Source organism: Sphingobacterium arenae, from assembly GCF_014692505.1.
GTDB lineage: Bacteria > Bacteroidota > Bacteroidia > Sphingobacteriales > Sphingobacteriaceae > Sphingobacterium > Sphingobacterium arenae.
In genome coordinates this window covers 288358-346028 of sequence record NZ_JACNYK010000003.1, presented here as the reverse complement: position 1 = coordinate 346028, position 57671 = coordinate 288358, and the positions used below count along the sequence as shown (strand labels likewise).

Sequence of the window (57671 nt, the reverse complement as noted above, 5' to 3'; positions counted from 1 at the left end):
AAACATGTTTAAACGTTTGCAACTGGATTTCTGTATGGGGGAACTGACATGTTTTCTAGTGCGGATAGGGTAATCGGGCAAAGAAAAGAAATATGCTTTAAATTCATTCAGGCTTCGTTCTATTGTAAAGCTCGTACTTTCCTGATTACCAATCAAAAAAGCATCCTCTAATGAATTGAAATGTCTATAATGGAAACGTAAAAAAGAAACAAAATATAGAAGATCGGTGTCGTTAAAAGTGCGATGCTTAAAGCCTAAAAGACTCTTTAAATCTCGCTCCTCATGCCCTATAATGAAATTCGCAGGTTCACCGTTAAAGCGATCGATGAGTTCGTTGCATTTGTTAATGATTGTCTTCCGCTGCCCCCAAGCCAAAATAGCCGCGAAAAAACCCATAATCTCTATGTCTTCCTTTTTGGTAAACAAATGAGGAATACATATAGGATCATTTTCAATAAATGTGGGTTGGTTAAACGCTTTTACTTTGTCGTCTAAAAATTGCTTCAGGTCGAAGTCTGCCATGTGCTTGAATATTTATGCTTTAATTTGCTGATAAAGATACCCTTTTCCGGGTTTATTATCTGACCAACGACCGGATTAAATAATGGCCATGCGCTTAATGCACCAATCTCCCTTTTATCATTAAAGGTCGCATCAAAAATTTTGAAACATGTAGGAATATTCTTCTAGCATTACCCATCCCTTTAAAATTTTTAAGCGACGATTTTTTTGATTCTTTTTTGAAGGAAAAAAGAATATATAAAAGCACTACCTTTGCATTAAATTACACGTATATGGATTCTAAGAAGAAGAAGAATATATTGCATCCCAGAAATATACATCATGCTGGTTATGACTTTTCCAGGCTAGAGGCGGCAAACCCGGCATTGAAAGATCATATTATCCAAACCGCGTTTGACAAGATATCTATCGATTTTGCTAATCCTAAAGCTGTAGTTGAGCTCAACAGAGCACTTCTGAAAGCTTACTATAACGTTCAAAATTGGTCTATTTTGAAACATAGCCTTTGCCCTCCTATTCCAGGAAGGGCAGACTACATACATTATGTTGCGGATCTGCTTGCCGCTGATAATAGCGGTACGATACCCATTGGTCCGCAAATCAATGTTTTGGATATTGGAACAGGTTCTTCACTCATATATCCGATCTTAGGGGAACGGATATATGGTTGGAGCTTCCTTGCCACAGATATCGATATCACGGTATTAAATCACGGTAAATCACTGATTAAAACAAACAGCGGGCTATCTAAAAAGATCACCCTGCAATTACAGGAAAATAAAACGCATATTTTTGAGGGGATTCTGCGTAAAGACGATTACTTTGACTTGGTTGTATGCAACCCTCCTTTTTATAAATCGAGAGAAGAAAATTGGCAAAAGACCAGTAAAAAATTCCACAACCTGCACAAAAATAAGGGAATTCTTCCCATACAGAACTTCGGTGGATATCCTAATGAATTATGGTGCGAAGGTGGAGAAAGAAAATTCGTTCGCGATATGATTAATGAGAGCATGCATTTCAAAAAACAATTGGGTTGGATAACAAGTTTGATTTCCAATAAAGAAAACCTAAAACCCCTCATCGCTGTATTGGAATACAACAAAGCGTCTAAAATTGAAATCATCAACACGACACAAGGACAAAAGGCAATTCGTATCTTAGCGTGGAAATGGTAGTGTAAGGGGGATTTTCACCCCTCACACATCACGCTGTCCCGGTTTGTCTTTTAGTCTACGTACGAAAAGATTGTAATTTTCATGTTTTTCAACATAAATCTCCTCTCCCGCATCGACAAACCCATCAAGCGCAACAGCATCGTACCATACCCCATCAATCTCTATTTTACCTGCTGGTCTTAGAACCGTTCTGGCCACACCATTTTTATAAAGCAGATTTGCTTTGTGTGGAGATGAGGTATACCCTACATCGGCCTTCTGCTCGTCGTGGAGCACTAATCGCCTAAAGGCAGACGATTTCAGGATATTTTTTCCAAAAATAACCATTAAGATAATAGAGAGCACCATGGCACCCGTTACAATTAAAAATGATTCCATCAATAATCCTGGTTTGGCTAATTTAAAATCAAAAAAGTTGTTGTCCACCATCGAAAAAGCAAGACCGCAAAGTACACAGATAATTCCCAATATACCTGCTATACCAAATCCAGGTATAACAAATACTTCTAACAGCAGTAGTGCGACTCCTACGATAAATATCGCGATTTCCCAATGGTCTGCAAGCCCCTGCAAATATAGCGGTGCGAAAAATAGCACACCACATATTACGGCGACTACTAACGCGAAGCCAATTCCGGGTGTTTGTAGTTCAAAATAAATACCACCGATAAGACCCAATATTAAGAAACCACTGACCATCGGATTAATTAAAAAAGCAATGATGCGATCCACTACACTGATATGATGCTGCACCACCTCAAGATCGCCTTTTTCAACCTGTTTGTACACTTCTCCTACACCTGTCACCACGGCTTGAACGACTCCAGCTTTCACTCCTTCTGAGGCAGTTAACGTTAACAGCTTCCCGTCAGGCTTCAATTGCGGAACGGAGACTTCCGGATCTACAAAAGCTTCTGCTATTTTAGGATCCCGTCCTTTGGCTTCGGCTGTTGCGCGCATCAACCCCCGCATATAAGACTGGTATTTTTCCGGCATAATCTCTCCACTTTGATTTACGACGCTCGCCGCGCCCATACTGCCACCCTTTTGCATAAAAATTTTATCCGAGGCCAGTGATATCAATGTTCCGGCGGAAGCTGCGTTGTTGTTAATATACACGATGGTTTGCATACTCGATCCTAAAAGCTTAGAACGTATAGAATCCGCAAAATTTACAGCTCCTCCGAATGTATTTAATTCTATCAAGAACATTTCAGCACTTAATTCGGTTGCTTTCTGATGTGCCAAATTCACCGTTCGCCATGCGTTTGGACCAATATCTTCCTTGATGTCGACCTTATATATTTTTTGTGCAGATGCCGACGATAGCATAGCAAAAAAAGTAAGAAGAAAAGCAAAGAAGGATTTCGTAAATTTGTTCTTCATGAATTAATATTCTTGCTCTAGTAATGACTAAATATACAACATTTAAAACATTTGAAAAAGACTTTCCTTATCAAATTTGGAAAATTGTAGCCGATGCGGCCACACAACAAATCGCCATAGAACTTCGAGATACGGAATCTACGTGTGCTATACTTTATATTTTTGATTTCGAAGGCAATGAAGTGTTAAAACATAAACAAATTGATGAGAAGGAATGGACATTGGAGGCGATCCAACATCATACGCTGATTCTAAAACGCGTAGGCGATACGCAGCCAGTGAAAGAGGGTATATTATTTATAGATAGCGGCGGTACCCCCCGTTGTCTTTGGCAAGAATATACTTGGATAGATACATATCGTGATACGATAAAGGTTAGACATCGTAATTTCCAAAGCGGCTTTGAGGAATATATTGATATAAAAACACTAAAAAAGACCCCCGATACGGGAATAATAAAAGAATATTGCGGAGCTATCAAAATGCCAGTTCCTTATAGTGGTGTTCTCCCCACCTACCTCCAACATATAGCGATAGAAGATCGACCCTGGATTAGCCGCGCAGAAAATAATATACTGTGGTCATACCATATCAAAGAAAATGAACGGTATAATTTAAACCTTTCGATCTCCAATAACTCCAAATTATTGATGACAGTATGTTTATTATCAGATATGCCGAAAATGATTCCACAACCGTATTTTCAGATAGAAAATCAAATATTTTTAATGTCGTATAATAAACGAAGAATTGTTTCGTATTTAGTATAATTGTAAATATATGAGAAAAACAAAAGCTTTTTCGACCACCATAAAATTAGGTGTCGTGGGAATAATATGTTCCCCTTTTTTCTTGACAGCAAAACCCATTGATTACCATATAATTAAAACTGCAACCACATTTCTTTCGCCAGACTCCATCGGAGTGGAAATCATAAATGACGAAATAAATATTATCCATCGCGTAGAGCAAAAAGAAACCTATTATGCACTGAGTCGTCACTACAAAATCCCTGTAAATCGTATCATGGAGGTGAACAACAAAAAGAATCTTAGGCCCGGCGATACAATAAAAATTCCTACCGGCCGACAGGGAAAATTGACGACAACTGTTTCTCCCAAACCAGTCCCCTCATCCCGCCAGCAAGAACAAAAACAAAACAAGGTATTGACGGAATATAAAGTAGGTAAAAAGGAAACTTTATATGCAATTTCTAGAAGATTTGGGACAACGGTAGAGGCGATCAAGAAAATGAACGATCTCCAATCAGATTCCCTCCGAGAAGGTATTACCTTAAAAATTCCGAATGCAGATTATCGCGAGCCTGCTCCGGAAGTTCCCCAACAACCCATTGCTATTGATACATCATCCACAACGGAGTTAACACCGGAACAAATTATTGCTGCGAATCGATATGGTATTCGCGAAAAGCAAGAAAAGGGCATCGGCGTATGGATTAATGACCTAGAAACGGATGGTAAAAGTAATCTAGCACTTCACAAAACCGCTCCTATCGGCACCATTTTAAAAATAACGAATCCGATGACGAGAAATGTTACATACGCCAAAGTAGTCGGAAAATTCACCGATACGGCCGAAACAAAAGATGCCATCGTCGTACTCTCAAAATCAGCTGCCGCTTATATCGGTGCACTTGATAGAAGGTTCTTGATTGAAATAGCTTATGGGGTACCTTTACAATAGGTATATTTAAGAAGTTAGAAATATGAATAAGCCATACGTTATTGGTATTGCGGGTAGCAGCGGGTCGGGTAAAACATTTTTTCTAAAACGCTTTCTCGACCACTTCCGCCCAGATCAGATTACACTTATATCGCAAGACGACTACTATATTCCCGCGAACACGAAAACAAAAGAAGAAAATCGCTTATATAATTTCGACTTACCCTCCGCTATTAACCGGAAATCTTTCTTTCACGATATAAAACAGCTTTTCAGTGGACATACGGTGTATCGAAAGGAATATACCTTCAATAACCCACGCACTATCCCTAAAATGCTCGAAATCAAACCGGCGCCGATCCTGGTTGTAGAGGGACTGTTTATTTTTCATTATGAAGAAGTGAATGAACTATTGGATTATCGAATTTTCCTCGACGCAGCAGAATCAGTCGCATTGGAAAGAAGATTGCGACGAGATCTCATCGAAAGAGGATACGATCACGATGATGTCATATATAAATGGGTAAATCATGTCATCCCAGCTTATGAGCAATATTTGGTTCCATTTAAATCAAAATGCGATTTGGTTATTATCAATAATGCCAATGACCCGAAAATCATTGATGATGCAGCCCGGGAAATTTCGACTGGACTTAAACCTGCATAATTGGCAGTAACTTGAACTAAGCAAGCTCTTAAACGCCTTTAGAAACAAAAAACAGTGAAATGTAATTTATGCTGGGTTCATTTCGGTTAAAGAACATTGTTCTAACGAAAACTATTTAAATTCAATCTAAACAACTATCTTTGTATTCGCAATGGAAAAGATAATGAACCCACAATTTTACACGGAAGATGGGAACCACTTTCTTGATGAAATAAAAAAGGGAATAAACTGCAATCCCGATTTAGGTTGTTGTGTCTTTAAAAAATGTTGTAAAAAATATAAACGGGGCAAACGCTGTAAGAAGTGTCCCAAAGGATAGTTTTACGTGCTATTCTTCCATATAGTTTAGATCTTTATCAAAACTCTCTTCCAGTCTAGTCAATGCGAAAATTGCAATAACAGATAATAAAACCGTAACTGCAATAGCTGCGTAAAGTATCCCCATTTTTGTCACCAACCAGCCATACAAAAGTGTCGATGGAATGAGAGCGCCCCTTACGAAGTTTGGTGCTGTGGTCGCCACCGTTGCACGCAGATTTGTACCAAACTGTTCGGCAGAAATCGTAACAAACGTAGCCCAATAGCCTACTCCAATCCCCAATAGAAACGCCAGTAACAAAAACTTACTTTCCGACAATCCCGTGCTGGATAAATACCACACGGAGAATAAGACAATTAATATCTGATACATGAAGACGACTTTCTTTCTGGACTTGAACCATTGCGCCAACAAACCAGCAAGTACGTCACCTAATGAAATACCTAAGTAAGTAAACATCACTCCTTTCCCCGCGCTTAACGGTGTTTCGCTCTGCAAAGCGAGACCGATTTCAGGAGCTTGCGTAACCAAAACACCAACAACAAACCAAATAGGCAACCCTATACAAAGACAATATAAATACCGAAGAAAACGCTCTTTCTTGTTAAATAACATCAGCAGACTTCCCTTTACAGCTTTCTGGTTGTCTTTCTTTTTAAACAACCCCGACTCAAACGTTCCGACACGCAATAACAAAAGACAAAGTCCCATTCCACCACCGACATAATAGGCTGTCCGCCAGTCAAACCATTCGGAAACATAATAGGCTAAAATTGCTCCCAACACACCTAATGCCGCCACAATCATGGTACCGTACCCACGTTTTTCTTTATCCATACTTTCGCTTACCAATGTAATACCTGCACCTAACTCTCCCGCCAGACCTATACCTGCAACAAAACGAACCCATGCATACGTGTTTACATCTTGAACAAAGCCGTTATATATGTTAGCCAATGAATACAGTAAAATAGATCCGAACAGCACTTTCAATCGTCCAAATTTATCCGCTATGACACCCCATACTATTCCGCCAAGCAGTAATCCTGCCATTTGCATGTTCAATACAAACTCCCCATCCGATCGCATTTGCCCTTTCGGAATACCAATATCTTTGAACGATTGTACGCGGACGATAGAAAAAATAATTAAATCATAAATATCTACAAAATAGCCAAGCGATGCCACCAAGACCAGTAGCCAAACTTTACCAGGTTTAGGTTTACTTTCCATAATAGTTTAGTGTTGAAGCGTACAATTTACAATCTTTTCCATTTATTACAAGAAATAAACAATCATAATCTATTCTAAATATAGATGGAGTCCTATATTTGCAGTGTAGAACATCACTAAAATAAAACGAACATGATGAAAAAGCTTACTTTAGGTACCTTAGCACTCAGCTTATTCCTTGCTGGTGCTTGCCAGAATACAAACGAAAAAAACGAAGAAGCAGAAAAACTAGGAGAAAACGCTATTGGAATACATGATGAGATAATGCCTCAAATCTCCGTCTTCAGCAAGCACGAGATTCTGATAGATTCTTTACTAGAAAACCTTTCCGTACTAAAAAGTATGGATCCAGATCTCGATACAGCAGACACGCGGGAAAAACTCCATACTTTAAAAACGAATCTGGAATCAGCTACGGATAAAATGATGGTGTGGATGAAAGAATATGCGATGGACAGCACAGATGTGGATTATCAAAAAACGGAGGTGAAACGTATCTCCGAATTGAAAACAGAATTTGAACAAGTAAAGTATGAAGCGGAAAGCCTATTAGCCCCTTTCAAAAAGTAATTATGAGACGTCAACTTATAACATATCTTAGCATTCTCGCACTTTCTTCCTTTTTTGTCGCGTGTTCGGGAAAAAGCGAAAAGAAATTGCCCATCATTGGCGAAAGGACCACAGAAGAACGCGTAGTAGACGGCAAAACAGTCGTAGATACTATTTATCACCAGATTCCGTCGTTTTCTTTTATCAATCAAGATAGCGTTGAAATTACAGATAAAGACTTCGATAATAAAGTGTATGTAGCCAATTTCTTCTTTACACACTGTCCAAGTATATGTCCAACCATGCAACGGAACCTGTTAAAGGTTTATGAAAAATATAAAGATGATGAACAGGTTTCTTTTTTATCCCACAGCATAGATTTTAAATACGATTCGCCGAGTGTACTCAAGTCGTATGCAGAGAAATTAGGTGTTACGAACAAACAATGGCAATTTGTAACAGGCGAAAAAAGGGATATCTATGGCATCGCGGATAAATACTTGGTTTATACGAAAGAAGATGAAAGTGCACCAGGTGGTTATGACCACCAAAGTTATCTCGTACTAATTGATTCGCAAAAACGCATCCGTGGTGCGTATGACGGGACAAGCGATGAGCAAGTCGCTCAGCTTTTCGAAGATTTAGAGATCTTATTAAAAGAACAATAAGTAGAAATGCGAAATACGATATGCTCATTAACAGCTATAAGCATACTTATCGGTATGCTTATTTTTTCCTGCCAACCCAACGTAAGTATCAAAACCGCACAGTACGCTGTAAATGGCCAGAAACTTTACGTCACGCACTGTCAAAGTTGTCATGGATTGAAAGGCGAGGGGTTGGGTATGCTTTACCCTCCGTTAACTGATTCTGCATATTTAGCAGAAAACAGAGAAAAACTTGCATGTATCGTAAAGAACGGCATGACAGGATCTGTAAAGATTCACGGGAAGATCTATAAAGGTGAAATGCCTGGGAATAACGAATTGACCAATATAGACATTGCATATATATTAACCTATATCACCACTACATTTGGTAATGACGTCGAAACGTATACGCAGGAAAAAGTTAAAAATAGTTTAGCAAATTGTCGGATGTGAAAATCCATTTTACATACTTAGAAAAAAAGAAGGTTTCCAAACGGGGAGAATGGAAACCTTTCTAAACTAACCAATTATAAACCTAAATTATGATACTACAAAGATAAGGAAGATTAGTTGATTATGCAAATAAAGCACTCTTAAAAAGGTGTATTTAACAAAAACTTAACATTAGTGTCGAGAAGACACTAACTCCCCTCTTCATTTATAACAAATATTTGACATTTAAACCCTGATTTTTTTCCTACTTTTGCACCCGAATGAACGTTCAATTGTTAAATAAAAAAGAGGCTATTTTTGAAAGCACACTCAAACTTATTAATGAGTATGGGTTTCATGGTACGCCTATGAGTCAGATAGCAGCGCATGCCAATGTAGCTACGGGTACGATATACCATTATTTCAGTTCCAAAGATGAATTGATTTTAGAACTTTTTAAGTATTGTCGGGAAAAGACAAATGAGCATATTTTTGATTTTAAAGAAGATCTCCCTTATAAGGAGAGGTTCTTTTACATTTGGAATCGGCTGGTAGATTACTATATAGCGCATAAAGAGACGTTCTGGTTTATAGAACAATTTTACTCATCGCCCTATTATGAGCTCATAAAACAAAAAAAGACAACGTATTACGGCGTCGATAAAATGCATTTATTTTTTGAAGAAGGCATAAAATCTGGTATTCTCCGAAATGTCAGTTTCTATACCTTAATATCAATTTATATAGGGTCGGCAACGTCCCATGTTAAAATGGTTACTTATGGCTTTTGTAAAATGCAGGCCAAAGGCCGCGCGGAATTAATTGAAATTATTTGGAATGGTGTTAAAAATCAATATCAGTAATATGAAGTTTAGAAAGGTTGCTTTATCGTTGTTTCTGGCGTCCTGTGTTATGGGACTGGGATACGCACAAGCACAGACAGTTAATCACGAAGAGACTGAAAAACTCAACAGCAACGCAACGTTGGATGAGCTTATCGAGTATGCCCTACGCAATAAAATTGAATTAAAACAAGCAAATATAGACCAAGAAATAGGCGAAAGGCAAATTGCATCGGCATTATCCGGTTGGTTTCCACAAATCAATGCTTCTGCTTCCTTGGTACACAATCTCAAAATACAAACGATGGTTGTTAATGGTCAGGCGATGCAAATGGGCCAGAAAAACAATAGTGTGATTGGTTTCCAAGCTGATCAAGCTATCCTTAGTCCTGAATTGTTCCAAGCTTCCCGTGCGGCCAAATACATACGTCAGCAAAACAATTTAAATATAGAGGACACCAGAATCAATACGGTGGTGGATGTAAGTAAAGCCTATTACGATATACTGACCTCAGAGGAGACTATTAAAATCATTAATGAGAACATTGTCCGTCTAAAACGTCAGTATACAGAAGCCAATGCCCGCTATGAAACTGGATTGGTAGACAAAATAGATTATAAACGGGCGCAAATATCGTTGAACAATGTCACTGCACAATTAAAATCAGCTAATGAAGCGCGCAAATACAAATATGATTATCTGAAATCCCTTATAAATATTCCTGCAACACAAGAGATTTCTCTATCCTTTATCAATCAGTCCTTGGAATCCAATATTTTACTGGACACCACGGAATTACTTCATATTGCCAACCGGGTAGAATTCCAACAACTGGAAACATTGCGCGAGGTTCAGAAATTGAATACACAATACCAAAAATGGAGCTTTATGCCTCGATTGGGCGCTTACGCAAATTATAACCTCAACTACTTGAACAGTCAGTTTAGCCAGTTATATGCGCACAACTACCCTAGTTCTGCTGTTGGGCTATCATTAAGCTTCCCTATTTTCACTGGAACCAAGCGTATTCAGGAAATCCGCAAATCAGAACTAGAAGAAGAAAGAATAGAGTGGGATCTGAAGAATCTGGAGAATATGATCAGTGCAGAGTATTCGGCAGCTATGGCGAGCTATCGTTCGAATATGAACGAGTGGCGAAATGCGAAAGAAAATATGGAATTGTCCGAAGAGGTTTATAATACCATCAAGCTACAATACGATGCTGGGGTGAAAACTTATTTAGAGTTAATGACATCTGAAAGTGACCTTCGAACGACTCAATTAAATTATCTTAATGCTTTGTATGCTGTTCTTTCCAGCAAGCTAGATATTCAAAAAGCGTTGGGCACAGTAGAAACAACGCGATAAAAAAATCCTTATCAATCAACCACGAAATACACGAAAACATGAATAAGAATTATTTATTTTCTGCACTAATTATAAGTTCCGCTTTGTTATGGCAGTCTTGCGGTTCCAAAGATGGGGCAAAACAGCAGCAAGCGGCTGCCCCCGGACAAATGGCTATTCCGGTGACAACATCAACTGTAGAGAAACAGATTGTTTCCGGCCTTAAAAGTTATGCAGCGAGTGTCGTTCCTCTTCAAGAAGCTGATCTATTAGCGGAAGTATCTGGTTATGTAACTAAAATATATGTTGCAGATGGTGCCGCTGTAAAAAAGGGACAACCCTTATATGAAATTGACCGTATCCGTTATCAAGCAGCTGTTGATCAAGCTAAGGCCAATTTAGAAATCGCTAAAGCTAATCTACAACGAGTAGAAAAAGATCTAACACGTTATCAAACGCTCGCGGAACAAGATGCAATTGCAAAACAGACGTTGGATTACGCTATAACAGATGTCAATAATCAGAAAGCTCAAATCCAAGCTGCACAGGCGGCATTAACTACTGCGGAGACTAATTTGGAGCGTTCTATTATACGCGCACCATTTAGCGGGGCTGTGGGAATTTCGAAAGTACGCACGGGTGCATTGGTATCTCCGGGTACTACACTGCTGAATACCATCAGTGCAATCGATCCGATTGCCGTTGAGTTTCAAATCAGTGAAAAAGAAATTATGGAGTTCGCTGGTTATCAATCCGGCCAATTGTCTACTGACGTTACGGTGTCGTTACCGAACAATACCGTTTACTCACATGACGGAAAGATTGCGACGATGGACCGCGCAGTCGATCCCACTACCGGAAGACTGACTATCCGGGCTTCGTTCAGCAACCCCCAAAATGAATTGCGAGCAGGTATGAACGTGACCATGCATGTTAAGAGTACGACGGCTACAGAACAGTTAATGATTCCGTTTAAAGCGGTACAAGACCAATTGGGCGTTTACAATGTATATGTCGTCAACGATAGTAGTCTAGCCGAGCTCCGCCCTGTAGAACTTGGATTAAAGGTGGAAGATAAAGTCGTCGTAAACAATGGAATAGAAGCTGGCGATCGGATTGTGGTCGACGGCATAATGAATGTACGAAATGGTGCGAAAGTGACGGAGAAAACTGCGGAACAGAGCACACCTCAGAAATAGTTGTTGTAGGCCCCTAAATAAGTATAATAGAAAAATATGATATCAGAAGTTTTTATAAGAAGGCCCGTCACGGCAATCGTTATCTCGATATTGATTATGATTATCGGTACGATTTCTATCATGACGCTGCCTATCAGCCAATATCCCTCCATTGCCCCACCCACCGTTACGGTAACAGCGAACTACACAGGTGCGGATGCACAAACCGTCGAGCAGACAGTAACCACTCCCATTGAGAGCCAAATTAATGGTACGCCGGGAATGATATATATGTCGTCTAATAGTACTTCTAACGGACAGTCGAGCATAACCGTCACATTTGAAGTGGGTACAGATATTGATATAGCGACCCTTGACGTGCAGAACCGCGTGGGTATTGCCGAACCTGTTTTGCCAGAAGCCGTACGTCGCCTAGGAGTAACCACCCGTAAAGCTAATACCGATATTTTGATGCTTGTGTCTTTGGTGTCGCCTAATGGTACACGAGACGATAAATTCTTAGCAAACTACGCCAATTTATATATTAAAGATGCGATTATGCGGGTGAAGGGAGTTGGGGATGTAACAGCCTTTGGACAACCATTCGCAATGCGAGTTTGGTTAGATGCAAATAAATTGACGGCGTTAAACCTGACGCCTACTGATGTATCTAATGCCATTTCCGAGCAAAACCTTCGTATGCCTGGCGGTTCCGTCGGAGCGCCTCCACAGTACAATTCCCAAGTTTTTGAATATCCAGTCATTACCGACTCGGACTTATCCGAAATAGAGGATTTTGAAGAGATCATCGTAAAGACAAATCCTACAGATGGATCTATCGTTCAGTTAAAGGATGTTGCCCGGGTCGAATTGGGACAGTTCAATTACGCTACTACAACACGCGTTAATGGCATGCGTTCGACGGGTATGATGGTTGCCCAAACACCTGGTGGGAATGCGGTGGAAACCGCAGACGGTATTTACGCGGCTTTAGAAGAACTAAAACAGTCCTTTCCGCCTGATGTCGACTATGTTGTGGGTTACGAAACGGTATCTGTTGTAAATGCGTCGATCGAATCCGTAATACATACCCTCGTCGAAGCATTGTTGTTAGTAACCGTCGTTGTTTTCTTCTTCCTACAGTCGTGGAGGGCTACCTTAATCCCGGTTTTGGCAATTCCAGTGTCAATCGTCGGTACCTTTATTTTCTTTACACTTTTTGGGTTTTCCATAAACAACCTTACTTTATTGGCTTTTGTACTTGCCATTGGAATTGTTGTGGACGACGCCATTGTAGTCGTGGAGGCTGTACAACACTATATCGATCATTATAAAATGGATGCTAAGGAAGCAACCCGTCACGCCATGAAAGATATTACAGCGCCAGTTATCGCAATTGGATTTATTTTGGCCGCGGTTTTTGTGCCCGTAGGTTTTATTCCAGGCATGGTCGGACAACTTTACCAACAGTTTGCGATTACGATAGCTGTGTCGGTATTAATATCAGCCTTCGTCGCGCTTTCTCTAACACCAGCTTTATGTTCCATCATGTTAAAGCCAACTGCTGTAAACAAAGATGCTAAAGGCTTGAATAAATTCTTTTATAAATTCAATTTATGGTTCGAACGAGTAACCTTTAAATACTCGAGGGGAGTCAAAAATATGATTCGCAGAGCACCTCTTGCGCTTATTATTTTGTTGTGTTTATACGTTGGAACGGGATATATGTTCCAAATCAAACCCACCGGCTTTATTCCTACCGAAGATAACGGGATGTTCTTCGCGGGAGTAACACTGCCCGAAGGCTCCTCCGCGAGTCGTACGGGGGAGGTATTGGACGAATTAGAAGCAGATCTTCGAAAGGACTACCCTGAAATACAACACATTACACTTATATCAGGCATCAATATATTGAATAGATCGTTCAAATCAAACGGGGCAACATTATTTGTATCCTTGAAACCCTGGTCAGAACGTAAGCGCACGGCAGCGGAAGTTGCAGGCGGAATCATGGGAAAATACGCACATTATGATAAAGCAAATGTACTTGCTGTAACTCCTCCAGCCATACCTGGTTTAGGTACTTCCGGCGGGTTCTCCCTGATGATCCAAGACCATCAGACGGTCGATATCAAACAGTTTGAAAGCGTTGTAGGCCAATTCTTAGCTGCAGCAAATCAACGACCGGAAATAGGTATGGCGTATACGTTGTTTAACTCAAACTCGCCCAATTTTAAAATTTCTGTTAATAGAGAACAAGCGAAAAGAATGTCTGTTCCGGTTTCGTCTATTTACAGTACGATTTCGGCGTACCTAGGTTCGGCTTATGTCAATGACTTCACTCGATACGGACGTAACTTCCGCGTCGTAACACAAGCAGATCAGGATTTCCGAATGAACATTGAAGATCTCAATAAGTTATTTGTAAATAACATCAGTGGAAATCCGGTCCCCTTGAGCACGCTTATTTCTTGGGAATTGGTACAAAACCCCTCTATCATCAATCATTACAATATTTTTAGAAGTATTGAAGTAAGTGGTTCTGCAGCACCGGGATACAGTTCTGGAGATGCATTACGGGCTCTAGAAGAAGTAGCCGCACAAACATTACCTAACGGATATGGGTACGACTTTTCAGGATTATCGTTACAAGAAAAACAGTCAGGTAATATGACCGTGATGATCTTTGCTTTATGTATTGTATTCGTATTCCTCTTGCTTGCCTCACTATATGAAAGCTGGTCTGTTCCGTTTTCAATTTTGTTATCCGTACCTTTGGGTGTATTTGGAGCAATCTTGACATTATTGTTCATCCCCGCATTGGACAACAACATATACGCACAGATTGGTTTGGTGACGATTATTGGTTTAGCTTGTAAAAATGCGATCTTGATTGTAGAGTTTGCGAAAGAGCGTGTGGACATTGGGATGCCACTATTGGATGCGACATTGGATGCTGTGAAATTGCGGCTGAGGCCCATCATTATGACCTCTTTCGCATTTATTTTGGGTATTATTCCCTTAATGATATCTACTGGTGCAGGTGCATTCTCTCGTCAGACTATCGGCTGGACGGTATTCGGCGGAATGGGTGCAGCTACCTTAATTGGTATCTTTATTATTCCGGTATTATTTTATGTCATTACGAAACTTGCCTACGGAAAGAAAAAGCTTGCTGAATTGGAAGCTAATTTTGACCCCGAACGGGCGAAGAACTTAAGCTCACATTAAGCGTATAATTGACAAAAAGAAAAGGGCGCCCATGGTGGGCGTCCTTTTCTTTTATATAAGTCGTACTTTGTTTATTTGAACCCTACAAAAGAGGCAAAGCATAAATGTTTGTGTAATATATCAACTTTTTTAAATCCAACCTTTTCCAATAGCTGTAGTTGGTACATCAAACTACGGGGAGAGTCTTCTTTCTCGATGTAAGCAAATACGTGATCTCTATAATCCCGATCTTTTAACTGCTCCAAATACTTACCATACAAATCATGATAGATATATTGTTGTAATATGGTGTCTGTCTGATGTACTAAATCAAAGATCCATACACTACCACCGTCATTGAGCAAATTAAATAACTTTTTAAATGTTGTTTCCCAATCGACATCGTCTCTTAGATGGTGCAGCACAGCTGTCGCGATAATCACATCATACTTATCTGTACCAAAATCAACTGTTCTAAAATCGCCTTTGAGTGCATTCACTTTTCCTAATGTTGCCTCACCAACCCTTTCTAACGCCTTATCTAACATCGGCTGACTTAAATCCAGCAATGTAATATCGATATCGACGACTTTTTGTGCTAATTTTACCATATAATTTCCGGCACCACACCCTATATCCAGTACAGCTTTTAGCTTGGGGGAGCAACGGACGATTGACTCTGTTATAAGTTCCATGTTGAACGCTGCATCGAGCGTTGTTTGCTGTCCAGTTTCCAATTTAGAGAACCGCGCTACATCTTTATCAAACCGTTCTTCGATTTCTTGAATTGTTGATTTCATCCTTTTAATTATTTTCCATAAAAAAAATTATCGCCAATAAGAGCCTGTTTCAAATTTAACTAATCATTTTTTTTACGCCTCTTTTTGGCTGCAACTTCGTTAAATTTTATCGAGATAGCTTCCAATAAACCACATAACACTTATGAATACAGATAAGAACAAACACCTATTAATAATTCATTTTTATATTATGCGCAATTAAATTGCATATAAAGATAAATTTATTTAGGTTTATAGTGTAATAAAATCAAAAAGGTGATGGACAAATTTCAAGAAATAATACAAAAAGCTACTAGACAAGAGGTTAGCAATAACACTAACATCAACGATAGCCTAGAAAGCGATGTCGTTCAAGCTACGGGCTCTTCCTTGATGGACGGATTAAAATCCGCTGTTTCAGGTGGAAATTTAGGCGATTTAACCAGTATGTTCGGTCATACAGATAAAAATACTTTGACGTCAAATCCAATAGTGCAAAATATTATTTCGTCTCTAAGCGCTAAATTGGGCAATGCCGGTTTAGACGGTGGTACTGCTGGAGGTTTTGCGAGTAGCATTATACCGCAGATTATTAGCATGATCTCTAATAAAGTGCAAAGTGGGGACTTCAACGTCAGTGAAATCATAGGCTCCCTTACGGGAGGTGATGCGGGTTCGGCTTTAGACCAAAATGGTGATGGTAAGGTGGGTATTGACGATGCAATAAGCGCCGTTACAAAAGGAAAATTAGGCGATGCGTTAGGCGGGCTATTTAAAAAGTAGATACTCTACGCGTGACATGAAGCTATACACTATTGAAACTGGATTTTTTAAGCTAGATGGCGGAGCCATGTTCGGTGTGGTGCCTAAATCTTTATGGCAACGTACCAACCCTGCTGACGAGCGGAATCTATGTACTTGGACGAATAGATTATTGCTTATTGAAGACAATAAACAACTCATTTTAGTGGACACCGCGATAGGTGATAAACAAGATGAAAAGTTCTTCAGCCATTATTTTCTCCACGGTGATGCCACATTGGATAATTCGTTAAGGAAATATGGCTTTCATCGGGATGATATTACAGATATAATCTTGACACATCTCCACTTCGACCATTGTGGAGGTGCCGTCAAAAGGGACGGGGACCACTTCGTACCCGCGTTTAAAAACGCACGTTTCTGGAGCAATGAAAAACATTGGAATTGGGCGGTACATCCCAATCCTAGAGAAAGAGCATCCTTTCTCAGCGAGAATATTCTTCCGATTCAGGAAAGTGGTCAATTAAATTTTATAAAAGAAGAGGTGCCCTTCTCTCCTAACATTGACATTCGCTATACAAATGGGCATACGGAAGCAATGATGCTACCACAAATTCGCTATCAAGGGAAAACTATCCTGTATATGGCGGACTTACTGCCTTCTGTCGGCCACATCCCCCTCCCCTATGTTATGGGATACGATGTACGTCCGTTGGTTACTATGGAAGAACGGCAAGATTATTGGCAAGAAATTGTCGATAATGAATATATTCTATTTCTAGAACACGATCCCGTTAATGCCTGTTGTACATTGCAGCAAACAGAAAAAGGAATTCGATTGAAAGAAACGTTCCGACTAGAGGAAATCTTTGACTAATTTTCTTCACTTCCAGGGATCCCCATCTACACAAGTTCAATATTCTGCGCGTAGCAATATCCCTCACTGTTGTTCGTGCGCACAAGCCACCAATACACATTGGTCCGGCTAAGGATAATTACTATTTCTTGTCTTTGGACTTTGTCGATGATAGGCGACTCTACTCCAGGCCCTTTGTGAATATTTAGGATAGGTTCTTCTACGATCATGTATGCTTTACAACCTTTTACAGTAGCCAAAACTTCTATATCTAGTGACACTTCCCGTGATATAAAATTAGGATCAATTTGGCTATAGATATCCCACAACTTATCTTTTACTTCCGCACTGGGAGCTGCTCCTTTAATAATTAAAATGCTGTCTTGCTCCATGAACTGAACTCCTCCGGTTACCAAGTTCTCGGCAGCAGTAATAAGAGATTTATATTTATTCAGAAGTGCCATATCCATACCGTTATCTTACAAGAATTCTATAAACTCAACAAAGCGATCAGCAATTTACTAGTGGAACAACAAATAGGGCGCTATTGTTTTCCATGATGGCGTGATTGCCGCCATTCTTCAGTAGACTCCTGTTATAAGTTGCTTCGTTCCATTCAAGGAAATATATTCACCGGTGGCAGCTCCCACCAATAACTTCCCTATGGGTGAGGCAGGAGAAATCACCACAATCTTTTTTCCACCAATCTCTTGTTGCCCTAAACTCACGGCAATAAAGTAGGTTAAATAATCGGTCGTCACTATAGCACCAATTTCGACGTTTTTTTTAATTCCTACCTCTATTTTCTGCAGTAAAATATGATCTTTTCTCGCTTGTGATAGTTGTATATGGAAACGGTTTAAATCTTGTTGTAACATCTCACGCGAGGTTTCATATTTGTCACCAGCACTGCTTTTCGTTTCATTTTCTGTCGCTTCCTGTGCCTGTTGAATAGCAATCGAAATTTCACCTAACCTTTCTTCAATCTTTTTAAAACAACGTCTTAATAACTCTTTTTTAACTCCAATATCCATATAGTGTGTAGAATGCTTATAAAAAAACCTCCCAATAATTCGGGAGGCCTAAAGATATATTTTAATCATAGGATCTACTCGTCACTTAGTAGTCATATCAAACTTTTAGCGATTTTTTAAATCTTCTAACTTCTTATCAGCGTCATCCGCGACCTCATTTGCTTTCTTTCCAGTTTTTTCTATCGCCTTATCGATTGCTTTTCCTGTAGCATCTGCCGCATTTTTGGTAGCATCGACCGTTTTATCATATGCTCTATCTAATGCGTTTCCGGTAGCTTTAGCGGCATCTTTGGTAGCGTCTACAGCTTTGTCTGCGCCTTCTTGTACCTTCACTCCCGCTTCACGAGCCGTTACTTTCGTTTTTTCCCATAAAGTATTTGCCTCGTCATATGTTTTTCGTGCGCTCTTTTCCGCTTCTTTATCTCCTCTCTCGATGGCGTCATCCAAATCGGCCTTGGCTTTATTTACTCTTTCTTCTGCTTTTGCTAACTCCTCCTGCAGATTCGCATGCGCATGATCTTGATGCTCTTCCAGTTTTTCCAGTGTCTGATCCAGTTTCTCGCCTGTCGTCATGTCGCTGTCGGTATCTTTAGGACTATTATTGCAGGACGCAACAACGATAGTACTTACAACAGCCGCTATTAACATTAATTTTTTCATCTTAATAATTTTTAATTATAACAGAGTTAATTATAGCTTGATATACAATTACTATACCAAAAACGAGATACCTTATTTAGGATAGATCGTACCTTTTGCCGCCTCTAGCGTATTCTTCAACAAACCGACGATAGTCATCAGCCCCACCCCCCCGGGAACAGGTGTAATCCAAGATGATTTTTTAGACACCTCATCGAAATCTACATCTCCGTAAAGTTTAAAACCAGATTTTGTCTCCTTAGATTCCTCTCGGTTAATACCTACATCGACCACTACTGCTCCTTCTTTCACCATATCTGCAGTAACAAAATGCTTCCGACCAATGGCTGCAATCACAATGTCGCCAGCAAGCACCTCGTCTTTTAAATTCACTGTTCGACTATGGGTTAACGTCACGGTGCAATTTCCGGGATGGCTATTACGAGCCAATAGTATACTCATCGGTCCCCCAACAATGTTACTACGACCAACCACAACAGCTTTCTTGCCTTCGGTATCGATATTATAGTATTCAAGCATGAGCATAATACCATAGGGGGTAGCCGGCATAAAACAAGGCAGATTACGTTGCATCCGTCCTAAATTAATAGGATGAAAACCGTCCACATCTTTCCGATAATCGATCGTCTCCGTAATCTTTTCCGGATCAATATGCTTTGGCAAAGGCAGTTGGACAATCAGTCCATCGATGTTCGGATCTTTGTTAATCTCCTTTATCTTTGCAATTAACTCTTCCTCTGAAACATCCACATTATAACGGACATTTGTCGACTCAAAACCTACAAGCTCGCAATTGCGCATTTTACTAGCCACATACGTTTCACTTCCGCCATCATTTCCGACTAAAATCGCAACCAAATGCGGCTTTCGTCCGGACTGTGCCGTAAATGCAGCGGCTTCTTTTTTTATATCTTCTTTAATTTTTGCTGACACCAGCTTTCCATCTAATATATTCATCTTGTATTCGTTATTCGATACGCCCTAATCCAATTTTAAAACAGCCATGAATGCAGATTGGGGAATTTCCACATTTCCTACTTGCCGCATTCTCTTTTTCCCTTTCTTCTGTTTTTCCAATAATTTACGTTTTCGGGAGATATCACCTCCGTAGCATTTCGCAGTTACGTCTTTTCGCAAAGCCGAAATGGTTTCTCGTGCAATAATTTTTGCACCAATAGATGCTTGTATACGTATTTCAAATTGCTGCCGCGGTAACAGCTCTTTTAATTTCTCACAAATCCTTTTCCCAAAATCATAGGCGTTACTTCGATGGATAAGAGAGGATAGAGCATCCACAGGTTCGTCGTTCAGACGAATATCCAATCTTACTAAGTCCGATTGACGGTATCCGATTTGGTGATAATCAAACGAGGCGTACCCCTTAGAAATTGTTTTCAATTTATCATAAAAATCAAAAACAATTTCGCCCATCGGCATTTCAAAAGTCAGCTCTACTCGGTCAGACGTTAGATAGGATTGATTGATAATCGTTCCTCTTTTTTGAATACATAAAGACATCACCGGACCGACAAAGTCGGCCTTAGTAATAATATTCGCTTTAATATAAGGCTCTTCGATAAAATCCAGCTTACTCGGATCGGGCAAATCCGATGGATTATGTACAACGACTTCCTCTTTGTTTTTTGTAAGAAAAGCTCGATAAGATACGTTTGGTACCGTGGTAATAACGGTCATGTCAAATTCCCGTTCTAAACGTTCCTGAATTATCTCCATGTGAAGCATTCCCAAAAAGCCACATCGGAAACCGAATCCCAAGGCCGCGGAAGATTCCGGTTCAAAAACCAGCGAAGCATCATTCAATTGCAAACGGTGCATAGATTCACGAAGCTCTTCATAATCTTCCGTATCCACCGGATAAATACCGGCAAAAACCATCGGTTTAACCTCTTCAAAGCCTTTGATTGCTGTTATACAAGGCCTATCACGATGCGTAATGGTATCCCCCACTTTCACCTCACGTGCCTCTTTAATACCAGAGATAATATAGCCTACGTCACCTGTTTTGACAACATCCTTAGCGACCTGATTAAGTTTAAGTGTACCGATTTCATCCGCAAAATATTCCTTCCCTGTCGCCACAAATTTTACTCGGTCTCCTTTTCGAATTTCTCCATTTTCAACTTTAAAGTAAGCCATAATTCCTCTAAAAGAGTTAAAGACAGAGTCAAAAATTAAAGCTTGTAAAGGAGCTTGCGGATCACCAACCGGCGGTGGGACGCGTTCCACAATGGCACTTAAAATATCAGGCACGCCCATTCCGGTTTTACCAGAAGCCGGTATAATTTCTTCACGCTTACCTCCGATCAATTCGATAATCTGGTCTTTGACTTCTTCCGGCATTGCCCCGGGCAAATCCATTTTATTAAGTACGGGAATGATTTCCAAATCGTGCTCCAATGCGAGATATAGATTCGATATAGTTTGCGCCTGAATACCTTGAGAAGCATCCACAATTAACAACGCCCCCTCACATGCTGCTATCGAACGCGATACCTCATAAGAAAAGTCAACGTGTCCCGGCGTATCGATCAAGTTCAAAATATATTGCTCGCCATCTTTGGTGTATTCCATTTGAATGGCATGCGATTTAATCGTTATCCCACGTTCACGCTCTAAATCCATACTGTCCAACAGTTGCGCTTGCGCTTCCCGTTGCGAAATGGTGTTCGTAAACTCCAACAGACGGTCTGCCAATGTGCTTTTCCCGTGGTCGATATGTGCGATAATACAAAAATTACGTATATGCTTCATACAGGTCTTTATCCAATATTCTAATTGGCAAATATAAATTTTTTAAAGGAGATATTGGTGGTAAAAATCATACACTAAAAAAGAAAAGCCGATAAAATCGGCTATTCCTATTGTTTAGTTATTGATCGCTTCTTTATATCCATTAGTTATTAGCGTCGTATGAAAGTCTTTCGCCATGCTGCGACAAATCCAGACCTTCTTCTTCTTCTTGATCACTGACACGCAATGGTGTTATCATATCTGTTACTTTTAGAAGAATGAATGCGACCACGAGAATAAATACGGAGGCTCCGATAAGACCGATAAGATGCGCGAAAAACAGATCCGTCTCTCCATAATATAGACCATTTGCCTCAACTGCCCCATTGATAGCAGAATGTGCAAACACACCTGTTAATAACATACCGACCATTCCCCCAACACCGTGACTAGGGAATACATCTAACGTATCATCTATATTTGATTTTGTACGCCAATCGATCAATAATCGGCTTATAATAGCAGCTACTGCCCCAATAACAATGGAATGTGGAATACTTACAAATCCAGCAGCCGGTGTGATGGCCACCAAACCAACGACGACCCCAATACAAGTACCCATAGCCGAAGGTTTAATGCCTCTTGCAGCGTCAAACAAGATATACATAATAGCTGCCGCTCCAGATGCTGCCGTTGTCGTAGCCATCGCAGTTGCCGCCAGAGCATCCGCAGCGAACGCTGAACCCGCATTAAAACCAAACCAGCCAAACCATAATAGCCCCGTACCTAAAAGTACGTAAGTTATTCTAGCTGGTGTGTGCTCTTTAGCCGTTTTGCCCTGCTTTAAGTAGATAGCGGACGCGAGAGCCGTTAATCCGGCAGACATATGTACTACTGTTCCTCCTGCAAAGTCTAAAACACCCATTTGGAGTAAAACACCGTCTGGATGCCAAGTGGCGTGTGCCAACGGTGCATATATAAAAATAAAGAATAAACAGATAAAAAGAATATAAGAGGTAAAACGAATACGTTCTGCGAAAGCTCCTGTAATAAGCGCCGGTGTAATAATGGCAAACTTGAGTTGAAACATAGCAAATAGTACGAATGGTACGGTAGGAGCTCCATCCCAAGGCTGATGATCTAAAACACCATTAAACATAAAGAATGTCATAGGATTTCCGATAATTCCGCCAAGGGAGTCACCAAACACTAAACTGAACCCAAATGCAAACCATATAACAGCTACGACTGCCATGCATATAAAACTTTGGAGCATAGTAGAAATGACATTTCTTTTTTTCACCATTCCACCATAAAAATAGGCCAGACCAGGAGTCATAATTAAAACCAATGCTGTTGACGTCAACATCCACGCGACATCTGCGGAACTGTATTCATACTCGACCGATCCCGTCGGTAAAGCGGGGTTAAAAAACGCAATAACCACCAAAACAACCATCAATAAGAATGGTAAAAATGATTTTTTCTGATATATAGACATGTTCTTTATGTTTTTACGACACAATAATATGAAAAAACAATAAAATAATCATATAATTTTTAAAAAACATATAATTTTTAATAAAAAAAACAACAAAATAACAAAACAACAACAAAATAACCACGAAAAACAACACAAAAAATATTAAAAACAAAAACACCACAACAAAATAGATAAAATAACAAAAAAATAACCTTTCCGATTGCTGTAATATAAAACAAAATGTCCAGGTATCTGGAAACACCTGGACATTTTTCAAAAAGGTTAAAAGCTGATAAAATATTTTTACACCATCAATTTATAAATGAGGCACCTCCTCTATTCGTCGAATATCAGCTCCCAAAGCTCGTAATCTCTCTTCAATATCTTGGTAGCCACGCTCTATCTGATCAATATTATAGATGGTAGATCTTCCTTGTGCCGATAGCGCAGCAATCAAGAGAGAAACGCCCGCTCGAATATCCGGCGAAGTCATTTCAATACCTCTTAATTTAACTTGTTTATTCAACCCAATGACTGTTGCGCGGTGCGGATCACAAAGAATAATCTGTGCACCCATATCAATTAGTTTATCCACAAAGAACAAACGACTTTCAAACATCTTTTGATGAATCAATACATTTCCTTTTGCCTGGATAGCCGTCACTAAGACAATACTCAATAGATCGGGCGTGAAGCCTGGCCACGGTGCATCCGAAACTGTCAATATAGAGCCATCAATAAAGGTTTCGATTTCATAAGAGTCTTGTGCCGGAATAAAAATATCGTCATTGCGCAATTCAAATTGTATTCCCAACTTCGCAAATACGGTAGGGATAATTCCCAGTTCTGAAAAGCAAACATCTTTAATTGTGATTTCCGATCCGGTCATCGCTGCCAAACCAATAAAAGATCCGATTTCAATCATATCCGGCAACATACGATGGCTTGTTCCTTGCAAGCGATCAACCCCTTCTATCGTCAATAGATTTGACCCGATACCCGATATCTTAGCTCCCATACGGTTTAGCATTTTACATAGCTGTTGCAAATAAGGCTCGCAAGCAGCGTTATAGACGGTTGTAACTCCCTTCGCCAAAACAGCTGCCATCACGATGTTTGCCGTACCGGTTACCGAAGCTTCATCCATCAAGATATACGCTCCTTTTAATTCCGACGCATCCACATTAAAGAAGCTCTTCTCGGCATCGTAGACAAATTTCGCACCTAATTTCTCAAATCCCAAAAAATGCGTATCTAATCTACGCCGACCTATTTTATCTCCCCCAGGTTTCGGAATGGCTGCCTTTCCGAAACGGGCAAGCAGAGGGCCCACAATCATAATAGAACCGCGCAACCCCCCTCCTTTATGCTTAAATTCTTCCGACTGAAAATAATCAATATCAATATTTTTTGCTTCAAATGAATAAGTATCTTTATTGATCCGTTCAACAGAAACACCCAATGCTATCAAAAGGTCAATCAACTTATTTACGTCCTTGATATCGGGAATATTGCTTACAACCACTTTTTCTTCCGTAAGTAATACAGCAGATAATATCTGTAATGCTTCGTTTTTTGCTCCCTGAGGAATAATCTCTCCTTTTAATTTCTTTCCACCGATTATTTCAAATGCGCTCATACTTTATTATAGTGTTTATCTAATATAAAAAAACAAAGAGCAACTGATTAACGATTTTCGCTATACAATTGCCCTCTTATGCAAACAGTCAAAACTACTTATCTTCTATACGAAACCTTTTTAGGTCCGTTTTTTTTCTTGACCATATTTTTTTTCCCACTACTTTTCTGATTATTTTTTTGGTTGTTGTTATTATTAGTAGTAGCTCCACTTTTTGTCCGACTACCTGGAGGCGGTGTTTTAAAATCAAGTTTGGTCAATACGGTATCGGCAGGCAATGTCAATTGTCCGTTAGAAAGTTCAGCTAAATTTTGGATTATATGTTCGTCCTGCACAGTATCCTTATTCCAGGTCATATAGGCCATTTTCATAAAATTAGCAATAGATAAAGCCATACGCTCTCTATTTTCCGGAGCAGATGTAGATAACGCCTTCTCGATCATCCGCTCGACGGTATGTCCATAATGTTTATAGCGGATAGTGTGCTGCGGATAATCCAATAGATCCGGCTTCTTGTGGATAGCATCTCGAGACGGAATAGGATATGGAGAATCTACATCAATCTTAAAATCAGAGATGATATGTAAATGGTCCCATAACTTATGTTTAAAATCCGAAACATCACGTAGATGCGGATTCAACACGCCCATCATGTCGATCACGGTCTGCGCGTATCGGTTTCTCTCTTCTTTCGTAGGGAGTGTGCAAATATAGTCTACCATATTTTGCACATTTCTTCCATATTCTGCCAAAATTAATTTTGACCGTGTACTGTTGTAGTCGAAATCCATAAAGTGTAGTTTTACGCTTAGAAAACGTTACATAAGCGTAGTTTATTGTTTTATCTTGTTTATTGTACTATTCTAAGTTTTGCAAATTTAAGCAACAATTGTTTCTGTCCCAACTCTTTAAAGAAAATAGTTGCTTTTATATCCGGCCGGTTACCTTCAAGATTCACTACTTTTCCAAATCCGAACCGCTCATGCTCTACTTCCATCCCTACTTGCAATGCCGATGTATCTGATGGTGCAAAGCCCGGCGTCGGCATATGCGCCTTTGGCAATATCGAGGTTGTTTTGATCACTTTTGGCTTTGGCTTGGAAAATGATTCCGTGTCTTTCTGCGTCCAGGCCATCCGCTCCGACTGAAAACTACCTGCAGCTTCCATCGTGCTACTCCGTGATTTAAAATCAAGCTCCAAACAAGCTGGATTGAGTTCATCCAAAAAACGGCTAGGCTCGCAGTTATTCAGCGTTCCCCATCGGTAACGAGACGTGGCATAAGATAAGTGCAGTTTTTTCTCCGCGCGTGTCACCGCAACGTAGAAAAGACGTCTCTCTTCCTCCAACTCTGAACGGGAATTGAGAGAAAGCTGCGAAGGAAACAGGTTTTCTTCCAGCCCTACAATGAACACCACCGGAAATTCCAAACCTTTTGAAGCATGTATCGTCATTAACGAAACCGTATCTGCATTGGGATCTTTGTCGTTATCGTCGTTGGTTAATAGGGCTATATCCTGCATAAACACGTCTAAACCTTTCTCTTCAATATCTTCACGTTCAGCAAACTCCTTGATACCGTTCAACAGTTCTTGGATATTTTCATAACGACTAAGCCCTTCCACTGATTTATCTTCATAGAGGTCTTTCAATATACCAGAATGTTGCGCAATATGCATCGCCGTATCAAACGCTGAATTGGTTTTGGCCACCGCTTGGAAACTCTGAATCATCAGACCAAAATTACCTACCGCGTTCGCACTTCGTCCATCGAGAAACATTTGTGCATTGACGACCACATCCCACAATCGATATTGTTGCTGATCGGCAGCTACTAAAACTTTCTCTAAAGTCGTATCCCCTATCCCTCTACGCGGATAGTTGATGACCCGCTTTAAAGCTTCCTCGTCGTTCGGGTTGAACGTCAAACGGAAATATGCTATCAGATCTTTAATTTCTTTACGTTGATAGAAAGATGTACCACCATATAGTTTATAAGGCACATTGATTTTTCGCAGTGCCTCCTCCATCGCACGGGATTGTGCATTTGTTCGGTACAGAATAGCAAAGTCCTTATATCGCAGATTTTTTAATGCGCGTTCCTGCGTAATGGCTTCCGCCACAATTTTCCCTTCTTCATTATCAGAAAACGCACGGGCAACCTTTATTTTTTCCCCATCCTCATTTTCTGAAAAAACATTCTTTTCCAACTGATTTTGGTTCTTCTCAATTACGCTGTTTGCTGCGTTTACGATCATTTTTGTAGAACGATAGTTCTGCTCAAGTTTAAAAACCTGAACGTCTGGATAGTCCTTTTGAAAATTTAGGATATTTTGGATATTCGCACCCCGAAAAGCATAGATACTCTGCGCGTCATCTCCTACCACACAAATATTTTCATTGACCGCAGCTAATCTTTTTACAATAAGATACTGAGAAAAATTCGTATCTTGATACTCATCCACCATCAAGTATCTAAATTGATGCTGGTATTTATGCAACACCTCTGGATATTTATTCAGCAGTACATTTGTTTTAAACAAAAGGTCATCAAAATCCATCGCTCCTGCCCGATAACAACGTTGCGCATAGGTCATATAAATCTGACCCATTTGTGGACGCCCGTTCGCTATGTCTTCGGCCATAATTGCATCGTTCTTGTTGTATTCTTGTGGTGATATTAGATTATTCTTAGCCGAAGAAATACGTCCGTATACGTGATTGGCATTGTATAGCTTATCATCGAGGTTCATCTCTTTTAGAATCGCGCGAATCAGACTTTTGGTATCATCCGTATCATATATTGTAAAATTCTTAGGATAGCCGATAAGTTCTGCTTCTACACGAAGAATGCGGGCAAAAACAGAGTGAAAAGTTCCCATCCATATATTCTTTGCCTCCTGCCCCACAACACGCATAATACGCTCGCGCATCTCCTTTGCAGCTTTATTGGTAAAAGTGAGCACGAGTATATTGAAAGGGTCTACTCCCTTCCGAATCAAATGCGCTACCCGATAAGTGATAACTCTGGTCTTACCCGAACCTGCACCGGCAACAATCATCACTGGTCCTTCCGTCTGCTCCACAGCTGCCCGTTGCGAAGGGTTTAATCCTGCTAAATAATCCAAAATTTTCTCCTAATTTTTTTGACAAGCATTAACAAAAAGTAGCCGTAAAACTAACAAAAATAATTGACTAAAAATAAAGGTTTCTACCCGGGCGAGTAGAAACCTTCGTAAAACCAATTATAACTTACCGCCATGCTCTAGCGGCCTGAATTATGAATTACTAATTTATAGATAACTCGGTATATATACAAGAAAAAATATATATTTATTTTCAAACAAAATAATCTGCATAAATATGAAACCCACGATCACCATTTTATACTGTCCAAAATGCGGATGGTTGCTGCGCTCTGCCTATATCGCGCAAGAAATATTAACTACATTTGTAGATGACCTTTATGGTGTCACGTTAGTGCCAAGTGAAATAAGCGGTCGTTTTTCTGTAACAATTGATGGAGAAGTTCTTTTTGATCGGAAAACTGAGGGACGATTTCCGGAAATTAAGGAGCTAAAACAATTGGTTCGCGATGTAGTCAATCCGAATAAAGACTTAGGGCATTCTGACAAGAAATAAGAGGAAGTTCACACTTCTTAACAGATTCTGGCATTAATTTCATTAATTTTAATCTCCAAAATGCAGAATAGATAAAAAATATATTCATGAGGATATTACATACGAGCGATTGGCACTTAGGTAAGCGGTTGGATTATTTTTCGAGATTGGAAGAGCAACGTGCAGTATTAACTGAAATATGTGAAATAGCCGATGCGGAAGGTGTAGATGCTGTCATCGTGGCGGGCGATCTTTTCGACACCTTTAATCCACCTGTCGAAGCCGTCGAATTACTTTACAAAACATTGCGAAAGTTAAGCCACGAAGGACAACGACCTGTCATCGCCATAGCCGGAAATCACGACAGCGCAGACCGCATCGATGCGCCTGATATACTGGCACGTGAATGTGGAATCATCTTTATCGGCTACCCCCAAGCAACTATTCGACCATTTCATATCAAGAATGGTTTCTCTATTAGTAAGGTAACTGCAGGGTTTTTGGAAATATCCCTACCTCAATACAGCTATCCATTGCGTATTATTCATACCCCATTTGCCAATGAACTTCGATTAAAGCAGTTCCTAGGGTTGGACAATAAAGCACAACACTTAAATGAAGTTTTAAAACAGCATTGGCTTGACATCGGGAATACGCATTGTGACAATCAAGGCGTGAACCTGTTAACGACCCACTTGTATATGTTACAACGTGGCGGAGAAATACTCGAAGAACCCGAGGGAGAAAAACCCCTTAAAGTTGGACACGCTGATCTTGTATATTCCGACGCTATCCCTCCACAAATTCAATACACCGCCTTGGGACATCTCCATCGATTTCAAGATATCGGAGACCATCAACGTCCAGTGGTTTATCCAAGTAGTCCACTCGCATACTCTTTTTCAGAGGCAGGACAGGAAAAAGGTACCGTAATCGTAGAGGCGATTCCTGAACTTCCCGCAAAATATCGATTTATTCCACTTTCGGCGGGAAGGAAGCTGTATCGCAAACGCTTTGAAGATATTGATGAAGCCGTATTATGGTTAAATAAAAACCCGGATACGTTGGTCGAGCTGACATTGGTAAGCGACACTTTTCTCAGCTCTGCCAATATGAAGCGAATACATGAAGCACATGACGGCATTATCCACATTATTCCCATTGTACAACAGACAGCATCTGATTCTACTCAGATTCACCCCATCAATCTTGACCAAAATATTGATGCGCTTTTTAAGGATTACTTTCTGCATCGACTCGGACAAGAACCTAATCTAGAGCTGATGGGCTTATTAAATGAGGTTATTAACAGTGAAACGGAAACGGAGGATTAAGCATGTTACCACTTTATTTAAGTATAGAAGGACTATATTCTTATCAAGATAAACAAGAAATTGATTTTACCCATTTAACCGAAGCCGGCCTATTTGGCATTTTTGGAAAAGTGGGCTCGGGCAAATCCAGCATCCTTGAAGCAATTAGCTTTGCTTTATATGGAGAAACCGAAAGACTCAACAAACAAGAAAAAAGAGCCTATAATATGCTCAACCTCCGATCGGATGTTGCCAACATCGTATTCGAATTTCTAAATTACGAAGGGCGAAAATTCCGATTCACAGCACAGTGGAAACGGAGAAAAAAGTTTGAAGACACCACGTCATTGGAACGCTATGCTTACGAGTGGAAATATGATACGTGGGTTCCATTAGATTCGAACGATGGAACAGCCGTCACACAACTCACTTACCCCAATTTCCGACGCACCATTATTATCCCACAGGGACAATTTAAGGAGTTTCTTGAGTTGCGAGGTAAGGATAGATCGGAGATGATGAAAGATATTTTCAATCTTGATCGTTTTGATTTAGGCCCTAAAGTGGCGACACTACAACGGCAAAACAACAGTAAACTGGAACAGTTAAACGGTGCACTTTCCGGTTTCGATGCCGTCACTACAGAAATATTGGGAAACAAGCAACAAGAGCTCGAAACCGCACAACACCATCTAACCTTAGTAAAAGAGGAAACCGTGTCGCTGGAAAAAGAGGTCAGCCGGCTCATGGAAAGCAAAAAAACCCGCGAAGAGTTGGCACAGAAAAAGATTGAAGTGCAGGAATACCTGTTGGAACAGCCTCGAATTACGCAGTTGGAAAAAGACTTGCAGACGTATGAATCTACCCAATTGGCTTTTAAGGAAATCCTAAATACAACACATCGCTTAAACAAGGAAAAAGAACAGCTCACATATAAAATTGAACAACTGACTACACGTAAGGGTGAAATTTTAAATCGTTTAGAAAAAGAGGAAGCTGAATGGGCAAAGATAGCCCCGGATTATCAACAGCTGGACTTATTTAAAACACAAAGCGAAGATTTAAAGCTGCTTACCGGCATACTTCAAAATAAAAAACAACAAGAAGCACTCCATAAACGTCTACAAGATGGAAAGCCTTATCTAATAGATGCTCAAGAAGATGAGAAAAAACTTTCGGCATCGATAGAAAATGAGGAAAAGCGATTAGATGAACTCAAAAACACACGTGTTGATACTTCCGTATTATTGGCACTCGAGGCTTGGTATCAAACAAGCGACAATACCCATAGTAGTATCAACGAACTGAAAACACAAATACAACAACTACAGAACGAGATAGCACAAACAACAAAATATTTTGAAGAACAGTCCATAACAATTGACAATTGGGAACCTGCCTTACAGCAGCAGGAAACGGATCTAAACATCGAGCTTACTTCACTGCAACAAGAAGAAACCCATTTGAAAGTGCAAGCGAAGTTATCGGAGTTCGCCGACAACCTAGCGGATGGACAACCTTGCCCATTATGTGGCGCATTAGATCATCCATATCCTATGATGAGCCATAATGTGGCGGTAACAATACAGGAAGTACTCGGTAAGCAAACGGAAATAAAGCAGCGTTTACAACAACTTAAAGCGAACCATCAAGCATTAACGGCTGCATCCACTCGATGGCGGGACAAGAATATACAATTAGCACAACTAGAATCTAACCTGGAAAAACTGGAAGAAAAACTTAGAATCCAACATGAACAGTTCCGATGGGAATCGTTTTCTCCCACAGAGAAGACAGCCTTTCTCGCTTATAAAGATAAGAACTACCTCACAGAGACCCATATCAAATCAGGTGAAACTACCTTGAAAAACCTGCGTATGCAGTGGCAAACCTGCCAATCAAAAATAGAAAAATATAAAAACTCCCTAGCAGAGTTTGAGCAAAATCTTGTTGTACTAGATCAACTTAATCAACAAAACAAATTACAGATCAAACAATTAAACATAGATGATTTTGAGCAACATGACGAAACAGCCCTTATAAATATAAAACAGGAAACCGAAAATAAGATTAAATTGCTAGAAGAAGAACATAAAAGGTTATCTGAATCTATTCAAATCTTAAGAACCGATTTTGCACACATCAACGGAGAGCGCACCGCAGCAAAAGAACAATTTCAACAACTCTATCAACAACTTAACAGTAAACAGACAGAAATCTCCATATTACTAAAAGAGCATGGTTACAGCGATATTATTCAGGTACAGCATATCTTGCAAAAGAATATCGATGTAGATCGTAACCGCAAAACTATACAGGAATTTAATCTAAACCTGCAAATTCTCTTACGTCATATTGCAGATTTGGAAAGACGTATAACTAATGATACTTACGATGAATCAACTTATCAAGAGAAGACAACGCTCTACACGTTAAAGCGGGAGGAATTGGAATTACAGATTCGTGTAACCGGAGCTTTGGAAAAAGAATATGCCCGCTTACGCGTGGAGTTCGAGAAAAAGGAAAAATTACTGGAGCAATACGAGAAACTGACGCTTCGAAAAAGCAATTTGACGACTTTGGAAAATCTTTTCCGAGGCTCTGGTTTTGTCAACTATGTGTCCAGCATACATTTACAACGGTTGTGTGAAATAGCCAATCAACGTTTTCACCGCTTAACAAAAAATAACTTAAGCCTCACCATCAATGAAAACAATGAATTTGAGGTAATAGATTTCTTGCACAACGGCTTTAGACGCTCGGTAAAAACACTTTCGGGAGGACAAACATTTCAGGCTGCGCTCTGTCTCGCTCTTGCGTTGGCGGAAAATATTCAATCTATGAACAAAGCAGACAAGAATTTCTTCTTTATCGACGAAGGTTTTGGCACACAAGATCCCGAAAGTATGAATACAGTATTTGAAACATTGCAATACCTGAATAGAGATAACCGTATCGTTGGTATAATCTCTCATGTAGAAGAACTGAAAGAACGTATTCCGCGAGCTATTACTGTGATAAACGATACGGAGAAAGGAAGTCAGTTGCATTAATTTCCCTTTTTTGTCCGCAAAAAAGGGAGAAAAAACTCGCCACTTTAAAATTTTGAATAGAGGGATATTGCATACATCGTATTTTTACATATTTCAAAATTTTACATGTGGCATTCAGAGGTTAAGGAGGGGATAGTACATTTGGTTCTTTTTTGAGGAAAAAAAAGAACATAAAATTTTAATTTTAAACAACATGCAAAACAGATACGCCATTATTGTCGCAGGAGGGTCGGGGAACCGAATGAAAAGTGAGTTACCAAAGCAATTCCTACTCCTTAACGGAAAGCCGATAGTTATGCATACGCTGGAAAGGTTTGCCGATACCGAGCGTAAGCTCCAATTGATATTGATATTGCATGCCAATATGTTTTCCTTTTGGAATGAGTTGTGCGAAAAGTACGGCTTCAAGGTTCCACATACGGTCATTGCGGGTGGAGAAACGCGCTTTCAAAGTGTCCGAAATGGGATAAACTATATTGCAGAAAGACAGCAACAATTTCTAGACAATACACTCATTGCCATTCACGATGCCGCCCGACCGCTCATCACATCGGAAATGATAGATCTCTGTTTTGAACAAACTATCGTTCATACCGCTACGGTAGCGGCAGTACCGAGTACAAATTCTATTCGACATGGAAGCATAGAAGAAAATAAAGCGTGGGATAGAGAGAAAGTATGGGTTGTACAAACGCCTCAGACGTTTCAGGGAGATATTCTACATAAAGCGTTCCAACAAGACGAATTATCAACTTTTACAGACGATGCTTCCGTAGTAGAAAAATTGGGCTACAGTATACATCTTATCCTAGGTGATTATCGAAATATTAAGATAACCTTTCCGGAAGACATTTCCATAGCCCAACTCTATTTAAATCATTAACGAATTATTAAGCAGCTCCTCGTATCAAACGTAAGAGAATCGCTATAATGGCAATCACTAACAGGATATGGATAATACCCCCTGAAGCATATCCACCAAAAAAGCTAACAGCCCAAATAATAACCAAAATAACTGCGATTAAATAAAGAATGTTTCCCATGACATATAGAGATTAAATGAATACTATTTCTATAATAAAACAGGGAAGGATAAGAAAAGTTTTGAATATTGTCGTGTTATCCTATTGAGTATCAATAACAAGACCGTCGTACGCCACGTAAACACCCTCGGGAAGCATTTTTTCGATATCTTCGTGTTTTCCAAATCGGTGGCTGATATGCGTCAGATAGGTAGTCGTAGCTTGGATATCCTCGGCAAATGCGATCGCTTCTTCTTTGGTGAAATGAGATATGTGTGGTTCTTCTTGTAATGCGTTTACAACTAACGTATGTACACCTTTCAAGAGCGCTTTCGACTCGTCTGACACCGTTTTAGCATCCGTAATATAGGCAAAATTTCCTACGCGAAACCCCATTACGGGCATCTGATAATGCATCACTTCGATCGGTATAATACTTTGTGTTCCTACACGAAAAGTTTCTCCGGCCACAATGGGTCGAAGCTCTAGTCGCGGTACACCTGGATATTTTTGTTCGCCAAACGCGTAATAAAATTCACGTTTAAGCGACTCATGTGTGACGACAGTTCCGTATACAGGGATGGATTGCTGTTGTTGATAATTAAATGCGCGAACGTCATCCATACCAGCAATATGGTCTTTATGCGCATGCGTCACTAAAACCGCATCCAACCGCCGTACGCCCGCTCGCAACATCTGATAACGAAAATCCGGACCGGTGTCAACGACCATATTTGTATCATCGTCACATCGAATCATAATAGATGTGCGCAAGCGCTTATCTCGTGTGTCGGTCGACCGGCATACCGCACATTGGCAAGCAATAACAGGTACGCCTTGTGAAGTTCCCGTACCTAAAAAAGTTACCTTCAAAGTGCCGCCTCTTCTTTCTTGATCATTTTATAAAATGCCGTTTTCTTCTCATCTAATCGTGCAACTTCCACTTCCATATTACACAATAATTGGACTAATGACTGAATTCGGATTTCTAAATTCGAAAACCGGTTAACCACAATAACCCGCGTATCCTGGAGTACACATGCTCCCGTACGAAAGGAACCTTTTTCATATCGCACTCGGTAGCCCAATGTAGCAAAAAGATCCTCTAATTTTCCTAAATTATGTTGAGTAAATGCTAGCACAATTTTAAATTTTAAGCAAATTAAAAAACTTTATCTTATTATCGGATAGGGTTGCGTCCTATTTTTTCCACACCACCCGATCCATACAATTACCGATGAAACCTAAACCGTAGGCTATCAGCTGTGTATAAGCTGCCATTACGGCCAATCCAGCTACAGTTATACGTTTCGTACAGATCCAGGCATGCAAAAACAATAAACAGGTGTAGATTAAAAATAGTACATTACCGATATTACATAACAGGGTCAACATTGGAATTTGCCCCCTTCTGGCCCAGGTAATCAGATTACAAAATAACAGGCAAACCAATCCTACAACAAAAAAAGCCGGGAGTACGTGTACTATCTTCAGTTCTTGCGGAAAAAGCTTATAAATATCGATACGTCCTTTCCCGAAACCTTGGGTTTGTTTAAAAAACTGCTCAAATGTAGCTCTGCGTTTATGATATACGAAAGCTTCGGGAATCAATCCTACCTTAAAGCCTCGCTGAATCATTCGAATACTCAACTCAATGTCCTCCGAACGACGGGATAATTTAAATCCTCCGGTATGCTCATAAACCTCTCTAGATAGCCCCATGTTAAAACTCCGCGGATGAAACTGCCCAACATGCTTTTTACTTCCTCGGATTCCTCCCGTTGTAAATGGACTGGTCATCGAATAAGATATAGCTTTTTGAATATCGGTAAAGGAAGAGTGAGCAGCATCTGGCCCTCCAAAGGCATCCCAACCATCACGTTGTATAGCACCAACTACGCGTTGCAAGTAATCCGCAGGTACGATAATGTCCGAATCAAAAACGATAAAATAATCTCCTTTTGCCTTCAAGAATCCATAATTGCGTGCAAACCCCTGCCCTTCATTTTTCTTTTCATAATAATGAATGTCTAGTCTGTCTTGATAACTTTCTACTATATGTTTGGCGGGTTTAGACGAACCGTCCTCCACTACGATAACCTCAAAAGGCGCATATCGTTGTTGCGTTAGTGACTCCAAAAGCTCACCAATTTCCTGTGGTCGGTTATACAAGGGAATCACAATCGATAAAAACATACACTAAATTTCTTTTTCGATATGATATTGATTTCGTTCCAGAGAACTACGGGATACAAGTTCAGCAATAAAACCTGTCAAAAATAATTGTGTCCCGATCAAAATAGCGACAAGAGAGAGATAAAACAACGGTTGGTCTGTTATATTGCGGTATACGGTACCTTCGGCAATACTTCTCAGCTTTTCAAATATTAAATAACAGGTGATAAAAAATCCAACCAGGAAACTCAACACGCCGATAGTTCCAAAAAAGTGCATCGGACGTTTACCAAATTTTCCTACAAAAAAAATAGAAAGTAAATCCAAAAAGCCTTTAACAAAACGCCCCGGGCCAAACTTTGTCGTTCCATATTTACGAGGATAATGCTTTACAATCTGTTCTTGTATATTCGTAAACCCTGCCCATTTTGCCAAAACCGGTATATAACGGTGCATTTCTCCATAGACTTCAACACTTTTCACCACGTCTCGACGATAGGCCTTCAATCCACAATTAAAATCATGTAAATTGTGTATTCCCGACATCTTACGTGTTACGGAATTAAACAGTTTTGTAGGAATCGTTTTGGTCAGCGGGTCGTAACGTTTTTGTTTCCAACCAGAAACTAGATCAGCACCACGGTTCGTTATACGGTCATACAGTTCCGGTATCTCATCCGGGCTGTCCTGTAAGTCCGCATCCATAGTAACCACTACATCTCCTTGTGCGGCGTCGAAACCTATATTTAACGCAGCAGATTTACCATAATTACGTCGAAATTTAACACCTACAATCTGTTCGTGGTGAAGCTTTAGCCCCTCGATGACTTTCCACGACGTATCGTTACTTCCATCATCCACTAAAATAATTTCATAGGAAAACCCGTGTTCGTTCATCACCCGGCGAATCCAATCTGTTAATTCAGGTAAAGATTCCGCCTCATTATATAAAGGAACAACAACCGATATATCCATATTAGTCCTGCTCTGGCTTGCGATGCCCTGCATCACTCTCTTGATTCCAATCGTTCTGTACAGGTAAAAAAGCAGGTCTTTCACGTTTTAGGATAGCAGCAAGGATCAAAGCAAAAATGAAATACATGATCAAGGCTACGCCTAACCCCTTAAGATTTTGTCCAATAGAAAATTTCCGTAACTCGTCCCTTTGCTTTTCTAAATCAGCCACCTGTTTATCAATAAGGTCATCATCCGCTCCGATACTTTCCATAGTTTCAATGGTCAAGTTGATCGTTTTATCAAAAACAATCTGTTGCGGTTCGGGATTAACCAAATTAAACAACGCCCCCCCTATTGTAGAAATAATGACCGTAATAGCGAGCATGATAAAAATTCCTTTCAACGCTTGGCTAAAGTTCCAAAACCCTCCTGCCACTCTCCGCAGGAGCACGGCAAAGTAAGCAGATAAAGCAATCATAAGTACAAAAGAAATACCTCCTGTCACCATCGAACTTATTTTGAAATCCGAGCTGTTTACGAGCACATACATGGATATAATGCTTATCACTAGCGAAATAACGCCTAGATAAACCCCGTATTTGACGCCTTCTTTTTTCACCTCTTCCACAGGAAAAGTTGAGTTAAAATCGTGATTCATAATTTATTTATTAAAGTTTACAATAATCTGGTATATGGCGCCATCCAACGGCTTATTCTCAGAAACATCGAGATACTCGGTTATTTGTTCCTCTTCCGGATATGGCTCATTAAAGAAAGACACTATCGGATAAAACAATTCCTTCAGCTCGTCCTGTGGAGATAGTGTCGCCGCTACTTTATTTATTTCAGCGAAGGTGCTATCTACCAAAATCTGGTTAGCGATCACTTTTTCATAAATAGCATATTCATCTTGGAATTCATCTTCTTCTACCAGTAAAAATTCTTTGAGATAATCCTCTAAAGAAGGTTCAATATCTGCATCCTCGCATTCCTGTAAATAAAGAAAAATATTCAACAACTCAGTTCCCCTATGGATTGTTTCTTCTTCAATGGCTTCCCATTCCGGCGAATCCAAATAATCTTCTTCCAATTTCTGCACGTCTTCTGCAAAGAAATTTACCATCAATAAATCGAAGTAAATCTCTCGAAGCTCTTCAAAGCGTTGATAATCATCAAAGACTTCGTCAAGAATCTGTACTTTTTCTATAAAGGGTGCATCTTTGTCAAAAGCTTTTTGCAACGCTACTGAAAACTCTCCTGCTTCTACACCTTCTGTTTGTGCAAATACGTGAATACCGGCGTCAAACGCCTTTTTGATTTTTGCATCCATATCTTATTTAATTTCGATGAACTGATTATGGTTAATTACTATTTTCGCTTTCCCTGTTAATTCCTGCCCAAAAACAGGGCTATTTTCCGATTTTGATTTATTCGTACTGGTATCTAATGTCCATTTTTCTTTCATATCAAATAACACCAAGTTTGCTTCGCTTCCTTCTTCCAGTGTCGGGATATCTTTCCCAACGATTTGCCTAGGTTGTACCACTAGATATCGGACTATATCTTCAGCAGTTAGCCCTGTCTCTACTAAAAAGGGTAAGGTTGTCTGTAAACCTATCATACCTTCTTTTGCAATATGAAATTCCACATTCTTATATTCCACTTCATGTGGTGTATGTTGTGAAACGATAGCGTCTATCGTTCCCTCTTTCAAACCCTTTAAAAGTGCTTTTATATCTTTCTTGGTGCGAAGTGGAGGGGTCACTTTAAAATTACTATCAAAGCCGACCACATCTTCATCCGTATACAACAAGTTATGAGCAGCCACGTCACATGTTACCTTCAGTCCTTTCGTTTTCGCCTTTTTTATCAAGCTGACTGATTCTGCTGTCGAAATCGATGTAAAATGAATGCGGGCATCGTTATATTCGGCTAAGAATAAGTCGCGAGATATCATGAGCGATTCCGCTAGGTTCGGCTTCCCTTTCATACCTAGATAGGTACTCATCTGGCCCTCATTCATCTGATGCCCTCCAGCTACAGACTCGTCCTCGGAAAAAGAAATAACCAATCCATCAATCCCCTTTGCATACAACAATGCCCGACTCATTAGGCCTGCTTGCTGAACAGCATGATTTCCGTCACTAAAAGCAATGGCCCCCGCCATTTGCATGTCGTACAATTCTGCGAGCTCTTTTCCTTCGCGTTTTTTGCTTATCGTCCCCACGGGATATACATCTACTATATTCCCTTTAGCCGAATTAACGACCAATGCGACTTCCGAGCGACTGTGAATAGGCGGGTTTGTGTTTGGGTAGACAGCCACTCCAGTATATCCCCCTGCCGCGGCCGCTGCTGCACCGGTTTGGATGTCTTCTTTGGTTTCTAGACCAGGCTCACCAAAGTTCGCATGTAAATCGAAAAAACCGGCTGAAACTACGCCCCCTTTTCCATCTACAACATGTAACTTTTTATTTATCGGTTTTATATGCTGTGCTATACGACTAATCCTTCCTTTTTCAATCAGTATATCGACAATATTACCGTTCTGCGAATGACCGGGCAACACAAGCTGAGCAGAGGAAATCAATATATTATCCATGAATAATATTTAAACAAAGTAATGAGAAAAATTGTGTTTTTAAATGGCAGGTGAATAAAACGTATATAGGAACAAACCAATACTGCTTTGCTTGGGATAAACCAATGAAATATGGAATACGATTATCCAATTTTATACGTCTTTTCATTGAAGAACAAATGTACAAAATATATCGAAACCCTGACATCGAAAAACCGGGTTTTTATTACTGATCGCCCCAAACGTAACTATCCACGTAAATATCGCAGAGGGAAAGTACCCTGTCTATCACGGTAGCAGCTAATTCTTCAAACGACTGAGGACGACTATAAAACGATGGGCTTGCCGGACAAATAATTCCCCCTGCCTGTGTTACCAAATTCATATTTTGTATATGAACAAAGCTCAACGGTGTCTCGCGCGTAACCAACACTAACTTTCTACGTTCCTTTAATATCACGTCCGCGGCTCTTGTCGTTAAATCCGATGATATCCCCTGCGCAATACGTCCCAATGTGCCCATAGAACAGGGACAAACGATCATGGTCTCGAAACGAGCAGAACCGGAGGCAAATGGAGCCATAAAGTCGTTTTTGTTATAAAATGTAAAAGGATATTTTTGGTAATCATCTGTTCCTAATTCAAATTTCCATACATCTTTTGCGTTGTCAGACATCACGACGCCCACTTCAGCCACTTGGTCTCGCAGTTTACTTAACTTATCCAACAGCACCTTAGCGTATATAGACCCGCTGGCACCTGTAATAGCGACAATTATCTTCTTTTTCTGCTTCATAACGTTCTAGACAAAGCTACTAATTTTTCATCTTCTTTTTCCCCGCGAAAAAGAAACAAACCGACCAACGGGAGCTCATGAACACCAAAATAAACATTTGTTCATAAAAGCTCCCCGCTTCGAATGTTTTACATTTGGGGTACTACTAAGGATGAGTTTGTACAGTTGTAAAACATTCGTATGCGGCATTTTAATGTTAAGGGAGGGTGCATGCAATTGTACTGTCCCCTCTTTAACACCTAAATGCCACATATAAAATTTTGAAATATGTAGAAATCTAATTTATGCACTATTCCTCCATTCAAAATTTTAAAGTGGCGAGTTTTTTTGCATACTTTTTTTTGCGGAAAAAAAAGTATGAGCCATGCCGCGGCTTGAGCGGCAAAAAAGATGTTGAAAGAAAACCTTCGATTTTTATATCAAAGATTTTCTTTAAATTAGAGATATGTTCAAGAAATCATTCGCCCCTATTATTCCCCAAAAAAGCAAGATCCTGATTTTAGGTTCGTTACCCGGAGATAGGTCTCTGCAGGAAAACCAATATTATGCGCATCCTCAAAATCGTTTTTGGAAGACTTTAGCTTTACTCTTATCCGTACCTATCCCAATGGACTACGTCGATCGAGTCAACTTGTTACATCGACACCATATTGCATTATGGGATGTTTGCGAAGTCGCTATGCGAAAGGGCAGTATGGATTCAGATATCTTGAAAGAAAATCCTAACAGAATAGATCAATTACTTCAAGATAACGCCGACATAAGGACTATTTGTTTTAACGGGCAAAAAGCGCAAAAACTATTCGATAAATATTTTAACCGGTCGCCCCATATTCAATATATCACGCTTCCGAGCTCCAGCCCTGCAAATGCCAATTTTAATCAGGAGCAGCTGTTAAGTGCCTGGGAAGTCGTTCGTAAAATACTAAGCACAGATTAATAATTTATATTTCCGTTATAGGAATATCAATGGGTTTGTTATTTTTGCACGTACGATGTCAGACTTAAAATATAATCAGAGGGGTGTGTCCGCAGGCAAAGAAGATGTACACAACGCAATCAAAAACATAGACAAGGGTCTATTTCCCAAAGCTTTCTGTAAAATCATACCCGATATATTGGGAGGTGATGAGGCTTGGTGCAACATTATGCACGCCGATGGTGCGGGCACGAAATCTTCATTGGCCTATGTATATTGGAAGGAGACTGGCGACATATCTGTTTGGCGTGGCATTGCCCAAGATGCTATTATTATGAACGTAGATGACCTTTTGTGTGTGGGCGCGGTCGACAATATTTTACTTTCCTCTACCATCGGACGTAATAAAAATCTTATCCCCGGAGCGGTAATAGCCGAAATCATAAACGGCACCGAAGATATCCTTTCCGAATTACGGCAATTAGGTATCGGCATCTACTCTACCGGGGGAGAGACTGCCGATGTTGGCGATTTGGTTCGTACGATTATTGTGGATAGCACTGTGACGTGCCGTATGAAAAGGAAAGATGTTATTTCCAATCACCGTATCAAAGCAGGCAACGTTATTGTAGGACTGGCATCTTATGGACAATCAAACTACGAAAATGAATATAACGGTGGCATGGGCTCTAATGGTTTGACGTCAGCCCGCCATGATGTTTTCCATAAATATGTAGCTGAAAAATATCCCGAAAGTTATGACCCTGCTGTGCCTTACGAATTGATTTTTTCTGGTAGCTGCAAACTGACCGACATCATAAAGGTAAATGAAAAAGAAGAAGTAACTACTGGTAAACTCGTCCTCTCTCCTACTCGTACATATGCTCCTGTTATCAAGACTATTCTTGATAAATATCGTCCACAAGTTGATGGGATGATTCACTGTTCAGGCGGCGCACAGACAAAGGTCTTACACTTCATTGAAGATGTACATATCATTAAGGATAATTTATTTCCAATCCCACCACTTTTTGACCTTATTCAAAAACAATCAAACACCTCTTGGGAAGAGATGTATAAAGTCTTTAATATGGGGCATCGTATGGAACTATATGTTCCACAGGAAATCGCCGATGACATCATAAAAATATCGGAATCCTTTGGTGTCGCAGCGCAAATTATAGGCCATGTAGAAGAGGCCGCATCAAAAAAGGTAACTATTCGCTCGCCACAGGGTGAGTTTATCTATGCGTAAATGCAAGAAAAACGTATCATCGGCCGCATAGAGACAGTAGATTTACCTGAATTAGGACTCTATAATATCTGTGCAAAAATAGATACCGGTGCAGAAACGTCTGTCCTACATTGTAACCAATTTGAAATTTTCGAAAAAGATGGACATCGCTATATTCGTTGCACTATCCAAGGGCATCCTGACTTCATTTTTCTCATCCACAGGGAACGTGTGGTGAAAAGTTCCTTCGGACAATCCGAAACACGATATATTTTTATAACAAAGATCAAATTATTCAAAAAACTATTTGACATCAAATTATCTGTCAGGGATCGTTCTGCAATGTCTTACCCCATGTTATTAGGTAGAAACTTTATCAGCGGCAAATTCTTAGTGGACGTGTCGCAAGACGATCTCGCAAAGAATATATAAATACCTAGAAACTTATCTGAGTCTCAACTGTTTTAACAAAAAATACTTTCCGTGAATATTGCTGTATTATCAACAAATAAAAATCTCTATTCGACTAAACGTTTAGTCGAAGCAGTCCTATCCCGGGGACATCAATGTGACGTTATAGACCACAGTAAATGTTATGTGGGTATACAACAGGGAAAACCCACTATACATTACAAAGGACAAGATTTATCGCATATCGACGCCATTATCCCCAGGATTGGTTCATCGCTGACTTTCTACGGATCGGCCATTGTACGTCAGTTTGAAGTTATGAATGTTGTATCTGCAAATCCGAGTCAGGCGATCACACGTTCACGTGATAAACTACGTTGCATGCAGATCTTGTCGGGGGCGGGTCTAGGTCTTCCAATTACCGGTTTTGCGCGTTCTGTTTCTGATGTAGATGATCTCATCAATATGGTCGGTGGTGCCCCGTTGGTTATCAAACTATTGGAAGGGACACAAGGCATAGGTGTTGTATTGGCAGAAACAAAAAAAGCAGCTTCTTCAGTTATTGAAGCCTTCTACGGCCTAGGTAATAACATTCTGATACAAGAGTACATTAAAGAAGCGAAAGGAACAGATATCCGGGCTTTTGTTGTCGATGGCAAGGTGGTAGGCGCGATGAAGCGGACAGCCAAGGAAGGAGAATTCCGTTCAAATCTCCATCGAGGGGGAAGTGCCGAAATTGTCAAACTAACGCGCGAAGAGAAGCTCACCGCAGTATCTGCAGCCAAAGCCATGGGGCTTACTGTGGCAGGCGTAGATATGCTCCCCTCTGCGCGCGGGCCACTCATCCTGGAAGTCAACTCGTCGCCAGGATTAGAAGGAATTGAAAGGGCTACAGGGAAAGATATTGCTAGCGAAATTATAAAGTATTTAGAAGTCCAGTACACTATTAAACAAGCAACTAAAGCAGTAAGCACGAAACGTAAAGTAAAAAAAGAAAGTAAGTTATAGACGGATTATTTTTTCTTGAGGAGAGCGAAATAGAAATTCATTTTATATACTGATGCGATTATATTGTATATAAAAGTGAATTTATTTAGGTTTGTGTAGAAACCAACTAAAATAGTTATGATGGGGCAAATCATCTTCTTTTGTTTGTTTGTGCTCGCTGTAGTGATTTTCGCTAGAAACGCTCGCCGTATCTACAAAAATATAAAGCTTGGCAAAGCTGTAGATCGAAACGACAGACCGGCTGAACGCCTGAAATTAATGCTGCTGGTTGCTTTCGGACAAAAAAAGATGTTTAAGAAACCCCTTCCTGCCCTATTACATTTAGGTGTATATGTAGGTTTCTGTATTATCAATATCGAAATGCTGGAGATTGTCATCGATGGATTATTCGGCACACATCGCATTTTTTCTTCTTTAGGATCGATTTATAATGGTCTTATATACGCTTTTGAGTGGCTGGCTTTTGCGGTATTATTCAGTTGTATTACCTTTCTCATTCGAAGAAATGCCCTACATATTTATCGTTTTAGCGGTCGCGAACTCAAAAACTGGCCAAAAACAGACGCTAATCTTATTTTAATTGCGGAGATATTGCTTATGACGGCGTTTCTTTTCATGAACGCCGCCGACTTTAAACTTCAGCAACTTCATCATCCAGCTTATCACCATGCAGGTGCATTTCCTGTTAGTCAGTTTCTACTTCCTTTATTACCGGAATCTGTTTCCACATTGGTGGGAATAGAGCGGTTCTCTTGGTGGTTTCATATTATCGGCGTATTAGTCTTCTTAAACTATCTCCCGATATCGAAACATCTACATATTATCCTGGCTTTCCCGAATACCTATTTCTCGAAATTGGAACCCAAAGGCAAATTCAACAATATGTCTGCCGTCACCGAAGAAGTGAAAGTGATGCTGGATCCATCGCTTCCGTCGCCTACCGGAGAAGTTCGTCGGTTTGGTGTCAAGGACGTACAGGATCTTACCTGGAAAAACCTATTAGACGCATACACGTGTACCGAATGCGGCCGTTGTACTGCTGCCTGTCCGGCAAACATTACAGGCAAGCTGTTGTCACCCCGTAAAATTATGATGGATACGCGAGATCGTCTCACAGAAGTAGGACAAAATAGGACAAAAAACGGAGATTTTCAAGATGACAACAAATCATTAATAGATACCTATATCACAAGAGAAGAAATATGGGCGTGCACAACATGTAACGCCTGTGTAGAAGCATGCCCGGTGAATATTGACCCCTTGGAAATTATCATCGGATTGCGTCAATATGCGGTAATGGAAGAATCACAAGCGCCCGCGAGTATTAATGCGATGTTTGGCAATTTGGAAAATAACGGTGCTCCTTGGAAGTACGCACAGGCGGATCGTGCTAACTGGACAAATCAATAAATGATAAAATTATGGAGACAACCTTACATATCCCCACAGTAGCAGAAATGACAGCAAAAGGCGAACGTCCAGACCTTTTATTCTGGGTCGGATGTGCGGGAAGTTTCGATGAACGTGCCCAACGTATCACCAAATCTATCTGCAAGATTTTACAGCATGTCGGCATTAAATACGCCATCTTGGGTACAGAAGAAAATTGTACAGGCGATCCTGCAAAAAGAGCAGGGAATGAGTTTCTGTTTCAAATGCAGGCCATGATGAATATCGAGCTATTAAATGGCTATGAAATAACAAAAATCGTCACGGCTTGCCCTCATTGCTTTAACACACTAAAAAATGAATATCCCAATTTAGGTGGGACTTTTGAAGTCATCCACCATACCCAGCTTATCCAATCTTTAATAGTAGAAGGAAAACTCAAACCTGCGGACGGAAATGAATTTAAAGGAAAACGCATCACCTATCACGACCCCTGTTATTTAGGTCGTGCTAACGAGGTCTATGAGGCACCTCGTCAGCTATTGGAAGTACTTGACGCAGATTTGGTTGAATTAAAACGCTGTAAAAGCAATGGTTTGTGCTGTGGCGCAGGTGGCGCACAAATGTTCAAAGAACCAGAACGAGGAAAAAAAGACGTCAACGTTGAACGTGTGGAAGATGTCATCGAATCGAAGGCAACCATAGTCGCTGCCGCTTGTCCATTCTGTATGACAATGTTACGGGACGGGGTTAAAGCGAAAGAAAAGGAACAAGAGATTCAGGTATTGGATATTGCCGAAATTACCGCCAAGGCGAATAATCTATAGGCTACCATCTATTTAATTTTCATCGAGACAGCAAAACAAATATCCGCTCCAGCTGTTTAATAAACGAGCATGGATATATCTCCTTTGGGTGTACAATATATAATTAATCCCCCTCGTTCATTTCCATATCCGTGCTAACATTAAACTAAAATTATCATGGAAGATAAAAAAGGTTTCAAAGCTAATCATATTGATCAGCACCTCGTCAACAATGACCGAAAAGTAATGACCACCAATGACGGTGTACCCATCCACGACAACAACAACACCTTGAAAGCAGGCGAACGGGGTCCCTCTCTTCAACAAGATCATATTTATTTTGATAAGCTGATGCATTTCGATAGGGAGCGTATTCCGGAGCGCGTTGTGCATGCTAGAGGTTCTGGAGCACATGGTATTTTCGAAGCTACAGCCGATCTGTCCGCCTATACAACGGCAGCGTTTCTAAAAAAAGGAACAACTACACCCTTGTTTACCCGATTTTCAACAGTGGCTGGTTTTAAAGGTTCGACAGATTTGGCGAGAGACGTAAGAGGTTTCTCCGTCAAATTTTATACAGAAGAGGGCAACTACGATTTGGTGGGCAATAATATCCCTGTTTTTTTCATTCAAGATGCGATGAACTTTCCGGATGTGGTACATGCGGTAAAACCCGAACCCAACAATGAAATGCCACAGGCGGCTTCTGCACATGATACTTTTTGGGATTTTATTTCCTTAATGCCCGAAGCGGCTCACATGACCATGTGGATCATGTCCGACAGAGCCATCCCCAGAAGCTTAAGAATGATAGAAGGATTTGGTGTACATACCTTTAAATTCATCAATGCCGAAGGAAAAGCAACTTTTGTGAAATTCCATTGGAAACCAAAACTGGGTGTACATGCTGTTGCGTGGAACGAAGCGCAAAAAATATCTGGATTTGATTCCGATTTCCATCGCCGCGATTTATGGGAAGCCATTGAAAACGGAGATTTCCCACAATGGGACTTAGGCGTACAGCTCATTCCCGAAGAAGACGAAATGAAATTTTCTTTTGATCTTCTCGATCCCACTAAAATAGTTCCGGAAGAATTAGTTCCTGTTCAGATTATCGGCACCATGACCCTAAACCGTAACCCTGAAAACTTCTTTGCAGAAACAGAACAGGTTGCTTTTGATCCGGGGCGGGTAGTTCCGGGTATAGATTTCTCCGATGATCCGCTGTTGCAAGGAAGAGTATTCTCTTATATGGACACACAGAATTACCGGTTGGGCGGCCCCAATTTTCATGAGTTACCGATCAACCGGCCTATCAACGGCAAACATAATAATCAAAAGGATGGATTTGCCAGAATGGACGTTTTAAAAGGTGAAGTAAGTTACTTCCCCAACAGTAAAGCAGAAGGATGCCCCTATCATGCCATGTTAAAAGGAGAAACAGGTTATCAATCGCACAAACAACCGATAGATGCTGCTAAAGTCAGAGCTCGATCGGATTCTTTTGCGGACCACTTCACACAAGCAAGATTATTCTTCCATTCACAAAGCAGCGAAGAGCAAGAACATATTATCAGTGCATTGAGTTTCGAGTTGTCCAAAGTCAATGACGAGAACATTCGCAGACGTGAGCTGGCGATTTTAAACCAAATTGATAGCACGTTGGCTAAAAAGGTCGGAGACAATTTAGGGTTAATTCCACCGAAGGAGCTAGATCCGCTAACCTTGAAATTTGCCCGGCATAACCATCCCAATTACCCCATTAAACCTAAAAAGCCAGAAGTGGAAAAATCCGAGGCATTGAGTATGAAAGTAGAAGAAGGAAAAGGCAACATCAAAACTCGTAAAGTGGCTTTTTTAGTCGACAGTGGAGTAAGTAGAGCTTCAGTCGACAAAATGCGTATGACACTGGAAGCAGAAGGAGCTCAAGCCATTCTCATTGCGTCACATGTAGGAAAAATAAAATTCAGAGAAGGTGGTGAAGAGCAAATCCAACATACTTACCTTACGGATGCTTCGGTATGTTACGATGCTTTTTACACCCCTAATGGCGACCATGTGGATCAACTTGCTGATAACCCCGATTATCTGCAATTCATCAATGAAGCATATCGCCATTGTAAGGCAATAGCCTTTGCAAAAGGAGCCGAAGAGCTAGCCGCTAAATCCTTTATAAAAAAAGATAAGGGTATTATTTTTGAAAGTGAAGATAGTTTAACGAGCGACTTTATCCAGGTGATGAAGGGACATCGTGTTTGGGAAAGAGAAAAATCCCGTAAAGTACCGGCATAAACTATTCTTTTGCCGTAACGTTTTAAAATGGACAACGGGAGGCTTTCTCGCTGTCCATTTTTAATTGGTACTTAAAAAAAATGACTCGAAAATAAATATGTTACAAAACAATAAGAAATCCGCTTTCGGCAAAAGAGTCGATAGCTTCAAATATGCTTTCGACGGATTGCTTCATCTTATCCGCGATGAACCTAATGCCAGGATACATTTTGTTGCCAGTATTATCGCAATAATCTGCGGATGGTATTTTAACATTAATAAAAGTGAATGGTTAGCGGTAATCTTGTGCATAGGAATTGTCCTCTTAACAGAAATCATTAATACAGCAATTGAAAATATCTGTGATTATATATCACCAATACAACATCATAAAATCAAAATCATCAAAGATCTAGCTGCAGCGGCTGTATTGATAAGCGCTATCATGTCGGTCGTTGTTGCGAGTTGCATTTTCCTACCCAAATTGCTGGCCATATTATAAAAACCATTTTGGCATTTTATCTCTTTAAGCTTTTACTGTTCTGTCGCTTTTTTCAGTGTTTCGATATCGATTTTTTTCATTTTGTAAAAAGCTTCACTTACTTTAGGTGCAAGCTGCGGATCGGTCATCCAGACGACTAATTGCTTCGGAATTACCTGCCACCAAGCCCCGAACTTATCCCGGATCCATCCACACTGGCTTTCTTCCCCACCCGCTGCAAAAGCATTCCAGAAGTGGTCAATTTCTCCCTGTGTTTCACATTCAATGAACATGGAATTTCCCCACGAAAAATGAAAATCATGTCCGTTTCCACCGTCCATTGCCGCGATGACATAATCGTCCAGTACACACTGTGCATGCATCACCAAACCCTTCATATCCCCTTCCTGGTGTTTCATCACGCCGTCCAATTTGCTATTTTTAAACAGCTTTACATAGAAATTCAACGCTTGTTCTGTCTTGCCATTGTATTCTTGCGTAAACATGTAAGTCGGAATGAATTTTTGTCCATGCACATCGTCATTTACTTCCCCAAAATACAGTTGCCAAGAAACATCAAATTTGTCCTGAACCCAGCCGTATTTTTCGCTCCATTCATATTTATCAAGTGGCATCAACACCTTTCCGCCATCCGATAGTCTGTTCCAGATGTTTTCCAGTTCCGCTTTATCTTCCAAAACAACCATATACGAAACAGCAGGATTGGGCTTTATTTCCGGTCCGCCATTCAGCGCCAGAAATTTTTGCCCGCTCAGTTCAAACGTCACAACCATTTGAGTATCTGTCGTGATTTTTCCGTCCCCGAATGTGTCAATGTAAAATTGCGCAGCATCTTTTCCGTCTTTATCGAACCAGATGCAGGGGTAAATATTGTTCTTCATATTTTTCATTTGTTACGAAGAACAAGTTCAACAAATTTTTTATGAAAAAGCTTTTCATAAGACAAGAAAAATGAAGATTATAGCCAAAAAAGCTAGGTGTAAAAAATAAAAGAAGTCGAATGACCTCTTGCTAGAATGTGCCTAAGAGCAGCGTGGCTGCGTCCTACAAAATGAAAGAACCCCTGCTTTCAGCAGGGGTTATACCAGTTGTGCCCAGGAGCAGATTCGAACTGCCACGCCCTTACGAGCGCCACCCCCTCAAGATGGTGCGTCTACCAATTTCGCCACCTGGGCATTGCGTTAGCAAAATTAACGCTTTTTAGGACATTTGAGAAAGATTTTAAGCAATTTTACGATTATTTATGTAAGTTATTGTCTATCAAAGTCTGAATAATTCCATCTACCAAACCCACCCTCGGAGCTACAATATTTTTTAGACGGCCTACTTTCATAATAGTCAGAAAAATCTCTGCAGCCGGAATAATCACATCGGCCCTATCTTGCTTTAGCCCCAGCACATGAATCCGATCCTTAAGTGAGTAAGCATTCAAATGCTGATAAATAGCCCGAAGCTTTGCATAAGACATGGGTTTGTCAGCTTTATCGTTAGCAATCCGTGAAAGCTTATTGATATTTCCGCCCGTTCCGATACCATATATATGCTTATATTTTTTAGTAAACTCCTTTATCCATAGTTTCATCTCGTCCCAAGTTTCGGGTTTATCTTGGTTATCCAATATCCGGATAGTTCCTAGATTGAAAGATCTGGAAGCCACCAACGTTCCATCTGCAAAAAGCGAGATCTCGGTACTTCCGCCCCCCACATCGATATAAAGATAAACCTTATCAGCATTCATCTTGTCTTGAAGATGACTACTATAAATAATTTTAGCTTCCTTACCGCCATCTATGATTTGAATATCAATACCGATTTTTTGACAAGCTTTCACAATCTCAACCCCATTATCCGCATCACGCATAGCAGACGTAGCACAGGCCATATAATCAGAGACACGGTAAACATCCATTAGATTACGAAAAGCTTGCATTGTTTTGACCATATTATCAAATTTAGGTCTCGAAATATGATGGTCTATAAACGCATCATCCCCTAAGCGCAGGGGTACGCGAATAAGTGCTTCTTTTTTAAACTGGACAGGTTTAGTTTCTGGGTTAACCTCTGCAATTAATAATCTAACAGCGTTAGATCCAATGTCTATAGCTCCGTATCTCACAAATATTATTTTTGATGGTGTTGATTATAACCTTTTAATAATGTACAATATTAATAAATCCAATATTAATATTGTATTAAGTTAATGTCTCTATTTTATTTTTATCTTTCTATTATCTTTACAGCCAAAATCAAATCATTATGCCATGTCTACTAAAGAACAAAAAATAGCAAATTTTGATCCGTCGCAACCGGGATTGGCCGGGGCCAACATTTATGGCCTACCCTTTACTCCTGAGGAAAGTGAAATCATCATTGTTCCTGTACCCTGGGAAGTAACCGTGAGCTATGGAGCCGGAGCATCTTTAGGTCCAACAGCCATTCTGGAGGCGTCTTTTCAAGTAGATTTACTTCATCAAGAGTTTCCCGATCTATGGAAGCTCGGTATTTATATGGACGAAGCTCCCGAACATTGGACATCCAATAGCGAACGATATAAAAAGTTAGCCCAACCTGTTATAGAAGCATTAGAGACAGGAAAGGATCTTCAACAAAGCCCCAAGCTCCAAGCGGATTTAGCGATCATCAATGAAGCTTGTGAAACTTTAAACAACACCTTGCATCAACGTGTTTCAGATTGGCTAGCCATAGGGAAAAAAGTCATCCTACTAGGTGGAGACCATTCTACCCCTCTAGGCTATTATCGTGCTTTAGCAGATCAACACGATGATTTTGGTATTCTCCATTTTGATGCCCATATGGATTTACGCATCGCTTATGAAGGCTTCACTTATTCACATGCCTCCATCATGTACAACGCTATTCAACTTCCGCAAGTTAGCAAATTGATTCAGGTAGGGATACGTGACTTCTGCGAGCAAGAAGTCTCTGTTGTGAAATCATCAGACAAACTACATGTTTTTACAGATGCCGATCTAAAAGCTAGACAATTTGAAGGAAAAACATGGCGGCAACAAGTAGATGAAATTATTAATCTATTGCCCAACAATGTAGCTATAAGTTTCGATATTGACGTCTTCCATCGTTGGTACTGCCCACATACAGGTACGCCCGTGCCGGGAGGGTTATCATACGAGCAGGTGACTTATATGCTAAGTGCGTTAGCTAACACAAATAAACGTATCATAGGAGTTGATTTAGTGGAGGTTGCTCCCGGCGATACCGATGAGTGGGATGGTAATGTGGGTGCGCGTTTGCTATTTCATTTATGCGGGATATTCGCAAAAAGCAATGGATTGAATACGGGCGTACCCATTACTTTTTAAATTCTTTTCTTGCCTTATGACAAGACATCGGCTCTTCCAAGCGTTTACCTTTGATAGCTATTTCATGTAAACTGTATATTTATTCATAAATAAAAAAATCATGACAAAACTACACGCTTATCTCAACTTTAATGGAAACTGCGAAGAAGCTTTTCAATTTTATCAGACGGTTTTTGGTAGACCGCTCCTAGGACTCCACCGATTTGGCGATATGCCTGCCGATCCTAATTTTAGTGTTCCCGCAGCGGAAAAGGACAAAATCATGCACACGGCTCTACAGATTAATGAACACGCGATGATCATGGGATCAGACTGTATAGAAAGTTTTGGTCAAAAAGCCGTATTCGGCACAGCCAACTATATTATGTTGGACACAGATTCCCCCGAGCAAGCTCGCGAGCTACACAACAAACTCGTTGTAGACGCCCAAACAATAGAAATGGAATTAGACGAGACATTTTTCGCTGAGTTGTTTTCTTCCTTCATAGATAAGTTTGGTATCGGTTGGATGGTTCATTATGAAGGTAACAAGAAAATGTAACACGCTGTAAACATAAGTTTTCAGTATTGATTTTACACCGTGTACTTCTAGCTCTCAAAACTATTCTTTAAGAAAAAAGAAAAAAAATTATTATTCTTGACGATTTGTTTTGGTTTAAACGATATTATTTTTATATTCGAATCGAAAGCGAGATAAACCTGATATACACTCCAGTGGGTAGGTTAACGATAATTAGCAATAATGTCTGACCCAAGCTCAAAACAAGGATAAAAAAATTAGGATTTTTATCTAAAATTTATATTTGTGGCATAGAATTAGTACATACACTATAAATCTTAAACTTGAATAATAATGAACAAAACAGACTTGATTAAGCATATTGCCAGCGAGGCTGGAATTACGCAGTCACAAGCAGAGAAAGCTGTTAACAGTTTTACCGGAGCAGTATCTTCGTCTTTATCTAAAGGCGAAAATGTTACCTTAATTGGTTTCGGAACTTTTGGTATTTCTGATCGTGCTGCTCGCAACGGTAGGAACCCACAAACAGGTGCTACTATCAAAATAGCTGCGAAAAAACTTCCTAAATTTACAGCGGGCAAGGCCCTTAAAGAAGCAGTAGACGCTCCTAAAAAAGGAAAGAAAAAATAGAAAATTGTATTAAATAATACTAGGAAGCTAAGCGAGGGTACTGAAAAGCCTCGTCTTTAGAGAAAACGGTCAAGTAAAAATATTTTTACTTGACCGTTTTTAGTTTTTATTATTGCCCGGATTCCATTGTTTTAACTGATTTTGGAGGTACTAAGCGCCGCGCATACCTCCTTTCGAAGTTTTCTCGTGTGCATTCAGCGGTCCTTGATGAAGGATATAATATACCTAAATACCGTTGTCCTATGTTTTCAGACATTCATTTTATCTAGTTATTGAGACTAATCTCGCGCAGTAAATGTTCATTTACGAAATCTTCTGAAGAAAAATCCATACGTTGCCAAGTCATATACGAGTTAACATATACACCATTGGAAAGGATAGGTTCCGTAGATTTTAGATAGAGCACATTGCCCTCGAAATCTATCTTTCTATGCTGCATTTGGTTTTTCCAATTTGGAAATAATGAGCTCTCAATGCAATAGGTGACAACAGCCTTTTTATTATCCACTTCGTATTTTCCACAAAAGGCAATATATCCTTGAAGAGAGGAGGCCATTTCTTCCTGAGTTGCCATCATTTTATCTTTACTTTTATAAAGCAGTCGTTCTTCTTTGGAGACTTGCACTGCCATGTAACCATCTGGCGAGTACATAAGGATTCCGTATGGATTCTTTCCCATCGGAAAAAGTGAATCATCACCTTCTATAGGAACCTCAATATAGGATAAAAGCTTCCAAGTTCCTATTAGTTCGTTTTTTATTGATGTCATAATAAGATGCTATAGCAAATAGTTTAAAATAATAACGCATTTCTTTTCAACTTAGTTTACAGGAAGGTCATGTATGATAAAATTTTGACATTTTTTTTATTATTTTTAGCATAAAAAAAGAACTATGATTCTATCAGAGATTGATATTGTGGATGATATAAGTAAGGAAGTGTTTCTGGAAAAATATTTCAAGCCACAAAAACCTGTTCTTATTAAAAGCTTTGCAAAAAAATGGAATGCGTACGACAAATGGAATTTAGATTATATCTACGAACAAGCGGGGGAACAGACGGTTGGTCTGTATAATAACAAGCCCGCCGACCCCAACAAGGCAACGGATGAACCTGTCACTCAAATGAAAATGCGTGACTACATTCGTCTTATCAAATCGCAACCTTCCGATCTACGGATTTTCTTTTATATCATTACCGACAAGCTACCCGAACTGCTCCATAATTTTTCCTATCCTGATTTGGGCTTTAAATATTTCAAACGTATACCGACGTTATTTTTTGGAGGCAGTGAGGCTCGCGTGCTGATGCATTATGATGTGGATCTAGGAGATCTGCTCCATTTTCAATTCGAGGGTAAAAAAAGGGTGTTATTATTTCCTCCAGAAGAAGCCGCCTTTCTATATAAAGTTCCACTCTCTGTCCATACGGTTTACAATATTGACTATGAACATCCCGATTACACCCAATTCCCCGCGCTTCGGCATGCAAAAGGGTATGAGATTTTGATGGAGCACGGAGACGCCTTATTTATGCCGAGTGGTTATTGGCACTTTAATCGCTATCTACAAGCTGGATTTTCTGTCACTTTACGTTCCTTTCCTGCTTCGCCAAAAAGGCTTTTGAATATGTTAAATGAAGTGTTTTTCATACGGTATACCGACAAGATTTTGCGTAAACTTCTCAAACAAAAGTGGATAAACTACAAACAACGTAAGGCTTTTGAACGAAGTCAAAAGGCTTTAGACTCCTATTTGAAACAATCAGGTTGACGGTGTGCGGTGCAGTATTTTGCTAAATAAACTGCTAATATCGCTTCTGAAATTATTCTCGATGCGGGATAAGTTCACGCAAAAGCTCATGCTTAGGATCATCTTATATGTCAAAGAAACGCAGCAACGATATTTTCTTTCTTTTTCCTAAAAAAAGAAAAATTAAAATTTTATCACTATCTTTGCACACTCGTAAAAGAGTACGAGTATAGTTAATATTAAAAAAACAAATTCATTAAACACAATGCAACAGTACGAATCTGTCATTATTCTTACCCCGTTGCTTTCAGAGGATGTCGCGAAAGAAGTTATCGCGAAATTCAAAAACATCCTTAATGAGGGCGGAGCCGAAATTGTCGCTGAAGACGATTGGGGTTTGAAAAAATTAGCGTATCCGATCCAGAAGAAAACTACTGGATTCTATCACCTAACTGAATTCAAGGCTCCGGGTGAATTAATTCAAAAACTAGAGCTTGAATATAAGCGTGACGAACGCATAATGCGTTTCTTAACTATTGCTTTAGACAAACATGCAGTTGCTTACAATAAGAAAAAACGTAGCGGTGCATTCAACAAAAAAGCTGAAACTAAAACGGAGGAGGTAGCAAACTAATGGCAAACGAAAATATCCAATACGTAACTGCTCCTAAAGTAGAGGACAACCGTAAAAAATACTGCCGTTTCAAAAAGAACGGTATCAAGTATATCGACTATAAAGACGCAAACTTCTTATTGAAATTTGTAAACGACCAAGGTAAAATTTTACCTCGTCGTCTAACGGGTACATCATTGAAATTCCAACGTAAAGTAGCTCAAGCCGTTAAACGCGCACGTATTATCGGACTATTACCTTACGTAGCTGATTCATTAAAATAGGGAGGAAACGACATGGAAGTTATATTAAAACAAGATATTAAACACCTTGGCGAGAAAGACGACATCGTAAACGTAAAACCAGGTTACGGTCGAAACTACTTAATTCCTCAAGGTTTTGCTGCCTTAGCGACACCGTCCGCGAAGAAGGTATTGGCTGAGAACATTAAACAAGCTCAGTTCAAACAAGAGAAAATCAAAAAAGATGCTACAGAATTAGCAAGCAAATTGGAAAGTATTAAGCTTACTATTGGTGCTAAAGCTGGTGAAAGCGGAAAAATCTTTGGTAAAGTTAATAGCATCCAAATTGCGGAAGCTTTGAAAACACAAGGGTATGAAGTTGATCGCCGCCGCATCACGTTTGAAACAGAACCTAAAACAATCGGTGAGTACATTGCTAACTTAAACTTACATAAAGAAGTTAAAGTTCAGATTCCTTTTGAAGTCGTAGCAGAATAACTAAAAAGGATACTAAAAAAGTAAAGGAGATAACATATGTTATCTCCTTTACTTTTTTACTTAATAATTTCTTCTATTTCCTTTATAATTTTGTGGGCAATAGCATCAGCAGATTCCCGTGTCGGCCCTTCCGAATAAATACGAATAATAGGCTCTGTATTCGATTTCCGAAGGTGTATCCATTCGTTTTCGAAATCGATCTTCAGACCGTCAATCGTCGTATACTGCTCCTCCTTATATTTTTCTTCCATTTTTTCTAATAAGGCATCAATATCCAAATCCGGTGTTAACGTAATCTTATTCTTCGACATAAAATATTGTGGCAATTCTGCACGATAAGTAGATGCCGTTTTCTTTAATTTGGCTAGATGACTTAAAAACAAAGCTACGCCTACCAAAGCATCACGGCCGTAATGTGAGTCTGGATAAATCACTCCCCCATTACCTTCGCCACCAATGACAGCATTTACTTCTTTCATTTTCGTTACCACATTTACCTCTCCTACCGCCGCTGCATAATATTCACCACCATGTTTGATCGTCACATCACGTAAAGCGCGGGTGGAAGAAAGGTTAGAAACAGTGTTTCCTTTGGTGTGTCCTAAAATATAATCCGACACGGCTACCAACGTATATTCCTCGCCAAATAACTCTCCGTCTTCCATCATAAATACCAAACGATCCACATCGGGATCTACCGCAATACCCAAATCCGCTTTATTACGCAATACAGCATGCGAAAGATCCGCCAAATGTTCCTTTAAAGGTTCGGGATTGTGTGGAAACTCTCCATTAGGTTCACAATGTATTTTGTAAACGGTCTCTACACCCAATGCATTTAACAAGGCTGGAATAAAA

Annotated in this window: 58 protein-coding genes and 1 tRNA gene (2 of these 59 only partly in view); 32 read left to right on the top strand and 27 right to left on the bottom strand. The window is 39.9% G+C overall.

Features of this window, described 5'->3' with window-relative positions; translation table 11 throughout:
- On the bottom strand, positions 1-522 hold the 5' portion of the coding sequence (locus H8B17_RS13750; protein ID WP_190309791.1) for a TIGR02757 family protein. The gene continues 255 nt to the left of window position 1, outside the view; the window shows 522 of its 777 coding nt (coding positions 1-522); the start codon lies at positions 520-522; its stop codon lies beyond the left edge, outside the window.
- Between the two features lie 272 nt (positions 523-794).
- Here H8B17_RS13750 and rlmF point away from each other — a divergent pair, with 272 nt between their 5' ends.
- A complete protein-coding gene (gene rlmF, locus H8B17_RS13745) occupies positions 795-1700 on the top strand; it encodes a 23S rRNA (adenine(1618)-N(6))-methyltransferase RlmF (RefSeq protein WP_190309790.1) in 906 nt (301 codons plus the stop codon).
- A gap of 21 nt (positions 1701-1721) precedes the next feature.
- Here rlmF and H8B17_RS13740 read toward each other — a convergent pair whose 3' ends face one another.
- The gene (locus tag H8B17_RS13740) at positions 1722-3086 is read right to left on the bottom strand and encodes an NfeD family protein (protein ID WP_223816564.1); all 1365 of its coding nucleotides are present in this window, start codon (positions 3084-3086) and stop codon (positions 1722-1724) included.
- A 23-nt stretch (positions 3087-3109) separates the two neighbouring features.
- Between H8B17_RS13740 and H8B17_RS13735 the strand changes: the two genes are divergently transcribed.
- The 3 genes from H8B17_RS13735 to H8B17_RS13725 are packed head-to-tail and all read left to right on the top strand — an operon-like array spanning position 3110 to position 5436.
- The gene (locus tag H8B17_RS13735; RefSeq protein ID WP_190309789.1) at positions 3110-3856 is read left to right on the top strand and encodes a hypothetical protein; all 747 of its coding nucleotides are present in this window, start codon (positions 3110-3112) and stop codon (positions 3854-3856) included.
- A 10-nt stretch (positions 3857-3866) separates the two neighbouring features.
- Positions 3867-4790 carry a DPBB and LysM peptidoglycan-binding domain-containing protein gene (locus tag H8B17_RS13730; RefSeq protein WP_190309788.1) on the top strand — a complete coding sequence of 308 codons (924 nt, stop codon included), beginning with the start codon at positions 3867-3869 and terminating at the stop codon, positions 4788-4790.
- A 22-nt stretch (positions 4791-4812) separates the two neighbouring features.
- Complete coding sequence (locus H8B17_RS13725) at positions 4813-5436, top strand: uridine kinase family protein (protein ID WP_190309787.1); 624 nt, start codon at positions 4813-4815, stop codon at positions 5434-5436.
- Between the two features lie 328 nt (positions 5437-5764).
- Here the strand turns inward: H8B17_RS13725 and H8B17_RS13720 are convergent, their stop codons facing one another.
- Positions 5765-6988, bottom strand: a complete 1224-nt coding sequence (locus H8B17_RS13720) for an MFS transporter (RefSeq protein ID WP_190309786.1) — start codon at positions 6986-6988, stop codon at positions 5765-5767.
- A gap of 132 nt (positions 6989-7120) precedes the next feature.
- Between H8B17_RS13720 and H8B17_RS13715 the strand changes: the two genes are divergently transcribed.
- The 7 genes from H8B17_RS13715 to H8B17_RS13685 all read left to right on the top strand — a co-directional run bounded on the left by H8B17_RS13715 (position 7121) and on the right by H8B17_RS13685 (position 15218).
- Complete coding sequence (locus H8B17_RS13715) at positions 7121-7558, top strand: transposase (RefSeq protein WP_190309785.1); 438 nt, start codon at positions 7121-7123, stop codon at positions 7556-7558.
- Between the two features lie 2 nt (positions 7559-7560).
- On the top strand, positions 7561-8205 hold the full coding sequence (locus tag H8B17_RS13710; RefSeq protein WP_190309784.1) for an SCO family protein: 645 nt from the start codon (positions 7561-7563) through the stop codon (positions 8203-8205).
- Between the two features lie 6 nt (positions 8206-8211).
- Positions 8212-8640: a c-type cytochrome gene (locus tag H8B17_RS13705; RefSeq protein ID WP_190309783.1), complete on the top strand. Its 429-nt coding sequence runs from the start codon at positions 8212-8214 to the stop codon at positions 8638-8640.
- 260 nt (positions 8641-8900) lie between these two features.
- The gene (locus H8B17_RS13700; protein ID WP_190309782.1) at positions 8901-9482 is read left to right on the top strand and encodes a TetR/AcrR family transcriptional regulator; all 582 of its coding nucleotides are present in this window, start codon (positions 8901-8903) and stop codon (positions 9480-9482) included.
- A gap of 1 nt (position 9483) precedes the next feature.
- A complete protein-coding gene (locus H8B17_RS13695; RefSeq protein ID WP_223816563.1) occupies positions 9484-10830 on the top strand; it encodes a TolC family protein in 1347 nt (448 codons plus the stop codon).
- A 38-nt stretch (positions 10831-10868) separates the two neighbouring features.
- Positions 10869-12008, top strand: a complete 1140-nt coding sequence (locus H8B17_RS13690; protein WP_190309780.1) for an efflux RND transporter periplasmic adaptor subunit — start codon at positions 10869-10871, stop codon at positions 12006-12008.
- A 36-nt stretch (positions 12009-12044) separates the two neighbouring features.
- Entirely contained in the window at positions 12045-15218 is a 3174-nt protein-coding gene (locus H8B17_RS13685) for an efflux RND transporter permease subunit (protein WP_190309779.1), read from the top strand.
- A 71-nt stretch (positions 15219-15289) separates the two neighbouring features.
- Here H8B17_RS13685 and H8B17_RS13680 read toward each other — a convergent pair whose 3' ends face one another.
- On the bottom strand, positions 15290-15997 hold the full coding sequence (locus tag H8B17_RS13680) for a methyltransferase domain-containing protein (protein ID WP_190309778.1): 708 nt from the start codon (positions 15995-15997) through the stop codon (positions 15290-15292).
- A 258-nt stretch (positions 15998-16255) separates the two neighbouring features.
- Here H8B17_RS13680 and H8B17_RS13675 point away from each other — a divergent pair, with 258 nt between their 5' ends.
- Positions 16256-16759, top strand: a complete 504-nt coding sequence (locus tag H8B17_RS13675) for a hypothetical protein (RefSeq protein WP_190309777.1) — start codon at positions 16256-16258, stop codon at positions 16757-16759.
- A gap of 16 nt (positions 16760-16775) precedes the next feature.
- A complete protein-coding gene (locus H8B17_RS13670) occupies positions 16776-17615 on the top strand; it encodes an MBL fold metallo-hydrolase (protein WP_190309776.1) in 840 nt (279 codons plus the stop codon).
- 26 nt (positions 17616-17641) lie between these two features.
- Here the strand turns inward: H8B17_RS13670 and H8B17_RS13665 are convergent, their stop codons facing one another.
- The 9 genes from H8B17_RS13665 to H8B17_RS13625 form a co-directional block, all read right to left on the bottom strand.
- Positions 17642-18058, bottom strand: a complete 417-nt coding sequence (locus H8B17_RS13665; RefSeq protein ID WP_190309775.1) for an SH3 domain-containing protein — start codon at positions 18056-18058, stop codon at positions 17642-17644.
- 117 nt (positions 18059-18175) lie between these two features.
- Positions 18176-18628, bottom strand: a complete 453-nt coding sequence (locus tag H8B17_RS13660) for a hypothetical protein (RefSeq protein WP_190309774.1) — start codon at positions 18626-18628, stop codon at positions 18176-18178.
- A gap of 105 nt (positions 18629-18733) precedes the next feature.
- Positions 18734-19288, bottom strand: coding sequence for a hypothetical protein (locus tag H8B17_RS13655; protein WP_190309773.1), 555 nt, complete (start codon positions 19286-19288; stop codon positions 18734-18736).
- A gap of 72 nt (positions 19289-19360) precedes the next feature.
- A complete protein-coding gene (locus H8B17_RS13650) occupies positions 19361-20245 on the bottom strand; it encodes a bifunctional 5,10-methylenetetrahydrofolate dehydrogenase/5,10-methenyltetrahydrofolate cyclohydrolase (protein WP_190309772.1) in 885 nt (294 codons plus the stop codon).
- Positions 20246-20269: 24 nt separating this feature from the next.
- Positions 20270-22060, bottom strand: coding sequence for a translation elongation factor 4 (lepA, locus tag H8B17_RS13645; protein WP_190309771.1), 1791 nt, complete (start codon positions 22058-22060; stop codon positions 20270-20272).
- A 142-nt stretch (positions 22061-22202) separates the two neighbouring features.
- Positions 22203-23540 (bottom strand): ammonium transporter, encoded by a 1338-nt coding sequence (locus tag H8B17_RS13640; protein WP_190309770.1) that lies wholly within the window; start codon positions 23538-23540, stop codon positions 22203-22205.
- Positions 23541-23838: 298 nt separating this feature from the next.
- Positions 23839-25161, bottom strand: coding sequence for a UDP-N-acetylglucosamine 1-carboxyvinyltransferase (gene murA / locus H8B17_RS13635; RefSeq protein WP_190309769.1), 1323 nt, complete (start codon positions 25159-25161; stop codon positions 23839-23841).
- A 98-nt stretch (positions 25162-25259) separates the two neighbouring features.
- The gene (locus H8B17_RS13630; RefSeq protein WP_190309768.1) at positions 25260-25952 is read right to left on the bottom strand and encodes a DUF4290 domain-containing protein; all 693 of its coding nucleotides are present in this window, start codon (positions 25950-25952) and stop codon (positions 25260-25262) included.
- A 59-nt stretch (positions 25953-26011) separates the two neighbouring features.
- The gene (locus H8B17_RS13625) at positions 26012-28288 is read right to left on the bottom strand and encodes an ATP-dependent helicase (protein WP_190309767.1); all 2277 of its coding nucleotides are present in this window, start codon (positions 28286-28288) and stop codon (positions 26012-26014) included.
- A 235-nt stretch (positions 28289-28523) separates the two neighbouring features.
- Here H8B17_RS13625 and H8B17_RS13620 point away from each other — a divergent pair, with 235 nt between their 5' ends.
- The 4 genes from H8B17_RS13620 (at position 28524) to H8B17_RS13605 (ending at position 34030) form a co-directional block, all read left to right on the top strand.
- Positions 28524-28802, top strand: a complete 279-nt coding sequence (locus tag H8B17_RS13620) for a SelT/SelW/SelH family protein (RefSeq protein ID WP_190309766.1) — start codon at positions 28524-28526, stop codon at positions 28800-28802.
- 86 nt (positions 28803-28888) lie between these two features.
- Positions 28889-30115 carry a metallophosphoesterase family protein gene (locus tag H8B17_RS13615; RefSeq protein ID WP_190309765.1) on the top strand — a complete coding sequence of 409 codons (1227 nt, stop codon included), beginning with the start codon at positions 28889-28891 and terminating at the stop codon, positions 30113-30115.
- A 2-nt stretch (positions 30116-30117) separates the two neighbouring features.
- Entirely contained in the window at positions 30118-33147 is a 3030-nt protein-coding gene (locus H8B17_RS13610) for an AAA family ATPase (RefSeq protein WP_190309764.1), read from the top strand.
- 193 nt (positions 33148-33340) lie between these two features.
- Positions 33341-34030, top strand: coding sequence for a 2-C-methyl-D-erythritol 4-phosphate cytidylyltransferase (locus H8B17_RS13605; protein ID WP_190309763.1), 690 nt, complete (start codon positions 33341-33343; stop codon positions 34028-34030).
- Between the two features lie 7 nt (positions 34031-34037).
- On the opposite strand, the gene H8B17_RS13600 is transcribed toward H8B17_RS13605, so the two are convergent.
- From H8B17_RS13600 to H8B17_RS13560, 9 genes are all read right to left on the bottom strand, one after another.
- On the bottom strand, positions 34038-34190 hold the full coding sequence (locus H8B17_RS13600) for a lmo0937 family membrane protein (RefSeq protein WP_190309762.1): 153 nt from the start codon (positions 34188-34190) through the stop codon (positions 34038-34040).
- Positions 34191-34271: 81 nt separating this feature from the next.
- On the bottom strand, positions 34272-35042 hold the full coding sequence (locus H8B17_RS13595) for an MBL fold metallo-hydrolase (protein ID WP_190309761.1): 771 nt from the start codon (positions 35040-35042) through the stop codon (positions 34272-34274).
- Positions 35039-35311: a hypothetical protein gene (locus H8B17_RS13590; RefSeq protein WP_190309760.1), complete on the bottom strand. Its 273-nt coding sequence runs from the start codon at positions 35309-35311 to the stop codon at positions 35039-35041. The genes H8B17_RS13595 and H8B17_RS13590 overlap by 4 nt, the downstream gene beginning before the upstream one ends.
- Before the next feature lie 58 nt (positions 35312-35369).
- Positions 35370-36365, bottom strand: a complete 996-nt coding sequence (locus H8B17_RS13585; protein WP_190309759.1) for a glycosyltransferase — start codon at positions 36363-36365, stop codon at positions 35370-35372.
- A 3-nt stretch (positions 36366-36368) separates the two neighbouring features.
- The gene (locus tag H8B17_RS13580; RefSeq protein ID WP_190309758.1) at positions 36369-37319 is read right to left on the bottom strand and encodes a glycosyltransferase family 2 protein; all 951 of its coding nucleotides are present in this window, start codon (positions 37317-37319) and stop codon (positions 36369-36371) included.
- Position 37320: 1 nt separating this feature from the next.
- On the bottom strand, positions 37321-37959 hold the full coding sequence (locus tag H8B17_RS13575; protein WP_190309757.1) for a DUF4199 domain-containing protein: 639 nt from the start codon (positions 37957-37959) through the stop codon (positions 37321-37323).
- A 3-nt stretch (positions 37960-37962) separates the two neighbouring features.
- A complete protein-coding gene (locus H8B17_RS13570; protein ID WP_190309756.1) occupies positions 37963-38631 on the bottom strand; it encodes a hypothetical protein in 669 nt (222 codons plus the stop codon).
- A 3-nt stretch (positions 38632-38634) separates the two neighbouring features.
- Complete coding sequence (locus tag H8B17_RS13565; protein WP_190309755.1) at positions 38635-39903, bottom strand: dihydroorotase; 1269 nt, start codon at positions 39901-39903, stop codon at positions 38635-38637.
- Between the two features lie 205 nt (positions 39904-40108).
- On the bottom strand, positions 40109-40678 hold the full coding sequence (locus H8B17_RS13560) for a UbiX family flavin prenyltransferase (RefSeq protein ID WP_190309754.1): 570 nt from the start codon (positions 40676-40678) through the stop codon (positions 40109-40111).
- A 445-nt stretch (positions 40679-41123) separates the two neighbouring features.
- On the opposite strand from H8B17_RS13560, the gene H8B17_RS13555 reads away from it, so the two are divergent.
- The 8 genes from H8B17_RS13555 to H8B17_RS13520 all read left to right on the top strand — a co-directional run bounded on the left by H8B17_RS13555 (position 41124) and on the right by H8B17_RS13520 (position 49218).
- Positions 41124-41618 carry a DNA-deoxyinosine glycosylase gene (locus tag H8B17_RS13555; RefSeq protein WP_190309753.1) on the top strand — a complete coding sequence of 165 codons (495 nt, stop codon included), beginning with the start codon at positions 41124-41126 and terminating at the stop codon, positions 41616-41618.
- A gap of 55 nt (positions 41619-41673) precedes the next feature.
- Entirely contained in the window at positions 41674-42852 is a 1179-nt protein-coding gene (locus H8B17_RS13550) for an AIR synthase related protein (protein ID WP_190309752.1), read from the top strand.
- A complete protein-coding gene (locus H8B17_RS13545; protein ID WP_190309751.1) occupies positions 42853-43263 on the top strand; it encodes an ATP-dependent zinc protease family protein in 411 nt (136 codons plus the stop codon).
- Positions 43264-43314: 51 nt separating this feature from the next.
- On the top strand, positions 43315-44250 hold the full coding sequence (gene rimK, locus H8B17_RS13540) for a 30S ribosomal protein S6--L-glutamate ligase (protein ID WP_190309750.1): 936 nt from the start codon (positions 43315-43317) through the stop codon (positions 44248-44250).
- A gap of 117 nt (positions 44251-44367) precedes the next feature.
- Positions 44368-45660 carry a (Fe-S)-binding protein gene (locus tag H8B17_RS13535; RefSeq protein WP_190309749.1) on the top strand — a complete coding sequence of 431 codons (1293 nt, stop codon included), beginning with the start codon at positions 44368-44370 and terminating at the stop codon, positions 45658-45660.
- 11 nt (positions 45661-45671) lie between these two features.
- Positions 45672-46466, top strand: coding sequence for a (Fe-S)-binding protein (locus tag H8B17_RS13530; protein ID WP_190309748.1), 795 nt, complete (start codon positions 45672-45674; stop codon positions 46464-46466).
- Between the two features lie 156 nt (positions 46467-46622).
- Positions 46623-48737, top strand: coding sequence for a catalase (locus H8B17_RS13525; protein ID WP_190309747.1), 2115 nt, complete (start codon positions 46623-46625; stop codon positions 48735-48737).
- Positions 48738-48834: 97 nt separating this feature from the next.
- Entirely contained in the window at positions 48835-49218 is a 384-nt protein-coding gene (locus tag H8B17_RS13520; RefSeq protein ID WP_190309746.1) for a diacylglycerol kinase family protein, read from the top strand.
- A 32-nt stretch (positions 49219-49250) separates the two neighbouring features.
- Here the strand turns inward: H8B17_RS13520 and H8B17_RS13515 are convergent, their stop codons facing one another.
- The 3 genes from H8B17_RS13515 to H8B17_RS13505 form a co-directional block, all read right to left on the bottom strand.
- Entirely contained in the window at positions 49251-50099 is an 849-nt protein-coding gene (locus H8B17_RS13515; RefSeq protein WP_190309745.1) for a VOC family protein, read from the bottom strand.
- Between the two features lie 210 nt (positions 50100-50309).
- Positions 50310-50393: transfer RNA gene (locus H8B17_RS13510), tRNA-Leu, on the bottom strand.
- A gap of 62 nt (positions 50394-50455) precedes the next feature.
- A complete protein-coding gene (locus tag H8B17_RS13505; RefSeq protein WP_190309744.1) occupies positions 50456-51334 on the bottom strand; it encodes a Ppx/GppA phosphatase family protein in 879 nt (292 codons plus the stop codon).
- A gap of 145 nt (positions 51335-51479) precedes the next feature.
- Here H8B17_RS13505 and H8B17_RS13500 point away from each other — a divergent pair, with 145 nt between their 5' ends.
- The 3 genes from H8B17_RS13500 (at position 51480) to H8B17_RS13490 (ending at position 53709) form a co-directional block, all read left to right on the top strand.
- Entirely contained in the window at positions 51480-52559 is a 1080-nt protein-coding gene (locus H8B17_RS13500; RefSeq protein ID WP_190309743.1) for an agmatinase family protein, read from the top strand.
- Positions 52560-52659: 100 nt separating this feature from the next.
- On the top strand, positions 52660-53100 hold the full coding sequence (locus tag H8B17_RS13495; RefSeq protein ID WP_190309742.1) for a VOC family protein: 441 nt from the start codon (positions 52660-52662) through the stop codon (positions 53098-53100).
- 312 nt (positions 53101-53412) lie between these two features.
- Positions 53413-53709 carry an HU family DNA-binding protein gene (locus tag H8B17_RS13490; RefSeq protein WP_105716714.1) on the top strand — a complete coding sequence of 99 codons (297 nt, stop codon included), beginning with the start codon at positions 53413-53415 and terminating at the stop codon, positions 53707-53709.
- 265 nt (positions 53710-53974) lie between these two features.
- On the opposite strand, the gene H8B17_RS13485 is transcribed toward H8B17_RS13490, so the two are convergent.
- Positions 53975-54478: a lipocalin-like domain-containing protein gene (locus H8B17_RS13485; protein WP_190309741.1), complete on the bottom strand. Its 504-nt coding sequence runs from the start codon at positions 54476-54478 to the stop codon at positions 53975-53977.
- Between the two features lie 124 nt (positions 54479-54602).
- On the opposite strand from H8B17_RS13485, the gene H8B17_RS13480 reads away from it, so the two are divergent.
- From H8B17_RS13480 to rplI, 4 genes are all read left to right on the top strand, one after another.
- On the top strand, positions 54603-55481 hold the full coding sequence (locus H8B17_RS13480; protein WP_190309740.1) for a cupin-like domain-containing protein: 879 nt from the start codon (positions 54603-54605) through the stop codon (positions 55479-55481).
- Positions 55482-55725: 244 nt separating this feature from the next.
- Positions 55726-56094 carry a 30S ribosomal protein S6 gene (gene rpsF, locus H8B17_RS13475; protein ID WP_190309739.1) on the top strand — a complete coding sequence of 123 codons (369 nt, stop codon included), beginning with the start codon at positions 55726-55728 and terminating at the stop codon, positions 56092-56094.
- Complete coding sequence (gene rpsR / locus H8B17_RS13470) at positions 56094-56357, top strand: 30S ribosomal protein S18 (protein WP_105716646.1); 264 nt, start codon at positions 56094-56096, stop codon at positions 56355-56357. The genes rpsF and rpsR overlap by 1 nt, the downstream gene beginning before the upstream one ends.
- A gap of 12 nt (positions 56358-56369) precedes the next feature.
- Complete coding sequence (rplI, locus tag H8B17_RS13465; protein WP_190309738.1) at positions 56370-56813, top strand: 50S ribosomal protein L9; 444 nt, start codon at positions 56370-56372, stop codon at positions 56811-56813.
- 56 nt (positions 56814-56869) lie between these two features.
- Here rplI and glmM read toward each other — a convergent pair whose 3' ends face one another.
- Positions 56870-57671 carry the 3' portion of a phosphoglucosamine mutase gene (glmM, locus tag H8B17_RS13460; protein ID WP_190309737.1) on the bottom strand. Its footprint extends 581 nt past the window's final position, so only the last 802 of its 1383 coding nucleotides appear in the window; the start codon falls outside the window, past its right edge; it ends in the stop codon at positions 56870-56872.

Bases quoted from the DNA above. Each gene is read 5' to 3' on its own strand.
- rlmF (WP_190309790.1), top strand. From the start codon at position 795: ATGGATTCTAAGAAGAAGAAGAATATATTGCATCCCAGAAATATACAT.
- H8B17_RS13740 (WP_223816564.1), bottom strand. From the start codon at position 3,086: ATGAAGAACAAATTTACGAAATCCTTCTTTGCTTTTCTTCTTACTTTT.
- H8B17_RS13735 (WP_190309789.1), top strand. From the start codon at position 3,110: ATGACTAAATATACAACATTTAAAACATTTGAAAAAGACTTTCCTTAT.
- H8B17_RS13730 (WP_190309788.1), top strand. From the start codon at position 3,867: ATGAGAAAAACAAAAGCTTTTTCGACCACCATAAAATTAGGTGTCGTG.
- H8B17_RS13725 (WP_190309787.1), top strand. From the start codon at position 4,813: ATGAATAAGCCATACGTTATTGGTATTGCGGGTAGCAGCGGGTCGGGT.
- H8B17_RS13720 (WP_190309786.1), bottom strand. From the start codon at position 6,988: ATGGAAAGTAAACCTAAACCTGGTAAAGTTTGGCTACTGGTCTTGGTG.
- H8B17_RS13715 (WP_190309785.1), top strand. From the start codon at position 7,121: ATGATGAAAAAGCTTACTTTAGGTACCTTAGCACTCAGCTTATTCCTT.
- H8B17_RS13710 (WP_190309784.1), top strand. From the start codon at position 7,561: ATGAGACGTCAACTTATAACATATCTTAGCATTCTCGCACTTTCTTCC.
- H8B17_RS13705 (WP_190309783.1), top strand. From the start codon at position 8,212: ATGCGAAATACGATATGCTCATTAACAGCTATAAGCATACTTATCGGT.
- H8B17_RS13700 (WP_190309782.1), top strand. From the start codon at position 8,901: ATGAACGTTCAATTGTTAAATAAAAAAGAGGCTATTTTTGAAAGCACA.
- H8B17_RS13695 (WP_223816563.1), top strand. From the start codon at position 9,484: ATGAAGTTTAGAAAGGTTGCTTTATCGTTGTTTCTGGCGTCCTGTGTT.
- H8B17_RS13690 (WP_190309780.1), top strand. From the start codon at position 10,869: ATGAATAAGAATTATTTATTTTCTGCACTAATTATAAGTTCCGCTTTG.
- H8B17_RS13685 (WP_190309779.1), top strand. From the start codon at position 12,045: ATGATATCAGAAGTTTTTATAAGAAGGCCCGTCACGGCAATCGTTATC.
- H8B17_RS13680 (WP_190309778.1), bottom strand. From the start codon at position 15,997: ATGAAATCAACAATTCAAGAAATCGAAGAACGGTTTGATAAAGATGTA.
- H8B17_RS13675 (WP_190309777.1), top strand. From the start codon at position 16,256: ATGGACAAATTTCAAGAAATAATACAAAAAGCTACTAGACAAGAGGTT.
- H8B17_RS13670 (WP_190309776.1), top strand. From the start codon at position 16,776: ATGAAGCTATACACTATTGAAACTGGATTTTTTAAGCTAGATGGCGGA.
- H8B17_RS13665 (WP_190309775.1), bottom strand. From the start codon at position 18,058: ATGGCACTTCTGAATAAATATAAATCTCTTATTACTGCTGCCGAGAAC.
- H8B17_RS13660 (WP_190309774.1), bottom strand. From the start codon at position 18,628: ATGGATATTGGAGTTAAAAAAGAGTTATTAAGACGTTGTTTTAAAAAG.
- H8B17_RS13655 (WP_190309773.1), bottom strand. From the start codon at position 19,288: ATGAAAAAATTAATGTTAATAGCGGCTGTTGTAAGTACTATCGTTGTT.
- H8B17_RS13650 (WP_190309772.1), bottom strand. From the start codon at position 20,245: ATGAATATATTAGATGGAAAGCTGGTGTCAGCAAAAATTAAAGAAGAT.
- lepA (WP_190309771.1), bottom strand. From the start codon at position 22,060: ATGAAGCATATACGTAATTTTTGTATTATCGCACATATCGACCACGGG.
- H8B17_RS13640 (WP_190309770.1), bottom strand. From the start codon at position 23,540: ATGTCTATATATCAGAAAAAATCATTTTTACCATTCTTATTGATGGTT.
- murA (WP_190309769.1), bottom strand. From the start codon at position 25,161: ATGAGCGCATTTGAAATAATCGGTGGAAAGAAATTAAAAGGAGAGATT.
- H8B17_RS13630 (WP_190309768.1), bottom strand. From the start codon at position 25,952: ATGGATTTCGACTACAACAGTACACGGTCAAAATTAATTTTGGCAGAA.
- H8B17_RS13620 (WP_190309766.1), top strand. From the start codon at position 28,524: ATGAAACCCACGATCACCATTTTATACTGTCCAAAATGCGGATGGTTG.
- H8B17_RS13615 (WP_190309765.1), top strand. From the start codon at position 28,889: ATGAGGATATTACATACGAGCGATTGGCACTTAGGTAAGCGGTTGGAT.
- H8B17_RS13610 (WP_190309764.1), top strand. From the start codon at position 30,118: ATGTTACCACTTTATTTAAGTATAGAAGGACTATATTCTTATCAAGAT.
- H8B17_RS13605 (WP_190309763.1), top strand. From the start codon at position 33,341: ATGCAAAACAGATACGCCATTATTGTCGCAGGAGGGTCGGGGAACCGA.
- H8B17_RS13600 (WP_190309762.1), bottom strand. From the start codon at position 34,190: ATGGGAAACATTCTTTATTTAATCGCAGTTATTTTGGTTATTATTTGG.
- H8B17_RS13585 (WP_190309759.1), bottom strand. From the start codon at position 36,365: ATGTTTTTATCGATTGTGATTCCCTTGTATAACCGACCACAGGAAATT.
- H8B17_RS13580 (WP_190309758.1), bottom strand. From the start codon at position 37,319: ATGGATATATCGGTTGTTGTTCCTTTATATAATGAGGCGGAATCTTTA.
- H8B17_RS13575 (WP_190309757.1), bottom strand. From the start codon at position 37,959: ATGAATCACGATTTTAACTCAACTTTTCCTGTGGAAGAGGTGAAAAAA.
- H8B17_RS13570 (WP_190309756.1), bottom strand. From the start codon at position 38,631: ATGGATGCAAAAATCAAAAAGGCGTTTGACGCCGGTATTCACGTATTT.
- H8B17_RS13565 (WP_190309755.1), bottom strand. From the start codon at position 39,903: ATGGATAATATATTGATTTCCTCTGCTCAGCTTGTGTTGCCCGGTCAT.
- H8B17_RS13560 (WP_190309754.1), bottom strand. From the start codon at position 40,678: ATGAAGCAGAAAAAGAAGATAATTGTCGCTATTACAGGTGCCAGCGGG.
- H8B17_RS13555 (WP_190309753.1), top strand. From the start codon at position 41,124: ATGTTCAAGAAATCATTCGCCCCTATTATTCCCCAAAAAAGCAAGATC.
- H8B17_RS13550 (WP_190309752.1), top strand. From the start codon at position 41,674: ATGTCAGACTTAAAATATAATCAGAGGGGTGTGTCCGCAGGCAAAGAA.
- H8B17_RS13545 (WP_190309751.1), top strand. From the start codon at position 42,853: ATGCAAGAAAAACGTATCATCGGCCGCATAGAGACAGTAGATTTACCT.
- H8B17_RS13535 (WP_190309749.1), top strand. From the start codon at position 44,368: ATGATGGGGCAAATCATCTTCTTTTGTTTGTTTGTGCTCGCTGTAGTG.
- H8B17_RS13530 (WP_190309748.1), top strand. From the start codon at position 45,672: ATGGAGACAACCTTACATATCCCCACAGTAGCAGAAATGACAGCAAAA.
- H8B17_RS13525 (WP_190309747.1), top strand. From the start codon at position 46,623: ATGGAAGATAAAAAAGGTTTCAAAGCTAATCATATTGATCAGCACCTC.
- H8B17_RS13520 (WP_190309746.1), top strand. From the start codon at position 48,835: ATGTTACAAAACAATAAGAAATCCGCTTTCGGCAAAAGAGTCGATAGC.
- H8B17_RS13515 (WP_190309745.1), bottom strand. From the start codon at position 50,099: ATGAAGAACAATATTTACCCCTGCATCTGGTTCGATAAAGACGGAAAA.
- H8B17_RS13500 (WP_190309743.1), top strand. From the start codon at position 51,480: ATGTCTACTAAAGAACAAAAAATAGCAAATTTTGATCCGTCGCAACCG.
- H8B17_RS13495 (WP_190309742.1), top strand. From the start codon at position 52,660: ATGACAAAACTACACGCTTATCTCAACTTTAATGGAAACTGCGAAGAA.
- H8B17_RS13490 (WP_105716714.1), top strand. From the start codon at position 53,413: ATGAACAAAACAGACTTGATTAAGCATATTGCCAGCGAGGCTGGAATT.
- H8B17_RS13485 (WP_190309741.1), bottom strand. From the start codon at position 54,478: ATGACATCAATAAAAAACGAACTAATAGGAACTTGGAAGCTTTTATCC.
- H8B17_RS13480 (WP_190309740.1), top strand. From the start codon at position 54,603: ATGATTCTATCAGAGATTGATATTGTGGATGATATAAGTAAGGAAGTG.
- rpsF (WP_190309739.1), top strand. From the start codon at position 55,726: ATGCAACAGTACGAATCTGTCATTATTCTTACCCCGTTGCTTTCAGAG.
- rpsR (WP_105716646.1), top strand. From the start codon at position 56,094: ATGGCAAACGAAAATATCCAATACGTAACTGCTCCTAAAGTAGAGGAC.
- rplI (WP_190309738.1), top strand. From the start codon at position 56,370: ATGGAAGTTATATTAAAACAAGATATTAAACACCTTGGCGAGAAAGAC.